The following is a 56621-nucleotide window of genomic DNA, read 5'->3' as shown; positions in this document are numbered from 1 at the left end:
ACCTTTTTAACGTCGGGCAGGACCTTCTGCATCATCTCGAGCTGCTCGGCGACCGGGGTGAGGTCGGAAGCGCCCGTGACGTTGGTGCCCGGCTTGTCGTTGTCCTGGACCAGGCCGGAGGCGGCGTAGTCGGTGATGGCACAGCCCACGATGGGGATATCGGCCGTGGCGCCGGCGGCAGCCTGCGCGGCGGGCGTGGCGATGGCATAAATCAGGTTGACGTTGTCGCCCACAAACTTGTCGGCAATGGACTTACACGTGGACTGGTCGTTCTGGGCGTTCTTCTGGTCGATCTTGACCTTAAGGCCGCTCTTCTTGATGGCCTTGACGAAGCCGTCGTTGGCGGCATCGAGCGCGGAGTGCTCGGTGAGCTGCAGAACGCCGATGGTGTAGTCGGAACCGGCGGCAGCAGAGCCGGAACCAGAGTTGCCGCCGCATCCGGCGAGCGGGGCGAGCGCGAGCAGGCCGGCGGAGACCAGAAGGCTCCTGCGGCTGATGGTGATGTCCTTCATATCATTACCCCCAGTATAAAAATGGCTGGAAACACTGCACTGGGACAAAGTGCAAGTGGGACTATAGTAGCGCTGATGTCCATTTTTACAACAGCCTGGCGGGTTTTTTAATACAGAATCGGATGGGCGGTACGGGTAGTCGAATGGGCGGCGGAGGGTCTTATGCGGCGGAGGAGGCGTCGTCCTCGTCCAGGGCGGCGAAGAGCTTCTTGCCGTCGAGCAGGCGCGTGCTGACGTTTCTCATACGGGCGATCTCGACGGTGCGCAGCGTATCGTCGGTGCCTCGGGCGTCGTAGACCGTTCCCAGCAGATACGAGATGCCATCGCGCTGCCTGATGGCAAAGGGACGGAGTGTCATCCGTGCTGCTTCGGTTTCGCCGCGTGTCGTGACGCTCGAAATATCAAAACTCACCGTGGTTCCGTGGTCGATGGCCTGCTCGACGAGCTCGCACGTGTCGATGCGCTTGATGGGCGTGCGTGTTGCCTTGGTAGCCTTGCTGCCTGCGCTTGGAGCGGGTTCGGGTGTATCGAGGTAGCCGCGAACGTCGGCGCTCGCCATGGCAACTAAGTGCTGCGCCATGCTCTTGCGGATAGCGATAGGCGTGGAGCGGTTGCGCATGACCATACCGTGGAGCCGGATGATCTCTTCATCGGTGAGCGGGCGGGTAAGAAGTTTGTAGCCCACGCCGCGTTTGTATTCAATTTCGTATCCGGCATGGCGAAGCGCGGAGATGGCGGTGTAGATGCTGCGCCGCGCCGCCGAGATGGGCATGCGGGCGGGGTCGTCGGGATGGGCGAGGCGCCGGATCAGCTCATCGGAAAGCATGGCCTTGTCTTCGCCGGTGTTTTCGCTCAAGAGCTGCAGGATACGAACGGCGCGATAGGCTGCCATCGAGGCGGCGCCCCTCGTCGTGGTGTCGTAGGTTTCAACAGCGGCTTCGGTCATGGTGCCCACGTCCTTTCCGTTTTGGGTGGCGACGGTATGGAGCCTAGGACGCGGGGCTTTCCCAGGGGCGCAGGGCGCTCTGGGCGGTCGGTAGTCGTCGGCAAACGGCGGGTCGAGTTTTCAACAGCCCTGCTCAACTGACCAAAAACTTGCCAAAAGCTTGACGGACGCTGTTGAAAAAAGCGTCTCTCGACCGATGTCGAGAGACGCTTGTGCGATGAGCGTTGGCGTGTGGCGACGCGAGCTAGCGTTCGACGATTAGAAGTCGGCGTTGCCCACGGTGCGCGGGTGCGGCAGGACGTCGCGGATGTTGCCCACGCCGGTCAGATACATGACCAAGCGCTCGAAGCCCAGACCGTAGCCGGCGTGCTTGCAGGAACCGTAGCGGCGCAGGTCAAGGTAGTACTTGTACTGCTCGGGATTCATGCCCAGGTCCTTGATGCGGGCCTCGAGCAGATCCAGGCGCTCCTCGCGCTGGGAGCCGCCGATAATCTCGCCGATACCGGGAACCAGGCAGTCGGCGGCGGCGACGGTCTTGCCGTCCTCGTTCATGCGCATGTAGAACGCCTTGATCTCGGCCGGGTAGTCGGTCACGAAGGTCGGGCGCTTAAAGTGCTCCTCGGTCAGGAAGCGCTCGTGCTCGGTCTGCAAGTCGATGCCCCAGCTGACGGGGTAATCAAACTGGTGGCCAGCAGCGACTGCCTGCTCCAGGATCTCGACGGCCTCGGTGTAGGTAACGCGGGCAAAGTCGGAGTTGGCGACATGGTCCAGGCGCTCGAGCAGACCCTTGTCCACAAACTTGTTGAGCATATTGAGCTCGTCGGGGCAGGTTGCCATGACGTCCTTAAGGACGTACTTGAGCATGGCCTCGGCGTTATCCATGTAGTCGTTAAGGTCGGCAAAGGCCATCTCGGGCTCGATCATCCAAAACTCGGCGGCGTGGCGCGTGGTGTTGGAGTTCTCGGCACGGAAGGTGGGGCCAAAGGTGTACACGTCGCCAAAGGCCATGGCAAAGTTCTCGGCATTGAGCTGGCCGGACACGGTGAGGCTTGCATGCTTGCCAAAGAAGTCCTGGCTCCAGTCGACCTCGCCGGACTCGGTGAGGGGCGGATTTTTGGGGTCGAGCGTGGTCACGCGGAACATCTCGCCGGCGCCCTCGCAGTCACTCGTGGTGATGATGGGGGTGTTGACGTAGACAAAGCCCTGCTCCTGGAAGAAGCGGTGGATGGCGGCAGCCGCGACAGAGCGGATGCGGAACACGGCGCGGAACAGGTTGGTGCGCGGACGCAGGTGCTGCTGGGTGCGCAGGAACTCGACGGTTGCGCGCTTCTTCTGCAGCGGGTAATCCGGGGCGCTGACGCCCTCGACCTCGATGGAGGTGGCAGAAAGCTCGAAAGGCTGGGGCGCATCGGGGGTCGGCTTGACGGTGCCGGTGCAAATGAGTGCGGCCGAGACGTTTTGATGGGCGATCTCGTCGTAGTTGTCGAGTGCCTCGCGGTTCATGACGACCTGCAGGTCGCGGAAGCAGCTGCCGTCGTTGAGCGTAACAAAGCCAAAGTTCTTCATGTCGCGGACGGACTTGACCCAGCCGGCGACGGTGACGGTCTGGCCGCCGAGCGACTCGGCATCGGCATAGAGCTGCGCGATTTTGGTGCGGTTCACGTATCCTCCCATAACGGTTGAATGATAGTTATCCATACAGTTCGATATTCTAGCAGCTCGGCTCATTTGGGCTATACAGATAAGGCATTGGCGGGATGGTTTTTCAAACGAAAAGCGCCCGCGGCCTAATGGTCGTGGGCGCTTGACGAGGTGCCTTTTGGCTGTGTGGCGCGGGGCCTGGCTACTTGGTCTTGGCAACCAGCAGCGGGTCGCCAAGCTTGACGAGCGGGTTGCCGCCGATAAGCGTTCCAGACTCGCCGACATGGTCGATGCTCTTAAGACGATCGAGCTCGGAGACGATGACGGTCACGATGTCCTCGTGACCAGCGGCCTTAATGGCCTCGCGGTCGAAGCTGATGAGCGGCTGGCCTGCCTTGACCACATCGCCCATCTCGACAAAGCGGGCAAAACCCTTGCCGTTCATTTCCACGGTGCCCAGGCCAACATGGATGAACACGCGCAGGCCGTCCTCGGTAATCATGCCGATGGAGTGGTTGGTGACAGTGGTGGCACCGATGCGGCCGTTGGCGGGCGCATAGATGGTGCCGGTAATGGGCTCGATGCCATAGCCCTGGCCAAGCATGCCCGAGGCGATCGTCTCGTCGGGAACCTCGTTCAGGTTGACGAGCACGCCGTTGACGGGGGCATAGATGACGCCTTCGCGGGTAGCGAAGCTTGCTGCGGGCGGAACGGACGCCTCGCCGGTCGAGGTGAAGGTGGACTTAAGCGAATCGAGCAGACCCATAGTTGCCTCCAACTTAAATAGGCGCATATCGCGCGTTTGGTTTGCCGGAAACGTTTCACATGTGTTTCGCGGCTTGGTCAACGCCCCTATTCTACGCTGCTCAACGATACCTCTGAACTGGGATTATGTGATATATCAGTTGAAGGGAAACTTATTGCCGGAGTGTTTCTGCGCCACGGGTTCAAGTGGGGTACGCTTGAAGGCGAAAAACAAGGGCGCATAATTTGCGCGAAGGGAGCACATATGATTGTCGAGAATCATGCGCTGTGGGGCGAGGAGCCGACCGAGGATTATCCGGCGACGTTTACGTATTTGGGTGCCGAGCCGCTGCCCGATAAACCGAATGGCCGCCGCCCCGCGGTGATCATCTGCGGCGGAGGCGGGTTTACGCATATCGCTCCGCACGAGCAGGACCCGGTGGCGTTTGCATTTTTGGATCGCGGCTACCAGGCCTTTGTGCTCAACTATGTCACGAGTTCTACGGGTGACGTGAGCTTTCCGCACCCCCAGGCAGATCTTGCCAAGATGGTCGCCACGGTGCGCGCCAACGCCGACGAGTGGCATGTCGATCCTAAGCGCGTGTGCGTCGTGGGCTTTTCTGCTGGCGGCATGATTTGCGCCTCGCTGGCAACACAGTGGAAGACCGGCCCCTTCGCGGCACTTGCCGGGGCGCGTCCGGACGACATTCGTCCCGATGCCGTGGTGCTGGGCTATCCATTGCTCGACTTTGCCTATGTGCGCGACATGCAGACGCGCGATCCGCGCATTGACTTGCGTGTGCCCAAGACGGGCGGCAAGACGGGGCGCGATTTGCTCAACGATTACCTGTCGATGGTGACGGGCGGCGAGGCAACTGACGAGCATCTGGCCGACATCTGCCCCACCACGCATGTTTCGCGTCAGATGCCACCGACCTTTGTGTGGGGCGTGTCCGACGACAAGACGGCGCCGATCGCGCAGGTCTACCCGTTTGCGCAGCGCATGGCCGAGGAGGGCGTCCCTTGCGAGATACACGTCTTCGACCAGGGTGGTCACGGCCTTTCGCTCGGCAACGCCAACACCGCGGTCGACAACGAGGACAAGCAGGTGGCAGTCCGTCCCTGGATTCGCCTAGCCTTCCGCTTCCTGGGGCGCCATCTGTAAGAGTCTCGGCATCCCAGCCCTTCAATAACTTGCGGTGAAATAGTTCCTATCTGGGGCATCAACCAGTCCATCCAGGAACTATTCCACCGCAACTTCGTTTTTGATGCCCCGCCCGGAAACTGCGTCCCAGTTTTGCCTTTCAAGGTGGGACGCAGTTTCCCATAGGGCCTCGACTGGGAAAGTGCGTCCCGTTTCGAGTGGGGATTCCGGGATGCATTTTCCGTAAGAGGCCTGTTTGGGAAACCATATCCCGTTTCGAGCCAGAATTCTGGGATGTAGTTTCCCCGAGAGGCCTCATCGGGAAACTATGGCCCTGAACTCTCCTGCCTGTCCCCATTGCGCCAATCTGCTGATTGAACGTCGTTGTGTGTTCACGCTATCATGTAAGTTTAAAATTGGTTAGCCATGGCAAACGGTTAGCCATGGTGAACATAAATACAACGCCCTGCGGGCGCCGGGGGAGGAACACGGACGTGAAGCTCGATACACTCGAGATTGGAAAGGACGCCGTTGTCGCATCGGTGGCATCGGACGATCAGGCACTCCGACAGCATATTTTGGACATGGGTCTAACGCCGGGCACCGAAGTCACCATGATGAAGTACGCCCCCATGGGTGACCCGCTCGAGATCCGCCTGCGTGGCTACGAGTTGACACTGCGTAAGGACGATGCCGCTCGCATCGAGCTCGTGGGTATTCACGACACCGATACGGGTCCGCGCGCTAACGCCGCAATCGGCACGACGGAGCATCCGGCCCTGGGCGAGGGGACGTATTCGCCCCGTGCGGCAAAGACGGCCGTGCCAGAGGGCGCGCCGCTGCACTTTGCCCTCGCCGGCAACCAAAACTGCGGCAAGACCACGTTATTCAACCAGCTGACGGGCTCCAACCAGCACGTCGGTAACTTTCCCGGCGTGACGGTCGACCGCAAAGATGGCACCATCCGTAACCATCCCGAGGCGAGCGTTACCGACCTGCCCGGCATTTACTCCCTGTCGCCGTACACAGGCGAGGAGGTCGTGAGCCGTCAGTTCATCCTCGACGAGCGTCCGGACGCCATCATCGACATCATTGACGCCACCAACATCGAGCGCAACCTGTACCTGACACTGCAGCTCATGGAGCTTGACCGTCCTATGGTCATCGCGCTCAACATGATGGACGAGGTGACCGCCAACGGCGGCGCCGTAGACGTCAACTTGCTCGAGAGCCTGTTGGGCGTGCCCGTTGTCCCCATTAGCGCTGCCCGCAACGAGGGCATCGGCGAGCTGGTGGACCACGCCCTGCACGTGGCGCGGTTCCGCGAGCGCCCTGGTCGCCTGGACTTTTGCGCGCCCGACGGTCCGGACGGCGGTGCGCTGCATCGCTGCATCCACGGTATTGCTAACCTGATCGAGGACCATGCCGTGACGGCGCACATCCCGGTGCGCTTTGCGGCGACCAAGCTGGTCGAGGGCGATGAGCTGGTAACCGAGGCGCTTCACCTGGATCGCAATGAGCTCGACGCTATCGAGCACATCATCACCCAGATGGAGGGCGAGGCCGGCACCGACCGCCTATCTGCGCTGGCCGATATGCGTTTTAGCTTTATCGGCGACGTGTGCGGGCGTTGCGTCGTCAAGCCGCACGAGAGCCGCGAGCACGTGCGCTCCGTCAAGATTGACCGCATCCTGACAGGTCGTTACACAGCCATTCCGGCGTTTCTGGTGATCATGGGCCTCGTCTTTTGGCTGACGTTTGGCGTGATCGGCGCGGCGTTGCAGGGACTCATGGAGGACGGTATCGCTGCCATCATCGCCTCGGCCGATGCGGGCCTCAAGGCGTTCGGTACCAACGACGTGGTGCGCTCGCTGGCTGTCGACGGCGTGCTTACGGGCGTGGGCAGTGTGCTGACCTTCCTGCCGATTATCGTCGTGCTCTTTTTGTTCCTCTCCATTCTGGAAGACTCCGGATACATGGCGCGCGTGGCCTTTGTCATGGATAAGGTGTTGCGTCGCTTTGGCCTGTCGGGCCGCAGTTTCGTGCCCATGCTCGTCGGTTTCGGCTGCACCGTGCCGGCTATCATGTCGACCCGTACGCTCCCATCCGAGCACGACCGCAAGATGACGGTCATGCTCACGCCGTTTATGAGCTGCTCAGCCAAGCTGCCGGTTTACGGCTTGCTGTGCGGGGCGTTTTTCCCGCAGGCGACGGTTCCCGCCATGGTCTCGCTCTATCTGATCGGTATCGTGGTCGGCTGCGTCGCGGCTTTGGTGCTCAACCGCACGGCATTTAAGGGCGACCCGGTGCCGTTTATCATGGAGCTCCCTAATTACCGCCTGCCGAGCGTCAAGACGACGGTGATGCTGGCATGGGATAAGGCCAAGGACTTCATCACCAAGGCCTTTACCATTATCTTTGCCGCGACCGTGGTCATCTGGTTCCTTCAGACGTTCGACATCCGCTTTAACGTGGTCGCCGACCAGTCGCAAAGCCTGCTTGCCGGTCTGGGTAGCATCATCGCGCCGGTGTTGGCCCCGCTCGGCTTTGGCGACTGGCGCGCCTCGACGGCGCTCGTCACGGGGCTCATTGCCAAGGAGAGCGTCATCTCGACGCTCACGGTGCTTTTGGGCGCAACGTCGCCCGCGGCGCTGTCGACCATGTTTTCGCCGTTTACCGCCTACGTGTTCTTGGTCTTTACGTTGCTGTACCCGCCTTGTGTGGCGGCAATCGGCGCCGTCAAGAGCGAGTTGGGCGCGCGCTATGCCGTGGCCGTATTCGCGTTTCAGGTCGCCGTTGCCTGGATCGTGGCGTTTGTCGTGCATTCGGCGGGCATATTGCTGGGGTTGGCTTAGGGGCGCGTTGATGCTCCGCGCTTTTGGGCGAGCAACAATTCAACAAATATGAGCCAAAATACCGGTAATTGTCGGCCTGCGGGGACTGTCCTACGCTGCAGGTTGCCGTTCGCTGCCTATTTGCTGCCGTTTGCGGATTCGTAAATACTTGCAATCGTCGGTCGATTTAACCGCATTACGCGATGCCGATGCACATTTTTTGTGCCCCTTTCTACAATCACTTTGTGTCTATTGCCGAGCATGTCTTCCGTTTCGCCTGTGTGGGGACGTGGGGTGCAATAGTCGTTTGTAGAGGCTCATTGAGGAGGGAATTGATGAAAGAAAAATTCCAATCGTTCGGAAAGGCAATGCTCGTTCCGATTACGCTCATTGCCATTTCCGGTCTCTTTTTGGGTATCGGTAGCGTTTTTACGACCGAACTGACCCTTGTGTCCCTTGGCGTTAATTGGGACTGGTATGCCGCTTCGCCGCTCTTTACGTTCTTCTCGGTATTTAAGGGTCTCGGCGAGGTAATCATTGGAAACCTCGGTGTTTTGTTTGCTGTCGGCTGCGCCTTCTCCTTGCCTCGCAAAGAGAAGGGCTGGGCTGCCTTTTCTGCCCTTGTCTGCTATCTCACCATGCTCAAGACGGTTGAGATTCTGCTTGGAGCAGCTGGCTTGGCTGCCGACAATACAACGGTGGAAGCTCTTCAGAAGGTCGGCCTTACGTCCATTCAGGCGAGTGAGCAGTCCGCACTCTACACTACCTCGCTCGGCTTTTTTGGCTACAGCTCTGGTGTCTTTGGCGGCATTATCGTGGGCTGCCTGGTCGCCTGGATCACCGGCCGCTTTTACAAGACCAAGCTTCCAACGGCGCTGGCGTTTTTTGCGGGCAGTCGAACGGTCCCCATTGTATCGCTGGTCGCCGGTGGCATCCTGGGCGGCATCATGTACTTCGTCTGGCCCGTCATCGGTGGATGCTTCTCGGGTATTGCGACGTTCGTGAAAGGCTCCGGTCTGGTCGGTACGTTTGTCTATCGCTGGGTGCTCGAGAGCCTTGTGCCGTTTGGCTTGCATCCGTTGCTCGAGACGCCCATGTATTGGACTGAGCTTGGCGGCTCCATGGTCGTCGATGGAACGCGCGTGGTGGGCAATAGCGCCATTCAGCTTGCACAGCTCGCTTCTCCCAGCAGTGACAAGCTCTTGGTTAGGGCCTTCATGGCTGGCTATGGCATTAACGATTACGCGTTGTTCCCGGGCATCGCCCTTGCTATGTGGTCTTGTGCCAAGCCCCAGAACCGCAAGAAGGTTGCTGGTCTTTTAATCCCCACAGTGATTTCGACTGTTTTCTTTGGCGTTACGGAGCCTATTCTCTTTACGTTCCTGTTTGCCGCCCCCTGGCTCTACTTTGGCGTTTACGCTCCGCTTTCCGGACTGGGTGAAGTTCTCTCGGAGGCAATGGGCGTTTCGGTGTACCAGGGAAATATCAAGGACCTGATCCCATTCTTATTCCGCCCCGAGAAGCTTAATCTGCTTCCATACCTTATCCTGCTCCCCGCCTTTTTCCTGGCAGCTTTCTTCCTCTTCCGGTTCTTTATTACTAAGTTCGATATCAAGACGCCCGGTCGAGACGATGGTGACGATATTGAGTTGATCAACAGCAGAGCCGAGTTCGAGGCAAAGGCCGCTGAGGCAAAGGGCGAGTCTGATAGCACTCCCGAGAAGGCAGTCCAGGGCCGTGCGGCCAAGGACAGCGCGCTTGCTGTTGGCATTGTCGAAGCGCTTGGTGGAGCCGACAACATTGATGATCTTGACAACTGCATCTCACGTCTTCGCGTGATTGTCAAGGATGGTTCTAAGGTTGCAGACGACGAGGTGTTCACCAAGAATCTTGAAGCTATGGGCGTTATCCGCCTGAGCGACAAGGCAATCCAGGTCATTTACGGTCCTCGTGTCGGCGAAGTCGCTTCTGAGGTGCACGAAGTTCTCGGTGACGAGTAAAACGCGCAAGTGGCTTTCAATTGCATAGCGCAATTCCAGGGCTTGGCTTCCTATCGCATGATTTAGGGGGCCAGGCCTTCTTGTTTTAGATTGTCAAGGCAGATACTCAATAGTTCTTCGAATGCGAGAATACAACTTCCGGTAAAGCAGTTAGGCTTAACGTTCTTAAGATCCATTGGGTGATCGTCATGTATCGTAAAGATCGCGTCTGCCGTCTTGGCGAGCTCGCTGTCTTCGTTGCCGGTAAACGCGAGGGTCGTAATGCCCGCGTCGTGGCATGCCCTTGCGGTTTCCAGGATGGCTTCTGTCTGGCCCGATTTGGATATGAGCATCATGCAGCTGAGCGTATTTCGGTTGGATTCGACAAACTGATCGGTTTCTAGGAAGTCCTGTATGACGGCCAAAAAGCCAAGTCCAACGAGCTTAGTCGCCATGTACTGCGCAACGATGCGTGAGAAGCCCTCTCCGTTTACTCCGATCATTCTGTTGCGATGCAGTGCGGCGATGAATACGTCTACATCTCCGGTGTGACATACGAAGTGGACGCTACTGTCTTTGAGTGATTGATTCATTTCGCGGGAGACATGCTGAAGGTGCTTGAGATCGTACATCATTTCGCGGTAGCCACGGTAGCCGAGCTTTTTCGAAAGCCTGATGACTGTCGTCATGCTGGTAAAGCATGCCATGGCGACGGGTTTTATGCCAATATCATCGAGGGTGTCGATATTGTTGAGTAGGTATTCGAGTACGCTTTGCTCGGTTTCGGATAGCTTTGCGGCTGAGTAGAGCTTGGAAATCTGCTTTTTATCAACCATCGGTGCTTCCTTCCCGCCGGACGTGTGTGGCCGCTTCCGTTGCGTAAATAATAACTCCTTGGGGAATTCCTTTCCCGCCTTGCAACCGGGGCGGGAAGCGGCCCTCCATGCTGGATACAATATTCAAACACAGGCGAACCATGCAATATTGAATGTGCTAATTGGGGGTTTCGATATGAAACTTACGGTCATAGGTGGCGGTGGCGTCCGCTCCATGTTTTTGGCAAAGAGCATAGCCCAGCAGGCGTCATCGCTTGGAATCGACGAACTTGTGTTTATGGACAATGATCCCGAGAAGCTGCGCATCTACGGTGGCCTTGCCGCCCATGTCTCGGGCATGCTTTGCCCCACGCTTAATTTTTCACTGACGGGCGATGCAGTCGAGGCCGTTAAGGACGCCGATTACGTGATCACGACGATTCGCGTCGGTGGGGACCATATGCGCGTTCGCGATGAGCGCATTGCTCTTTCGCATGGGGTTCTTGGCCAAGAGACGACTGGCGCAGCCGGCGTGTCTTTTGCCATGCGCTCCGTCCCTGCGCTTGCTTCGTATTGCGAGTTAATCAAGAAGTACGCAAAGCCGGACGTCAAGGTGTTTAACTTTACTAATCCCGCTGGCGTCGTATCTCAGGCCCTACGCGATATGGGCTATGATTTTACTTATGGCATTTGCGATGCTCCCTCGGGCATGTTGCATCAGTTTGCCGAGTATAAAGGCGTTGATCCCGCATCGGTTCAGGGCGAGTGCTATGGACTCAACCACCTCTCGTTCTTCCGCAATGTGACGGTTGACGGCGAGGACATCATGTCCGACTTGATCCACGACGACGGGGCATATGCTCATACAGATCTTAGGTTCTTCGAGAAGGACCTCGTCCTAAATCGCGGATGCGTGCCAAATGAGTACCTATACTATTTCTACTATCGCGAGCGCGCCGTTGCCAACGTTCTCTCTTCGCCCCAGACGCGCGGCGAACTAATCGAAGAAATTAATCGAGAAATGACGAGCGAGCTTGCATCTATCGATATTGAGAACGACTTCGAAAAAGGCCTCGCGTGCTTTGAGAAGTGGTACGGAATGCGCGAAAACAACTACATGGCGGCCGAGACGGGTATTCATCGCGACAAGCCGTGGACGTTTGACGTGTACGGCAAAGATGCTGGCGGATACGCAGGTGTCGCGCTCCGCTTCATGGATATTGCTCGCTCTGGCAAGACGCAGCAGATGATCCTGTGCACCCCCAACAATGGCGCCATCCCCGGCCTTCTCGATACAGATGTCATTGAGTCAACGTGCGATATCTCCACCGATGGCTGCGTGCCGCATCGCGTCGAAGCCGATTCTGTGCCAGCGGGAAACCTCGAATTGATTCGTCGCGTCAAGTACTACGAGCGCACCGTGGCGCGTGGCATCGTTAACCGATCGAAGCGCGACATTGTCGAGAGCCTCGCGATGCACCCGCTCGTTAATTCGTACTCCTTGGCGAAAGATATCGCCGCGCAGTACTTTGAGCTTAACCGCGACTACATCGACGGCTGGACAGACTAGTCTGGACGTTAAAACTAGAAATTATGGATGGGCGGACCGGCGTTTATATTGGCGCCCGTTCGCCCTGCTTAGTAAGAAAACAGGTATAGAGTGAACTTGCGAGAGAACTTCAATGTCTTTCTGGAATCGGGCGATCGGGCGAAGGAATGCCGGAGTGGCTGCACGATGGCGTTATATATCCCCTTGTTTGTTATGAGCGCGCTTCAAATTGGTGTATCAAACGTTGCAACTGAGCTCGCCTATATCTATCCGTCCATTACGCTTATTTGCACTGTGGTCGCGGCCTTTTTAAACCTGCTTCTATCGAATGTGGCTTTTTCATTATTTGCCGTCGACCGGTCCAAAGAGACGGTGCAACCTGCTCGAACCCCTCCGGTTTATCTCTTGGCCTCGACGGTTCCCCTCCAGATTTCTGGGGCGCTGCTAATTTATTTGGTTCACTTGATTTTATCGGCAATTGTAGTCTTTGCCTCGCTTGCGAGCAGTCAGCTCGGGGTGTTGTGCTCGCTTGTGGTGGCAGTAATCGTGACGCTTCTTTCCGCGTCGTTCGTATTCGTGTTAATTGAAGATGCGGACGTGGAGCAGAGGGGACTACGAGGCATTCGGTTTGCACCACGCTACATCATGCGTTCGGTCACGGTGCTTCGTTCCTCCTGGAGAGAAATCGCGCGTCCCGCAACGCTGCTGGTGGCATGGAACCTGGTTGCAAGTTGCGCTATCCAGGTTCTTGTTGGATGGGTAGTTTCGAGTGCGGCGCTGCCGTCGGCACTTTCAGTGACGGCGCTTGTGCATGAGGGACTTTATTATGGGGCGTTTGCTTATATGCTGCTTTTGCTAGTTCATTGTGCGGTTGCGAGTTGGCTCGAAATTGACGTGCTCATGGGGGTGTCCTTGTGCGTATCCGAGCAGGCGCGATAGCCCGAAGATGAAGCCGCGTTTTCGACATTGAGTTCCTGCGTACCTTGCTTTCTAAGCAGAATTGGCGCGCCGTCTGTTAACAATCGTTTTCCAAGAATTCTTTTGTCGCTCATTTTATAGACTTCTCATTGCTATAATCGCCCACCGCTCAAGATAATCGGAGAGGTTTTCCTATATGGCTCAAACAAAGCAAGACGGCATCACGCTCAGGCAGTGGCTCCCGCTCATCGGGCTCACCTGCTGCGCGTTCGTATTCAACACGTCGGAGTTCATGCCCATCGGCCTGCTGACCGACATCGCTGCATCGTTTTCGCTCACCGAGGCCCAAGCTGGCATCATGATCTCGGTCTATGCCTGGGGCGTCATGCTGCTGTCGTTGCCGCTCATGGTGTTTGCCTCGCGCTTCGAGTTCAAGCGGATGCTGCTGGGCGTGCTGGCCGTGTTCTCGCTCGGTCAGTTCCTGTCCGCTGTGGCGCCGACCTATCCCATCCTGGTCTGCGCGCGCCTGGTGGTCGCTTGCGCACATGCCGTGTTCTGGTCAGTCGCCTCGATTATGGCCTCGCGCCTGGTCGACACTCGCCACGGCGCGCTCGCCATCAGCATGATCGCTACGGGCTCGTCCATCGCGCAGATCTTTGGCCTGCCGCTCGGTCGCGCCATTGGCTTGGCCGTGGGCTGGCGCATGACGTTTGCCGTGGTCGGGGGCCTCTCAGCCATCGCGGTCGTCTACCAGGCAGCGGTGTTCCCGGCCATGCCGGCGGGTGAGCGCTTTACTGTCAAACAGCTGCCCGAGCTGCTCAAGAACCCGCTCCTCATCGCGCTCTACGCAGTCACGGTCTTCATGGCGACCGGCTATTACGCAAGCTACAGCTATATCGAGCCCTTCCTGGCGCAGGTCGCGCATGTCGACGCAAGCGCCATTACCATGACGCTGACGGCGTTTGGCTGCTCTGGTTTGCTCGGAAGCTGGCTGTTTGGCCGCTTGTTCGATGGGCATCGCTTCCCGTTCTTGGCTATCACGCTCTCCGGCGTGCCGGTGGCCCTGCTGCTCATGGGGCCGGCCGCATCGTCGCTCGTGACAGTGCTTGCCGTCTGCGCACTGTGGGGTTGCTGCGCCACGGCCTTTAACGTGGCGTTTCAGGCCGAGCTCATCAAGCACACGCCGGCAGATTCGTCGGCCGTTGCCATGTCGATCTTCTCGGGCCTGTTTAACCTCGGTATTGGCACGGGCACCGCAATCGGCGGCGCCGTGGTTTCGGGTCCCGGTATCGCTTGGATCGGCTTCGCGGGCGGGTCGATTGCCGTCGTGGGCGTTATCCTCGCCATCACGGTGATGTTCCCAGCCATACGCCGTGCAAAGCCCGTCGCCTAGCCACATCCTCCTCATCAGTTGCGGTGGAATACGGAGTGTTTAGCCCAGTAAACCTGGTAAACAGTCCGTATTTCACCGCAACTTATTTTGGGGGAGGGGATGCGCGGCGGGCATACAATGGATGGCGTTGCGTGAAAGTTATCCGGGAGGCTGTTATGTGGGCATACGAGACGACGTTCTATCAGATCTATCCGCTGGGCTTTTGCGGGGCTCCGCGCGAAAACGCCGCGCCCGTTGCCGAGGATGAGCTCGCCCAGGCTGCCAACGCCGCGCCCAACCCCGATGCTCCTATCATGAAGGTCGCCCAATGGGCCGACTACATGCAGGAACTCGGCGTTGGCGCTGTGCTCATCAACCCACCGCTCGAATCTGATAGCCACGGCTACGATACACGCAGCCTGCGCCATATCGACCGTCGCCTGGGTGGGGACGCCGACTTTGCCGCCGTATGCGACACGCTGCATGCCCATGGCATCCGCGTGGTGCTCGATGCCGTCTTCAACCACGTCGGCCGCGGCTTTTGGGCCTTCCGCGATGTGCAGGAGCGCAAGTGGGACTCGCCGTACAAGGACTGGTTCCACATTAGCTTTGATGGCGACTCCTGCTACGGCGACGGCTTTTGGTACGAGGGTTGGGAAGGCCATTTTGAGCTCGTGAAGCTCAACTTGCAAAACCCTGCCGTGGTCGATTACCTGCTAGAGTCCGTACACCGCTGGGCCGAGGTCTTTAGCGTCGACGGCCTGCGCCTGGACGTTGCCTATATGCTCGACCGCGACTTCATGCGTCGTCTGCATAGCTTCGCCCGTGAGCTCAAGCCCGACTTCGTGCTGATCGGCGAGACGCTCCACGGCGACTACAACCAGATCGTCAACGACGAGATGCTCGACTCCTGCACCAACTACGAGTGTTACAAGGGCCTGTACTCCAGCTTTAACTCGGTCAACATGTTCGAGATTGCGCACTCGCTGCACCGTCAGTTTGGCGGCGACCCCTGGTGCATCTACCGCGGCAAGCACCTGCTGTCGTTTGTCGACAACCACGACGTGCCGCGACTGGCAAGCATCCTCACTGACAAGTCGTGCCTGCGTCCCGCCTATGGCATGCTCTTTGGCATGCCGGGCATCCCGTGCGTCTACTATGGCAGCGAGTGGGGAATTGCTGGCGAAAAGGGCGGCCCCGATGGCGACTGGGCGCTGCGCCCTGCGCTCGATGAACCTGCGCCCAACGAACTGACGGCGTTCATTACGCAGCTCGCACACCTTCGTTCGGCCGACGACGCGGCGGCCCGTGCTCTCAACTACGGTGCCTATCGCAATGTGGTGATCCAGAACAAGCAGCTGCTGTTCGAGCGCGCCTGCGACGACGCGACGGTGCTCGTGGCGGTGAACGCCGTGGACGAGCCTTACACCTTTGGCGCCGGCGAGCTCAACGGCTCCTTTGTAGATTTGCTTGCCGACGGCGTGCCCACGGTCGAGCTGGCGGGCTCTCTTGAGCTTGCGCCCTACGAGGTACGCTATCTGTTGAGGGCCTAGGCCATGGCTGCGTCCGACGAGGGCTATCAACATATTGAGCATGGGTTTGAGCCCGTGTTTGACGAGCACTCGCGCGTTTTGGTGCTGGGGTCGTTTCCCTCGGTGCTCTCGCGTGCTAATGCCTTTTATTACGGCAACCCGCAGAATCGCTTTTGGCGGGTGATGGCCGCGTGCCTCGGTGTGCCTGTGCCGCCCAACGAGGGCGACCTCTTGGCGGGCAGCGAGCCTGCGGCGCTCGATGCCTCGATAGCCGCCAAGCGGGCCATGCTGCTGAACGGCGGCGTGGCCCTGTGGGATGCAACCGAGAGCTGCGACATTAAGGGCTCGAGTGACGCGAGCATTCGCAACGTTGTGCCGGCACATATCGAGCGCATTACCGATGCCGCGCCGATCGAGGTCGTTGTCTGTAACGGCGGTACGGCAGGGCGACTCTACAAACGCTACTTGCAAGATCGGACGGGGTTGCCCGCCGTCGTCCTGCCCTCGACAAGTCCTGCTAATGCCGCCTGGCGTCTGGAGCGTCTTGTCGAGCGTTGGCACGAAGCCGTTGACTGGGCTGTTATTTAATTTAGATTTTTGTTTGAGCGTGGGCGCCCAGACGTTTCAGAACGCCTCGCCAGATTGGCGCGGGCACGGCTGGCTCGGCGCAAACCATGCCGTCGACGTTGACGTTGACGGCATTGCCGCCGCCAAGTCGCTGCGCATGCTCGACGGAGCAGCCCATGCGCACAGCGCCCACAAGCTTATCCATCGCTTCGGAAAATGGCCGGCGCAAGAGGCCCATACGCGGGGAGTGTCGAAGCGCCGCAATACCGCTGCCGGCACAGACGACAACGCCGCCACACCACAATTGGTCATGGCGCTCACATGCCTTGTGCAGACGAACGGCGGTCCCGCGCGCCTGCTTAGCGCCCTCTTGTGCGGCTCGAATCGCGGCATAGACGCGCGTTCCCGTACCGCCAAAGCGTTCAAGCGCCTGCTCGATAGCTGTCAACGTCTCATCGTCAGCCATATCTTCAATGGCCAGCACGATGCCATCGACTGCACCGGCATCATCCGCCTCCAAATCGACCGGGCGGGGGAGCGCGGTGCCGGAAAGCCGGGCATAGGCCGCGATGGCATCCTGCAGGTCCCAGAGCAAAAACTCAAGATCGGCGCTATTGGGAATGCTGATATACGCAATGGTCTGCAACGTTTTTGGTACATCGCCGCGCGCGATCGTCTCCATGCCGCCTCCTTTCCGGTTGGTTTCCGTTTAGGTTACACCGTCTGACGGCGCCCCGCCGCGCTATCCTAGTGCAACCCTTACGAAAGGAATGCCATGCGTCTGCCCATGAATACCTCGCTTGCCACGCTTAAGCCCTCCGGCATCCGTCGGATTAACGCGCTCGCCGCCCAGCATCCGGGGTGCATCGCGCTTGCGCTTGGCGAGCCCGATTTTCCCACGCCCGATGTGATTAGCGCCGAGGTGACCGCCGCGCTGGGCCGCGGCGACACGCACTATCCGCCCAACAACGGTCGCCCCGCCCTGCGCGAGGCGCTGTTTGCCTACATGGGGAACGCGGGCCTGGCGTTTTCGGCCGACGAGGTCATCCTGACCGACGGCGCGACCGAGGCCCTGTCGGCAGCATTCATGGCTATGCTCAACCCCGGCGACGAGGTCATCATCCCCACGCCGGCCTTTGGCCTATACGAGAACATCGTCGTGGCCAACCACGCCAAAGCGGTCTTTTTGGATACGGAGCCTGCGCAATTCCAGATTGACGAGGGCGCACTTCGTGCCTGCGTAACGCCGGCGACCAAGGCCATCGTCATCTGCACGCCCAACAATCCTACGGGCTGCATCCTCAACGCGGCATCGCTCGACGCCGTGGCGCGCGTAGCGGAGCAGGCGGGCATCTACGTGGTCTGCGACGACGTATATAACCGCCTGGTCTACGTGGACGGCTACGAGCGATTTGCCCAGCGCCACCCGGAGCTGCGCGAGCAGACGGTCGTTATCGAGAGCTTCTCCAAGCCCTGGGCCATGACCGGCTGGCGCTTGGGCTGGCTCGCAGCCGCAGCCCCCGTCATCGCCGAGATCGCAAAGGCCCACCAATACTTAGTATCGAGTGCCGTCTCCTTTGAGATGGACGCCGCAGCGCGAGCCCTGACCGTCGACCCAACCCCCATGCTCAAAGTCTACCGAGCCCGTCGCGAACGCGTGCTCGCAGCCTTAGACGCCATGGGCCTCGACGTAGTGGAACCGGCAGGAGCCTTCTACGCTTTCCCGAGCATCAAACAATTCGGCCTAACAAGCGAAGACTTCTGCATCAAAGCCATCAAAGAAGCCAACGTAGCCCTAGTTCCGGGTGACTGCTTCGGCACCGAAGGCCACATCCGCCTCAGCTACTGCGTTTCCGACAAAGACCTGGACGAAGGTCTCCGCCGCCTGTCCACCTTCATTTCAACCTTGTAGCCATCAGGGACGCAACATATCAGCCCACCGACTTAAGGCTTATGAGTGGGGGCGTCGGCCAACGGGAAACCGGGCTGCCCCAAAGTCACCGCAGGCCGCGCCGCCGAAGGCCAGGCGCAAGGTTTTCGTAGATTCCGCACGAGCCGAAGAGCACTTAATGTGCTCTTCGTGCGAGCCCAGGACCTGACCGAGCGAAAACCTTGCGCCTGGCCTTCGGCGGCGCGGCCGGATGGTGGAATTGTGTGCAGCCCGGTTTCCCGTTGACCGACGCCGGGGTCCCCGCCATAATACTTTCGGTTCACGCACGAATCCGCTGCCAGAGACAGCCGGTGCAAACGGGCATCGCCCGCGAGCTTAATGGGATATCCCGCCAGCCGAGGTGGTCGAGTAGATATGTCTTCTCGCCCCCGTCGCTCATGCAGCGCGGGGGCTTTCTTTTTGGACATGCCCCCGTCACGTCCTTGTGGCGGACCGTGCCCGGAAAGAATTCGAGGAGGTGTAATTCATGCCCCAGCAGTACAAAATCGACAAGGTTGCAGAGATCGAGTCCCGTATCGCCGAGAACGCCGGTCTGTTCGTCGTCAACTACAACGGTCTGACGGTTAAGCAGGCTCAGGAGCTGCGTCATCAGCTTCGCGAGTGCGGCGCCGAGATGAAGGTCTACAAGAACAACCTGGTCAAGATCGCCCTCAAGAACCAGGAGCAGCCCGAGATCGACGAGATCCTCGCCGGCCCCGTCGCTTATGTGTTCTACGAGTCCGAGCCGGTCGAGGCCGCTAAGGCCCTTAAGGACTTCTCCGCTCAGTCCAAGGGCGTCCTTGAGATCAAGGGCGGTATCTCCGACGGCAAGGCCGTTTCCGCTGATGATGTTAAGGCTATCGCCGAGCTGCCCACCAAGGATCAGCTTCTCGGCCAGATCGCCGGTCTCATCTCCGGTTTCGCTCGCGACATCGCTGTCTGCGTCAACGGCGTTTCCTCTGGTCTCGCTCGTTCGATCCAGCAGGTCTCCGAGCAGAAGGCAGCCTAGTTGCTGTTTTCACCCGCGGCGGCAACGCCGCATCCCTGGCGCATTCGCGCCGTGTTTTAACTGATCTCCGTGCACAGACACGGAAACCGAAAGGACTTAGAAATGGCTAAGCTTACCACCGATGAGATCATCGATGCTCTTAAGGAAATGACCCTTCTCGAGGCTTCCGAGCTCGTCAAGGCTATCGAGGACACCTTCGGCGTTTCCGCCGCTGCTCCTGCCGCTGTTGTCGCCGCTCCCGCTGCTGGCGCTGCTGAGGCCGAGGAGAAGACCGAGTTTGACGTCGTGCTCGAGGGCTTCGGCGACAACAAGATCCAGGTCATCAAGGCCGTCCGTGAGCTCACCAACCTTGGCCTGAAGGAGGCCAAGGAGGTCGTCGAGGGCGCTCCCAAGGCTGTTCTCGAGGGTGCCAAGAAGGAGGACGCCGAGGCTGCCAAGGAGAAGCTCGAGGCTGCTGGCGCTGCTGTCACCCTCAAGTAATCAGGCTTTCTCGCCAGATTTCTTTGCAGACGGGGTTCGCATTGCGAGCCCCGTCTTTTTTGTTTTGGCTCCTCATTCCCATTGCTCGGCACGCAGAGCACCGTTGTCTTCGCCGTGCCAATCCCGTTACCGCTGGGGCGTAAAATTGCACCATTCGAGCAATAATTTGCGTTGACCTGCTGAAGAATTGCGTTTGCCTTACGGCGACGTATGTCTCCGGCGGTAAGATACTTCGGTATCGCAATTTGGTCTGCGGCCGCTGTGCCGCACGCATAGGGCGCATTCTGCGCCTGCGAAAGGATCCTTGAATAACATGAAGGCAATCATCCCCGCCGCCGGTCTTGGCACGCGTTTTCTGCCTGGCACTAAGTGCACACCCAAAGAGATGCTGCCGGTGCTCGACAAGCCGGTCATTCAGTATGTCGTCGAGGAGGCACTCGACCCCGAGGAGGTCGACGACGCCATCATCGTTACCTCTCCCGGTAAGCCCGAGCTGCTGAGCTACTTCCAGCCCGATCGTTCGCTCGAGAACCTGCTGCGCGAGCGCGGTAAGGATGCTTATGCGGACGCCGTCGCCCATGCGGGCGGTATGCCGGTCGACTTCCGTTATCAGTACGAGCCCAAGGGTCTCGGTCATGCCATTCGCTCTGCCGCCGACGCTGTGGCAGGGGAGAACTTCCTGGTTCTTCTGGGCGACTACGTTGTGCCCAACCGTGACATCTGCGACAAGATGCTCGCCGTTTCCAAGGAGCACGGTGGCGCTTCGGTTATCGCCGTTGCCGCGTGCGCTCCCGAGGAGGTCAGCCGCTATGGCGTCATCGCCGGTGATCGCGTGGGTTCCCTCGAGAGCTTCGAGAATGCTGCCGACGACGAGCCCGGTGCCGTTTGGCGCATCGGCGGTCTGGTCGAGAAGCCCGCTCCCGAGGCGGCTCCATCCAACCTGTACATCGTCGGTCGCTACCTGCTGAGCCCGCTGGTCATGGACCTGCTGGCCGATCAGCAGGCCGGCAAGGGCGGCGAGATCCAGCTCACCGACGCTATGGCCCGTTCGCTCGACCGCGAGGCCATGTACGCTGTCGTCATCGACCCGCTGTCGGGCTACGACACCGGCACCCCGTCTGGCTGGATGGCCACCAACGCCCTCATGGCCGCAAGCGATCCTCGCTTTGCCAGCGCCTTCTGGGACGCCATTGACGAGCGCGGCGGCTTGATGCGCAAATAAGCCTTTGGGCATCGACATTTACGGGCGCGGACTTCGGTCTGCGCCCGTTTTTTATGCGCGCCGCGGCTTGGCTCCGGAAAGTGCGACCCACAATTTGGTCGAATTCTGGGATGTGCTTTCCGGCTGGGGCCCCTAGCGGAAAGCGCATCCCAGAATATTGGCTTAGGACGGGACGCAGTTTCCCAAACAGGGCTCAATCGGAAACTGCGTCCCAGTTTGAGGCCTCAAAACGGGACGCAGTTTCCGCCCGGCCAACCCTCGCCGCCATTCTGCGGCGCGCATCAGCAGCTCTGTTCACAGAAAATATATGAACAGATGTTCGGTATACCACTATCTACCTGCACATTTTCTGTCGAAAAACTTTGCTACTCCAAAAACTCAATCGCGTCAAGGCTTTTCTTGCCCAACGGTCGGTACCTGATAAACTATTAGGTTGCGATAACTGGCGAAGCTATGCCTCGCCAACCCACCGAGCATTTCCGTGAAGGAGGAAAAACCTGGTGACCTACGCATACACTGCCACTGAGCGCAAGCGCGTCAGCTTCGGGAAAATCCCGGAGGCCATGGAGCTCCCCAACCTTATCTCTGTTCAAAGGGAATCCTTTGAGCGTTTTAAGGACGAGGGCCTTCGTGAGGCGTTCAAGGAATCCAGCCCCATCCAGAGCCAGAACCATGTTCTCGAGGTTACCTTCGGCGAGCATCAGTTCGGCGACCCCGCGCACACCGTCGAGGAGTGCCGCGAGAAGGATATGACCTATCAGGCTCCGCTTCTGACCGACGTCCGCCTCACCAACAAGGAGACCGGCGAGATCAAGGAGCAGCTCGTCTTCATGGGCGACTTCCCCATGATGACTGATCAGGGCACCTTCATCATCAACGGTACCGAGCGTATCGTCGTCTCGCAGCTCGTCCGCTCCCCGGGCGTGTACTACAGCTCCGAGATGGATTCGGGCAAGCAGATCTACAAGGCCCAGATTATCCCGTCCCGCGGTGCCTGGCTTGAGTTTGAGGTCGACAAGCGCGACCAGCTCATGGTCTCCATCGACCGTAAGCGCAAGCAGAGCGCCACGATGTTCCTGCGCGCCCTTGGCATCGCCGTCACCAACGACGACATCATCGAGCTGCTCGGCAACTCCGATGTGATCAAGCGCACCCTGGAGCGCGACACCGCCCTCACTCGCGAGGACGCCCTCATCGAGATCTACCGTCGTCTGCGCCCGGGCGAGCCTCCCACCGTGGACGCTTCCCGCAGCCTGCTCGAGGGTCTGCTCTTTAACCCGCAGCGCTACGACCTGGCCCGCGTCGGTCGTTACAAGGTCAACAAGAAGCTCAACCTCACCACCGAGGAAGAGGTCACGGTGCTTACCGACGAGGATATCGTCGCGACGCTGCGCTACCTCCTGTCCCTCGCTGCCGGCGAGCAGGGCTTCAAGGTCGACGACATCGACCACTTTGGCAACCGCCGCATCCGTACCGTCGGCGAGCTCGTCGCCAACCAGTTCCGTATCGGCATGAGCCGTATGGAGCGCGTCGTCCGTGAGCGCATGAGCTCCCAGGACATCGACGAGATCACCCCGCAGTCGCTCATCAACATCCGCCCGATCGTGGCCTCCATCAAGGAGTTCTTCGGTTCCTCGCAGCTCTCGCAGTTCATGGACCAGGCGAACCCCCTGACCGGTCTGACCCACAAGCGCCGTCTGTCCGCACTCGGCCCTGGCGGTCTTGCCGGCCACAAGTCCGGCTCCAGTCGCCGCACCAACGTGCCGACGGCCGTCCGCGACGTTCACAATTCGCACTACAGCCGCATGTGCCCGATCGAGACCCCCGAAGGCCCCAACATCGGCCTGATCGGCTCGCTCGCCCTCTACGCCCGCGTCAACGAGTATGGCTTCATCGAGGCCCCGTTCCGTCGTGTCGAGAACGGTGTTGCCACCGACCAGATCGACTGGATGACCGCCGACGAGGAAGAGAAGCACGTCATCGCGCCGGCCAACACGCCGCTCGATCCCAAGACCAACGAGTTCATCACGACCGATGCCGAGGGCAAGATCGTCCGCCCGCACACCGTGATCGCCCGTACCCGCGACTTCGACGGCTCCTTCGGCGCTCCCGCTGACGTGCCCGTCGAGGACGTCGACTACATGGACGTCTCGCCGCGTCAGATGCTCTCCGTCGCAGCCACGCTGATCCCGTTCCTTGAGCACGACGACGCCAAGCGTACGCTGATGGGCGCTAACATGCAGCGTCAGGCCGTGCCGCTGGTTCACCCCGCCGCTCCCTATGTCGGTACCGGCATGGAGCGTCGCGCCGCTCTGGACTCCGGCGAGGTCACCCTGGCCAAGAACGCCGGCGAGGTCATCTTTGCCGACGCCGCCAAGATCATCGTCAAGCATGCCGGCGGCATGGATGAGTATCACCTGGCCAAGTACCAGCGCTCCAACCAGTCCACCTGCATCAACCACCGTCCGCTCGTGCGCGTCGGTGACACCGTTGAGCAGGGCGAGCCTCTGGCCGACGGTCCTTCGACCGATCACGGCGAGCTCGCGCTGGGCCAGAACCTCACCGTGGCCTACATGCCGTGGGAAGGCTTTAACTACGAGGACGGTATCGTCGTGTCCGAGCGCCTGGTGGCCGAGGACCTGCTGACGACCATCAACATCACCCGTCACGAGATCGACGCCCGCGACACCAAGCTCGGCCCCGAGGAGATCACCCGCGAGATCCCGAACCTCTCCGAGGACATGCTTGCCAACCTCGACGAGGACGGCATCATCCGCATCGGCGCCGAGGTCGGCCCTGGCGACATCCTGGTCGGCAAGGTCACGCCTAAGGGCGAGAGCGCTCTGACCGCCGAGGAGCGCCTGCTGCGCGCCATCTTCGGTGCCAAGGCTCACGACGTTCGCGACACCTCCCTTAAGATGCCTCACGGCGCTTACGGCCGCGTCATCGACGTTGTCCGCTTTAGCCGCGAGAACGGCGACGACCTGGCCCCCGGCGTCAACGAGCAGGTGCGCGTCTACGTCGCCCAGCGTCGTAAGATCCAGCAGGGCGATAAGATCGCCGGCCGCCACGGCAACAAGGGTGTTATTTGTAACGTTCTGCCGGTCGAGGACATGCCCTACATGGCTGACGGTACCCCGATCGACGTTATCCTCAACCCGCTGGGCGTTCCTTCGCGTATGAACGTCGGCCAGCTGCTCGAGTGCCACCTTGGCTGGGCTGCTGCGTGCGGTTGGGATACCGAGCAGGCCGACTCCGACAAGTACGTCCCCGGTCCGTTCTTTACCGCGACGCCCGTCTTCGACGGCGCCAAGGAGGACGAGATCGCCGAGGTCATCCGTCGCGCCAACAAGAACATGCTCAACAAGGCCACCGCTGCCTTTGGCGATCACATGCGCCCCGAGTTCGTCACCCAGCTTGACGAGCGCGGCAAGACCCGTCTGTTTGACGGCCGCACCGGCGAGGAGTTCCGCGAGCCCATTACCGTGGGTACGTCCTACATCCTCAAGCTCGGCCACATGGTCGACGACAAGATCCACGCTCGTTCGACCGGCCCTTACAGCCTGGTTACCCAGCAGCCTCTGGGCGGCAAGGCCCAGTTCGGCGGCCAGCGCTTCGGCGAGATGGAAGTTTGGGCACTGTACGCTTACGGTGCTTCCAACGTCCTGCAGGAGATCCTGACCGTCAAGTCCGACGATACCGTGGGCCGCGTCAAGACCTACGAGTCCATCGTCAAGGGCGAGAACGTTCCTGTCCCGGGTATCCCCGAGTCCTTCAAGGTTCTCGTCAAGGAGATTCGCTCCCTCGCACTGGACATCGAGCCCATGCACGATGCCGACGAGGACGCCTCCGCCCCTGTGACCGCCGAGGAGACCTCCGTTCTCGACGACCTGGCTGCGCTCGCCGGCGTTGACGCCGACGTCGAGGCCCAGGATGCCGAGACCGCCGAGGCACCCGAGGCTGTCGCCGCCACGACCACTGATAAGGAGTAGTTGACTGTGGCAGATTTCGAAGCTACTGATTTTGACTCGGTAAAGATCTCCCTTGCCTCCGCCGACCAGATCCGTTCCTGGTCGCACGGTGAGGTCAAGAAGCCGGAGACCATCAATTACCGTACCCTCAAGCCCGAGAAGGACGGCCTGTTCTGCGAGAAGATCTTCGGTCCCGCCAAGGACTGGGAGTGCTCCTGCGGCAAGTACAAGGGCATCCGCTTTAAGGGTATCGTCTGCGAGCGCTGCGGCGTCGAGGTCACCTCGGCCAAGGTGCGTCGCGACCGCATGGGCCACATCGAGCTCGCCGCTCCCGTGTCCCACATCTGGTACTTCAAGAGCCCCACGAGCTTCCCGATGAGCCGTATGCTCGACATCAAGTCCAAGGACCTCGAGAAGGTTCTGTACTTTGCCAGCTACATCATCACCGAGGTCGACTACGAGGCTCGCGAGGCCGACGCCGACGACCTGCGCGAGGAGCTCGCCGCCGATCTGGAAGAGATCGATGCCGAGTGCGCCCGCCAGATCGAGTCCCTCAAGGAGCAGGGCAACCCCGAGAACTTTGACGAGTTCTCCGACGAGGAGCCGCTGACTCCCGAGGAGATCGCCTCTGGCATCGTCGACATCGAGGAAGAGTGCAAGGACGAGAAGCAGCTCCGCACGGACGCCTTCAACGCCTTCATGAAGCTCAGCGAGCGCGACCTCATTTCCGATGAGCCGCTGTTCCGCGAGATGACTCGCTACTACTCCATGTACTTCAAGGGTGGCATGGGTGCCGAGGCCGTCCGCGACCTGCTCGCTGCCATCGACCTCCCCTCCGAGGCCGAGAAGCTCAAGGCCATCATCGCCGACGAGGACTCCCAGAAGCAGAAGCGCGAGAAGGCCGTTAAGCGCCTCGAGGTCGTTGACGCCTTCCTGAAGGGCGGCAACAGCCCCGCGAACATGATCCTGGATGTCATCCCGGTCATTCCGCCTGATCTGCGCCCGATGGTCCAGCTCGACGGCGGCCGCTTCGCCGCGTCCGACCTCAACGACCTGTATCGTCGCGTGATCAACCGTAACAACCGACTCAAGCGCCTGCTCGACCTGGACGCCCCTGCGATCATCGTGAACAACGAGAAGCGCATGCTCCAGGAGTCCGTGGACGCCCTGTTCGACAACGGCCGTCGTGGTCGCCCGGTCTCTGGCCGTGGCGGTCGCCCGCTCAAGTCGCTCGCCGAGGCCCTCAAGGGCAAGCAGGGTCGTTTCCGTCAGAACCTGCTGGGCAAGCGTGTCGACTACTCCGGCCGTTCGGTCATCGTTACCGACCCCAAGCTGCTGCTGCACCAGTGCGGTCTGCCCAAGACCATGGCGCTGGAGCTCTTCAAGCCCTTCGTTATGAAGCGCCTGGTCGAGCTTGGCAAGGTCGAGAACATCAAGGGCGCCAAGCGCGCTATCGACCGCGGTGCCACCTTTGTGTGGGACATCCTCGAAGAGGTCATCGACGGCCGCGTCGTGCTGCTCAACCGCGCACCGACCCTGCACCGTCTGTCCATCCAGGCCTTTGAGCCGGTGCTGGTCGAGGGCAAGGCTATCCACCTGCATCCGCTGGTCTGCTCGCCCTTCAACGCCGACTTCGACGGCGACCAGATGTCTGTCCACGTGCCACTGTCCAGCCAGGCTCAGGCCGAGGCCCGCGTGCTCATGCTCTCTGCGAACAACCTGCGCTCGCCGGCATCCGGCAAGCCGGTCAACATCCCTTCGCAGGACATGATCATCGGTGTGTACTACCTCACCCAGGTTCGCGAGGGTCTGCCGGGCGAGAACCACGTGTTCTCGAGCTTTGACGACGCGCTGCACGCCTATGACTGCCGCTCCGAGGTCGACATGCAGGCCAAGATCCAGGTCCGCGTGTCCGCTGCCGATGCCAACGTCATCAACGAGGACGGCACCCGTATCTTCCGCGTCAAGAACGGCAAGAACGAGTTTGTCGACTACGACGTCACCGGCAACAAGACCGCGCGCTTCGAGACCTCTATCGGCCGCATCATCTTCAACCGCCAGTGCCTGCCCGAAGACTATGAGTTCATGAACTACAAGATGGTCAAGGGCGATGTGGCCAAGCTGGTTGCGGACTGCTGCGATCGTTACCCCGAGGCCAAGGTCGGCCCGATCCTCGACGCCATCAAGTACTCCGGCTTCCACTACGCTACCCGCGCCGGCCTCACCATCTCGGTGTGGGACGCTCTCATCCCTGATGAGAAGCAGGAGCTGCTCGACCGCGCCCAGGCTAACGTCGACCAGATCAACGAGTACTTCGAGGAGGGCTTCATCAACGAGACGGAGCGCCACATCGAAGTCGTTAACGAGTGGACCGCTTGTACCGACAAGGTCGCAGCGCTCATGCTCGACTTGTTCGACGAGGAGAACCCGCTCTACATGATGGCCGACTCCGGCGCCCGTGGTTCTAAGACTCAGCTGCGTCAGCTCGGCGGCATGCGTGGCCTGATGGCAGACATGTCCGGCGAGACGATCGACCTTCCCATTAAGGCGAACTTCCGCGAGGGCCTGCTGCCGCTCGAGTACTTCATTTCGACCTACGGCGCCCGTAAGGGCCTGGTCGATACCGCATCCCACACCTCGGACTCTGGTTACCTGACCCGTCGTCTGGTCGACGTGGCCCAGGACGTCATCGTCCGCGAGGAGGACTGCGGTACGCACGAGGGCGTCACCTACAACCTCATCATCCCCGGCACCACCGACCTCAACACCGACCTCGTCGGCCGTTGCTTCATTGAGGACGTCGTGGCTCCCGATGGCACCGTGCTCTTTGAGCAGGACGGCTACATCGAGAAGGTCGCCGACATCCAGAAGATGGTCGATGCGGGCCTTAAGAAGGTCAAGCTTCGCGCGCTGCTCACCTGCCGCTCCAAGTACGGCGTGTGCCAGAAGTGCTACGGCTGGGATCTTTCCACCCGTCGTCCGGTCGCTATCGGTACCGCGGTCGGCATTATTGCCGCCCAGTCCATCGGCGAGCCCGGTACGCAGCTTACGATGCGTACCATTCACTCCGGCGGCGTTGCTGGCGTCGACGATATTACGCAGGGTCTGCCTACGGTCAGCCGTATGTTCGATATCGTCGGCAACGTCAACGAGAAGATCCTGGGTCGCGAGGCCGAGCTGGCTCCGTACTCCGGCCACCTCTCGATTAAGCCCGAGAAGTCCGAGTATGTGCTGACGCTCACCGACTCCGAAGACCACACCCGTGTCCTCGACGAGCGTCGCGTCCCCGCTTCGGTGCGCTTCATGCCCGAGATCGAGGACGGCTGCGAGGTTCGCGCCGGCGACCAGATCACCAAGGGCTTCGTCAACTTCCGCAACCTGCGCAAGCTGACCGACATCGAGTCGACGATGCACACCTTCGTCGAGAGCGTCAAGGACGTCTACACCAGCCAGGGCGTCGACCTGAACGACAAGCACATCGAGGTGCTCGCACGTCAGATGCTGCGTCGCGTTCAGATCACCAACCCCGGTGACTCCAAGTACCTGCTTGGTCAGTACGTCGACCGCTACGAGTTCGCCGACGAGGTCGAGCGCGTTGCCCGTCTGGGCGGTCAGGCTCCCGTGGCCGAGCCCGTCATCCTGGGTACGCTCAAGGTCGCGTCCAACATCGACTCCTGGCTGTCGAGCGCTTCGTTCATCCGTACCGCCGGCGTCCTTACCGAGGCTGCCATCGAGGGCAAGGTCGATCACCTGCTCGACCTTAAGTCCAACGTCATCGTCGGTAAGAAGATCCCGGCCGGTACCGGCCTCAAGCCGTACGCCAACGCCAAGCTGACGTATCGCACGGCCGACGGCTACGTGGACATCGACGGCCCGGCTTCGCCCAACGCCAAGTCGCTGCCCGAGTGGGCTCCGGTTGAGCTCAAGGACCTGGACGAGCAACTCCCGCAGCAGCTCGACTGGGCCGGCTACGACGAGTTCGGTGGTGCTGACGGTTCGTTCACCCGCAACGGCCACACCATCTCCGCCGAGAAGGCTCGCCTGTACCTGTTCGACGACCTGGGCGTGTCGCAGCGCTGGACCAACAAGTTCAGCGAGGTTGGCATCGAGACGGTCGGCGACCTGGTCGGCAAGTCCGAGGAGGATCTGCTGCGCATCGATGGTATCGGTGCCAAGGCGATCGAGGAGCTCCGTGATGGCCTGGAGGCCCATGACCTGCTCTACATCCTCGAGAACAACGACGACGTTGCCGACGAGGAAGACCTCTCGCAGCTGCTGCAGATGGTCTTTAGCCCCGACGGTCCGGACGACATCCTGCTGGGCACCTCCGCCGCGCCGACGCATCACGCCGACGCCGACGAGGAGCTTCTGGGCGCCCCGATCGACGACAAGAAGGCTCCCGCCAACGGCGCGATCAACGAGGACATGGCTTCCCTCGACGAGCTGCTCAACCAGCTCGTAGACACCGACGACGCCGAAGAGGCCAAGGACAACGACGAGGAATAATTTCCTAGTACGTTAACCGCCCTTCCAAAGACCCGCTTCCCAACAGGGAAGCGGGTCTTTTTTGTTGAAGAAAACCTGCCAAAAAGGGACAGGTTTATTTTGGTAGGTTTTTCCTGCTTGAATTTGAAACATTTCGTCCGGCCAGAGCGTATCTATGGTGAGGGCCTCAGCAAGAAACATCAGCATCACCGGGAGGTGATTATGGAAGAACAAGCATTTAGACAGGCGGTCGAGGATTACCGTGATGTCGTGTTTCGAATCGCATTGACGTACCTGCGCGATCGTGCCGACGCTGACGATGTTGCCCAGGATGTCTTTCTTAAGCTGTTTAAAAGCGATGGACATTTTGAAAGTTGGGAACATCTTCGTCGATGGCTTATCCGAGTCACGATCAATGAATGCAAATCGCTCTTTCGAAAGCCATGGAGGCGTGTGGAGGATATTGAGAACCTGGCCGATTCGCTTTCGGCGGCGCAGGATGAGACCAAGGCGGTCTTGTCAGACGTTATGCGACTTCCGGAGCGATTCCGTGTTCCCATCGTGCTCTATTACTATCTGGGCTTTTCGACCTCAGAGATTGCCGAGTTACTGCATGTGCCAGCCGCGACTGTTCGAACGCGTTTAACTCGCGGTCGATCGAAGCTCAAATTCATCCTAGAGGAGGGCGACCGTGAAATCCAATCAAATCAAGCAGGCCTTCGAGTCCGTCCAAGCCGATAGCGATCTTGCTGACCGTGTTCTTTATGCCGCTGCTGGTGAGCCGCTTCGCCGAAAGGGTCACGCGAAACCTCTGTATGTTGCCGTGATCGGATGTCTTGCCGGGGTGTTAGCGACTGGAGGGGTCGCCTACGCCGTTGTCAATTCCAGATATTTTGCCTCAGCCTGGGGAAACCACGGCAATGGGGATTCCATTACGTGGACCAACGGTGGCTCATCGGGGACTAAATATACCTACACCAGAGAGTTTGGTGATGGCACCGCGCCCCAAAGCCTGGAGGGTGCAGTCCAGGAGGTCAATCTGTCCGTCGAGGGTAACGGCTATACGCTTGATATCCATGAGATGGCTATTGACCAAAACGGCTGCGGAGCCGTGACGTTTACGTTGTCCAATCCAAATGGCGTTAACTACTACAAGCCGGCAGCAGAGACAGGCGAACTTGTTCTCTATGGTGAAGAAGAACAAGGCATCGGTACACCCAGCATGAACTTCGGCGAGGAATGGGCTGACACACGCTGCACCATTGATAAGGACACATCAAGCGATACTGTCATTAATGGCACGATGTACTTTGCTTCTATGGATCGCGAGCGAGGTTTTCAACATGCGGTCACCTGGAATATCTCGTGGACCGAGGGCGAAGGCGAGGATGCGAAGCCGTTCGAGGCATCGACGCCCGAGTTTAGCGTTGGAGCGTACGTCGATACAAAGGAACTCCGCTCCGGTGACTCACCTCTTGAGATTAGCCCGTTTTCCATCCAGACGCACATCGATGATTTGGGCTATGAAGCAGTTGATAATAAACTGACCGTCAGCTACAAGGATGGATCTGAGCAGATTATCGAAGATGACGACGCAGGGGTGTTCAACTTATATTTTTCTTATGCGCGCAATAGCGGAGAGAACATCTGGGTGCCAACGAAGTTGATTGATGTCGACCAAGTGGTCTCAGTAACGCTTGAGGGCACGAGGTGCACGTCAACAGGAGAGACCGAAACAGAAGTACCCTTTATCATCGTCTATTCGTAAGATTTGGGGCCGCTTCCTACTAGGGGAAGCGGCCTATTTTGTGTTACATGGGCGGTTAAAGCGAGCGATATTCGTCTGAAATTCGGAAGTGTGCGGCAAAATCTTGATGGGCCGACCACACCGCATATGCTCAAGCGCCCTACCTGCGGGTTTGTTATCGTAAAACCCTCGTGTGCTCAGCAAGATCAAAATTTGCCGCATACTTCCGAAATCGCCGCCGATTTCCATGCGACAGATGAGAGCAGATTACCGCTGGAGCGCGACGTTTCCCCAGATAAAACCGACCAAAATAAACCTGTCCCTTTTTGGCAGGTAGCGTTGCCTCGACGAGCATGTCGGATTCCCGGACCGGGCGGCCTGCGGTTTAAGTTTGTCGCGAGTTCCGCACGAGCCGGAGGCCACTTAATGTGGCCTCAGTGCGAGCCAGGACTGTAGAGCAGCAAACTTAAACCGCAGGCCGCCCGGCCGGGAATCCGTCCCCGCGCACAGGAGGGGATTCCTTTTGTGTAGGCTTTGCGGAAATGTGGCTATTTTAGGATACGCCCGGCGGCGTGGTCTGTTGACGGCACAGCTAACGCCACGTATCCTATCGAACTGCGTGTTTCGTAGGGGGATGCTGACCCCTCGATTCAAGCCGTTGCACTTTACAGAAAGCTGGAATCATTCGAGAAGGAGTACGCTTTGCCTACTATTAACCAGCTGGTTCGCCAGGGCCGTCGTTCCGTGCCCAAGAAGTCCAAGAACGCTGCTCTGCAGCACAACTCCCAGAAGCGCGGCGTGTGCACCCGCGTCTTCACCACGAGCCCCAAGAAGCCGAACTCGGCTCTTCGTAAGGTTGCCCGTGTTCGCCTTGTCAACGGCATCGAAGTTACTGCTTACATCCCGGGTGAGGGCCACAACCTGCAGGAGCACTCCATCGTGCTCGTCCGCGGCGGTCGTGTCCGTGACCTCCCTGGTGTCCGTTATCACGTCATCCGTGGCGCCTACGACGCTGCTCCGGTCCAGAACCGTATGCAGGCCCGTTCCAAGTACGGTGCTAAGCGCCCCAAGGCTAAATAAGCCAGATAACGTTTTGATACTTTCGCCGTGTGCCGCCTAAGCGCCGCACGGTAGACACTTAAGGAGATTTCACATGCCGCGTCGTGCAGCAGCTAATCGTCGTGAGGTTCAGCCTGACGCCGTTTACAACAACCGCCTGGTGACTCAGCTCATCAACAAGGTCCTTCTTGACGGCAAGAAGGCCACCGCTGAGCGCATCGTTTACACCGCTTTCGAGATCGTTGCCGAGAAGTCCGAGGGTGGCGACGCTCTCGCTACCTTCAAGAAGGCTATGGACAACGTCAAGCCCACGCTCGAGGTCAAGCCCAAGCGTGTCGGTGGCGCTACCTATCAGGTCCCGATGGAGGTCAACTCCCGTCGTTCCACCGCTCTGGGTATCCGCTGGATCGTCAACTTCTCCCGCGCTCGCAAGGAGAAGACCATGGCCGAGCGTCTCGCCAACGAGATCCTCGACGCTTCCAACGGCCTGGGCGCTTCCGTCAAGAAGCGTGAGGACGTCTTCAAGATGGCCGAGGCCAACCGCGCGTTCTCTCACTATCGTTGGTAAGTTAAGGTAAGGAACTAACATGGCTAAGCCTAAGTACAAGCTTTCCGATACCCGTAACATCGGCATCATGGCTCACATCGATGCCGGTAAGACCACCACGACCGAGCGTATTCTTTACTACACCGGTAAGACCCACAAGATCGGTGAGGTCCATGAGGGCGCTGCCACCATGGACTGGATGGTTCAGGAGCAGGAGCGCGGCGTAACCATTACCTCCGCTGCTACTACGTGCTTCTGGAAGAAGGACGGTACCGACTACCGCATCCAGATCATCGACACCCCGGGCCACGTTGACTTCACCGCCGAGGTCGAGCGCTGCCTGCGCGTCCTCGATGGCGCTGTCGCCGTCTTCGACGCCGTTGCCGGCGTTCAGCCCCAGTCTGAGACCGTTTGGCGTCAGGCTTCTACCTTCAACGTCCCCCGCATCGCCTTCATCAACAAGTATGACCGCGTGGGCGCTGACTTCTTCAACGCTATCGAGACCATGAAGGATCGTCTCGACGCCAACGCCGTGGCCGCTCAGGTCCCGATGGGCGCCGAGGACAACTTCTGGGGCGTCATCGACCTCGTCACCATGACCGCATGGGACTTCAAGGCCGACGACAAGGGCATGACCTACCCCGAGCCGATGGACGAGATCCCGGCTGAGTTCGCTGACATCGCTGCCACCAAGCGCGAGGAGCTCCTCGACGCTGCTGCCAGCTTTGACGACGAGCTCATGGAGAAGATCCTCATGGAGGAGGACTTCACCGTCGAGGAGCTCAAGGCTGCTCTGCGCAAGGGCGTTCTGGCCAACGAGCTCAACCTCGTCTTCGTGGGCTCCGCCTACAAGAACAAGGGCGTCCAGGAGCTGCTCGACGCTGTCGTCGACTACCTGCCCAGCCCGCTCGACGTCGAGGCCGTCACCGGTACCGATCCGGACACCGGCGAGGAGATCGAGCGTCATCCTTCCTTCGACGAGCCCTTCTCCGGCCTGGTCTTCAAGATCATGACCGACCCGTTCGTCGGTAAGCTCACCTATGTCCGCGTTTACTCCGGTCGCGCCGAGTCTGGGTCCTACGTGATCAACGCTTCCAACGGTCAGCGCGAGCGCCTCGGCCGCATCCTCGAGATGAACGCCGCCGAGCGTATCGACCGTGACGACGCTGCCGCCGGCGACATCGTCGCTTGCGTCGGCTTCAAGAACTCCACCACCGGTGACACCCTGTGCGAAGAGGGCAAGGAGATCGTCCTCGAGAAGATCGAGTTCGCTAAGCCCGTTATCGACGTTGCCATCGAGCCCAAGACCAAGGCCGAGCAGGACAAGATGTCCCTGGCTCTGACCAAGCTCGCCGAGGAGGACCCGACCTTCCAGGTGTCCACCAACCACGAGACCGGCCAGACCATCATCGCCGGCATGGGCGAGCTGCACCTCGAGATCATCGTCGACCGTCTGCTCCGCGAGTTCAAGGTTGACGCTAACGTTGGTAAGCCCCAGGTTGCCTACCGCGAGACCGCTGGTCACGACGTCGAGAAGGCTGAGGGCAAGTTCGTCCGTCAGTCCGGTGGTCGCGGTCAGTACGGCCACGCCGTCATCAAGCTCGAGAAGATGGAGGAGGGCTTCGGCTACGAGTTCGTCAACGCTATCGTCGGCGGCGTCGTGCCCAAGGAGTACATCCCGTCCATTGACAAGGGCATCCAGGAGGCCCTGAATACCGGTGTTATCGCCGGCTTCCCGGTCCTCGACGTCAAAGTCACCCTGTTCGACGGTTCTTACCACGAGGTCGACTCCTCCGAGGCCGCCTTCAAGATCGCCGGTTCCATGGCTATCAAGGACGCTCTCAAGAAGTCCGACCCGCAGCTGCTCGAGCCGATCATGGCTGTCGAGGTCGAGACCCCCGAGCAGTACATGGGCGACGTTATGGGCAACCTCTCCGGTCGCCGCGGCAAGATCGAGGGCATGGAGGATCGCAAGAACAGCAAGCTCATCCGTGCCAAGGTGCCGCTGGGCGAGATGTTCGGTTACGCTACCGACCTTCGCTCCCAGACCCAGGGCCGTGCATCCTACACGATGCAGTTCGACTCTTATGAGCCCGCGCCCAAGTCCATCGTGGACGAGGTCATGAGCAAGAACGCCTAAGTTCGAGCTCCCTGTTACGTAATCCGCGAGAACATCTCTCGCACTCTTTGGAGGTTTAAGTTGGCTACCCAGAAGATCCGCATTCGCCTCAAGGGCTATGATCACGAGGTCGTCGATCAGTCCGCGAAGCTCATCGTCGAGACCGCTCAGAAGACCGGCGCTCGCGTTTCCGGTCCTGTCCCCCTGCCCACCGAGCGCAACCTGTACACGGTTATCCGCTCGCCGCACGTGAACAAGGACTCCCGTGAGCAGTTCGAGATGCGCACCCACAAGCGCCTCATCGACATCCTCGACCCCACCTCGGGCACCGTTGATTCGCTCATGCGTCTCGACCTCCCCGCTGGCGTCGACATCGACATCAAGCTCTAAGCGATATCGCTCATAGCTTACAGAGCCCCGCTGCCATGTTGGTAGCGGGGCTCTTTTGTTTTGAATAATGGTTTGGACTGCCGGGCATTGCTGCCGAGTAGGTGGCTGCAGCGCCCTATTCGCTCAAGGGACGCAGCGATGCCTCCTCAAAATGGAAGGATCGCAAGCCGCCTTCCGTTTCGATACATGCGCGACCAAAGGCATCGACGGTTTTAAAGATGCCGCGTGCCAGCTCGTCACCGGCAGGGGAACGGGCGATAACGTGCTCTCCGATCCAATTGAGGTGAGTGACATATTCGCCGTGGACGGGCGCGAGCGGTCCAGTGTTTTCTTTCATGGCGTCGAGCAGATCTGCCCACGCGTCCACAGCGTTTACGACGGTGTAATAGACCTCCTTGAGCAGCACATCGACGGCGGGAACATTCTCGTTGAGGTCTGAGAGGCCAATTGCCGCCAGGCCGCCATCGGGAACCTCCGAAGGCACATAGTTCACATTGACGCCAATGCCGCAGACGGCGAAAGGTTTGCCTTCGTTATCGCGTGCGGCTTCGACCAGAATGCCGCCGAGTTTGCGCCCTCGCGCGACGAGGTCGTTGGGCCATTTGAGGCCGATCTCGTTAGCAAGACCCTGCTTTTCGAGCGCCTCGAGCACCGCTAGGCCGCTGACGGCGGCAAGACCAGAGTACTTTGCAGGATTAACGCATGGACGCAGGACAATCGAAAGCAATAGGTTGCCGGCGGTTGAATCCCACTTGTGGCCGCGCCGGCCGCGTCCTGCCGTCTGAGCCCGGGCGGCAAGTCCTGTGCCGTGCGGCGCTCCTTGTTTTCCTGCTTCGAGCAGGTCATCGTTGGTCGATCCGGTTACGTCGACTATCGTTAATTTGGCATCCATAGCGGCTGCTACCTCCTTAATGAATAAGTGAATAACGCAATAGTGTCGTGAGGCAGACACAATGTGAAGCCTTTGTCGCATTTGGACAATTTAATGTTAACACGTTAACAATGACTAAAATGCGCTATCCTCTCTTGGTCGATGTAAACACGTCAACAACTCAAAGGAGGTTAGTGATGGGTTTCACGATACTGGGAACAGGCTCGGCGCTTCCTAAGCGCAGTGTTTCCAATGACGAGCTGTCCGAGTTCCTCGATACTTCGGATGAGTGGATTTTTACCCGCACGGGGATCAAGAGCCGCCATGTGTGCACCACCGAGTCACTCGACGACCTTGCCGTGGCAGCGAGCGAGCAAGCGCTCCGGACGTCCGGAATTGATGCGAATCAGCTGGATCTTATCGTCTGTTCGACGACGACGGGCGATCATCTCGTTCCCGCCGAAGCGTGCGCCGTTGCTGAGCGCCTGGGTGCCACATGTCCCGCCTTCGACGTTTCGGCGGCTTGTGCCGGCTTCGTATTTGCGCTCGATGTCGCCGAGGGCTATATCGCCCGCGGTCGCGCCAGGCACGTGCTGGTTGTTGCCGCCGAGCAGATGACGCGCGCGCTCGATTGGACCGACCGTGCCACGTGCGTGCTCTTTGGCGATGGCGCGGGTGCTGCGGTCATAAGGGCTGGGGGAGACAACCCCCTTGCCGTTGAGCTTTCGACGTCGCCTGACGTCGAAACACTGCGCGTCCCCGGATTGGCGGGCTCCTCGCCGTATAAGACGGCGCAGGACTGCGAAAGCGTGCTTTCCATGAACGGCCGTCGCGTCTTCAAGTTTGGCGTCAATGCCATCTGCGACACGGTCAACAAGCTCGCCTGCGACGCGAGCATCGCGGTCGAGGACATCGACCACTTTGTATTCCATCAGGCTAACGAACGAATCTTAAGTCAGGCGGTCAAGCGCTTGGGTGTGCCTGACGACCGTGTGGTCCGAACGTTACGTGAAACCGGCAACATCTCGAGCGCCTGCATTCCGCTTGCTCTCGATCGACTGGCAAATACCGGCGCGCTGCACGCGGGCGACACCATCGCCTTGGTCGGATTTGGCGCCGGCTTGGATGTAGGTGGCTATCTACTTCGCTGGAAGTAGTTGCACATAGGAAATGAAAACGCCCCTGGGGCACAAACAAAGGAGAACTACCATGGCAGATCAGAAGACCTTCGAGCGCGTTTGCGACGTTATCCGCGAGACCGCCGGCCTTGACGATGTCGAGATGAAGCCCGAGTCCACGCTCGAGGAGATTGGCCTCGACAGCCTGGGTACCGTCGAGATCCTCGTTGCCGTCGAGGACGAGTTTGGCATTGAGCTCGATACCGAGGAGAACCCCAAGACGGTCGGCGAGTTCGTCGATACGGTCGAGGCGGCATTGGAGAAGTAGTGATGCTCAAGTCTCCTCTCTGCGATTTGCTCGGCATCGAAAAGCCCGTGTTCCAGGGTGGCATGGCCTGGATTGCCGACGCCTCGTTGGCATCTGCCGTGTCCGAGGCAGGCGGCTTAGGCATTATCGCGGCCATGAATGCCGACGCAAACTGGCTGCGCGATCAGATTCACGAGCTGCGCGCCAAGACGGATAAGCCCTTTGGCGTCAACGTTATGCTCATGAGCCCGTTTGTCGACGAGGTCGCACAAGTGGTGATTGATGAGCGGGTGCCCGTTGTGGTGACCGGCGCCGGCAATCCCACCAAGTACATGAAGGCGTGGAACGAGGCGGGCATCAAGGTTATTCCCGTCGTGGCTTCGGTGGCGCTGGCGCGTCTCGTGGCGCGTCGCGGAGCCACTGCCGTGGTTGCCGAGGGCACCGAATCAGGCGGCCATATTGGCGAGACCTCGACGATGGCACTTGTCCCGCAGGTTGTCGATGCGGTCGATATTCCCGTGGTTGCGGCTGGCGGCATCGCCGATGGCCGCGGCGTGGCGGCCGCTTTTATGCTCGGCGCTGCCGGCGTCCAGGTGGGAACACGCTTTCTGGTCGCAAACGAGTGCACCGTATCCGAACAGTACAAAGAGCTGGTGCTCAAGGCGGGCGACACGTCGACGCGTGCGACCGGCCGCTCGACGGGACACCCGGTGCGTGCCCTCAAGAGCCCCTTCACCAACGCCTACGCCAAGAGCGAGGCGGCGGGCGCAAGCGTCGAGGAGCTCGGGGCCATGGGCACGGGCGCCCTTCGCAAGGCCGCCAAGGACGGTAATTACGAAGAGGGCTCGTATTTGTGCGGACAGATTGCTGGCATGGTCAACGAACGCCAGAGCGCACGCGAAATCGTCGACGATCTGGTCGATGGCGCCGAGCATGTCCTGAAGGGTGCGTCCGCATGGGTAGCGTAGCGTTTCTGTTTGCAGGCCAGGGTGCCCAGCATCCCGCGATGGGCGTCGACCTTATCGAAGCATCGCCGGCGGCTGCCGAGGTGTTCGCCATTGCCGATGAGGTGCGCCCGGGGACCAGCGAGCAGTGCCAGAGCGCCTCGAAAGAGGAGCTCTCGCAGACCGAGAACACGCAGCCTTGCGTGTTCGTGCACGACTTGGCTGTCGCCGTCGCCCTGCGCGAGCGCGGCGTGGTGCCTGCCGCCTGTGCGGGATTCTCGCTGGGCGAGGTCGCCGCGCTCACCTTTGCGGGGGCATTCGATACGCGAGCGGGCTTTGAGCTCGTGTGCGAGCGCGCGGCGCTGATGGCCACGGCTGCCGAGCGCCATCCGGGCTGCATGCGTGCCGTCATCAAGCTCGATGCGGCGCAAGTCGAGGGCCTGGCTGCGCAGGCCGGCGAGGACTGCTGGCCGGTCAACTACAACAGTCCCCAGCAGACGGTTGTGGCCGGAGCGCCCGATGCGCTGCAGACCCTCGACGTCCTAGTAAAAGAGGCTGGCGGCCGCGCCATGAAGGTCGCGGTGTCGGGTGCATTTCATAGCCCCTATATGGCCGAGGCGACCTGTGGCCTTGCCGCATATATTGAGGCCGGTCGCGCGCCGTCCCCGTTGCTCATTCCTGTTTTGGCAAATATGACAGCGGCGCCCTATCCGGCGGACCCCCAGACGGCATCGGATGTCTTGGCCAATCAGGTGAGCCATGCCGTGCGCTGGGTCGATACGCTGCATGCTCTGCAGGATCAAGGCATCGACACATTTATTGAGGTCGGCCCCGGCAAAACGCTGTCGGGCCTGGTCAAGCGTACGTTGAGCGACGTTCGTGTGTATTCGTGCGAGACGGCCGAGCAGGTCGCAGCTATTGCCGACGAGCTCGCATAGTCCACAGGGCTGTAACCCGAAAGGAATGACATGGGCAACTTGAACAATGGCGCGCTCGAGCGCAACGACTCACGTCGCGTGGCACTGGTCACGGGCGGCTCGCGGGGTATCGGCCGCGCCTGCGCTATCGGTCTGGCGGAGGATGGCTACGATATCGCCGTCGTCTATGCCGGCAGCGTCGATGCGGCGCGCGAGACGTGCGACGCCTGCGAGGCGGCTGGCGCCACGGCGCGCTCATATCAATGTGACGTGGCCGACCCCGCTGCCGTCAACGCGTGCGTGGAAGCGGTCCTCAACGACTTTGGCTCCATTTGGGCGCTCGTCAACAACGCTGGCATCACCCGCGATGGCCTGCTCATGCGCATGGGCGATGACGCCTTCGATCGCGTGCTCGATGTCAATCTCAAGGGAACGTTTAACACGACGCGCGCGCTCACCAAGACCTTTATGCGCCAGCGCGGCGGCTGCGTCGTCAACATGAGCTCGGTCGTGGGCCTGATAGGCAATGCCGGGCAAGCTAACTACGCTGCCTCCAAGGCGGGCGTGATCGGCCTGACTAAGGCGGTGGCGCGCGAGCTTGCACCCCGCGGCGTACGAGTGAACGCGGTTGCCCCCGGGTTTGTCGAGACGGATATGACGGCAAAGCTCTCGGAGAAGGTGCGTACGGTAACCGAGGAGCAGATTCCCCTGAGGCGCATGGCGCGTCCCGAGGAAGTGGCCGGCGTGGTGCGCTTTTTGGCGAGCGACGCGGCTGCCTACATTACGGGCGAAGTCGTACGCGTCGACGGCGGAATGGCGATGTAGAAACCAGGGCCGAAGAACGGCTTGGATGAGGAGACCATGATGGAACAGAGAGTTGCAATCACCGGTATCGGTGCCGTGTCGCCGCTCGGCAACACCGCGCTTGCCACCTGGGCGGCCATGTGCGCCGGCACGTGCGGCATCGGCCCGATCACGCACTTCGATACCGATGCGTTTGCCGTCAAGGTGGCAGCCGAGGTCAAGGGCTTTGACGGCAACGAGTACTTTGGCAAGCGTGACGCCAAGCATCTCGACCCCTGCGTTCAGTTTGCGATGGCGGCTTCGGACGAAGCCATGCACGATGCGGGCTTTGATGTCGAAGGCGCCATCGATCGCGAGCGCCTGGGCGTCTACGTGGGCTCGGGCGTGGGCGGCATGACGACGCTCGTCGACAACGTCCATACGATTGCCGAACGTGGGCCCCGCCGCGCATCGCCCTATATGATCGCGATGATGATCCCCAACATGGCATCGGGCAATATCGCAATCCGCCACAAGGCAAAGGGCCCGACCCTGCCCGTGGTGACCGCGTGCGCAACCTCGGCCCATGCGGTGGGCGAGGCGTTCCGCGCCATCAAGCACGGCTATGCCGACGCGATCCTCGCGGGCGGCGCCGAGGCGGCCATTATCCCCGATGCCGTTGCGGGCTTTACGTCCTGCCGCGCTCTCACCACTAATCCTGACCCGTCGACGGCTTGCCGCCCGTTCGATGCAGACCGCGACGGCTTTGTGATGGGCGAGGGCGCCTGCGTGCTGGCACTCGAGAGCATGGAGCATGCGCAGGCGCGCGGTGCGCACATTTATGCCGAGGTCGTGGGTTACGGCAACACCGATGATGCCTATCACATCACGAGCCCCGATCCCGAGGCTGCCGGCATTGCCCGCGCGATATCGCTGGCGGTGACCGAGGGCGACGTCAAGCCTTCCGAGGGTCTCTACATCAATGCCCACGGCACATCTACCAAGCTCAACGATTCGTCCGAGACGGCGGGCATTAAGCGTGCGCTCGGCGAGGACGCGGCGCGCGCCGCGCACGTCTCGTCGACTAAGTCGATGACCGGCCATATGATCGGTGCCACGGGCGCCATCGAGGTCATGGCATGTGCCATGGCGCTCGAGCAGGGCGTGGTGCCCCCGACCATTAACTACCACACACCCGATCCCGCCTGCGATCTTGATTACACGCCCAATCGCGCGGTTCGCGCCGATCTTACCTGGGCGCTTTCGACCAACCTGGGCTTTGGCGGGCACAACGCCGCCATCGCGCTGCGTAGATATACGAGGAGCTAGAGCATGGATTCCAAAAGACTTGCCGAGATAGCCGATGTTATGGAGGACCGCGGCCTCACGCGCGTACGCGTTGAGGAGCCCGATGGCACCGCGGTCGAACTCGAGCGCGCGAGCGCCACGCAGCCGGTCGCCGTGCCCATGCCTATGCCGGGTGCCGTGACTGCTCCGGCGGTGGCTCCTGTCGCCATGCCTGCCACCGCACCGGAACCCGCCGCGCAGACACCTACCGCCGTGTCGGAGCCTAAGGGCACCGAGGTGACCGCTCCCATGGTCGGCGTTTTCTATGCTGCCCCGGCGCCGGGCGACGAACCGTTTGTGCACGTGGGCTCCAAGGTCAAGGCCGGCGAGACCCTCTGCATCATCGAGGCCATGAAGGTTCTCAACGAGGTGACGGCAGAGGTGGATGGCGAGGTGCTCGAGATCTGCGTGGCCGACGGCGACCTCGTGGAGTTTGGCAGCTGCCTCATGAGGATCGGATAGGTGATGTCCATGAACAAAGAAGAGCTCAAGAAGCTGTTGCCGCATCGTGAGCCGATGCTTTTGCTTGACGAAGCCGAGCTGGTGGGCGACGAGGCCCACGGCAAGATCACGATTACGGGCGACGAGTACTTTTTGCAGGGGCATTTTCCGGGAAACCCGGTGGTCCCCGGCGTGATTCAGTGCGAGATGCTCGCCCAGAACTGCTGCGTGCTGCTGATGGGCGATGAGGAGGCGCGCGGCGCGACGCCGTTCTACACGAGTCTGGACAAGGTGCGCTTTAAGCGTCCGGTGCGCCCGGGCGACACGGTGGATCTGGTGTGCTCCATCACGCGTGCGCGCGGGCCGTTCCGCTTTGCGACAGGTACTGCGAGCGTTAACGGTGAGGTTTGCTGCCGCGCCGATATGTCTTTTGCACTCATGCACGAAAAGTAGGGAAGTTTTCATGTTCGACAAAGTGCTCATCGCCAACCGCGGCGAAGTCGCGGTCCGTGTTATCCGCGCGTGCCGCGATATGGGCATCAAGACCGTCGCCGTTTATTCCACGGCCGATGCGGACGCGTTGCACGTGCAGCTTGCCGACGAGGCGTATTGCATCGGCGGCCCGCGTCTTGCCGAGAGCTACCTCAACGACGATGCCGTGCTCACCTGTGCCGTAAAGTCGGGAGCTAAGGCAATTCATCCCGGCTATGGCTTTTTCTCCGAGAAGGCGAGCTTCGTACGCGACTGCGACAAGTATGGCCTAGCGTTTGTCGGTCCTTCGGCCGAGGTGATCGACAGCATGGGCGACAAGGACGCCGCACGTCGAACGGCTGCCGCGGCGGGCGTGCCCATCGTGCCGGGCTGCGATTTGCTCAAAAGCCCCGAGGAGGCAACGGCCGAGGCCGAGCGCATTGGCTGCCCCGTGCTTATTAAGGCGCGTGCCGGCGGTGGCGGCCGCGGCATTCGCAAGGTCGAGCGCGTGGAAGATGCGGCAAAGGCGTTTATCGAGGCGCGTGCCGAGGGCGAGGCCGTTTTTGGCGACGGCGAGTGCTACATGGAGAAGTTCGTCGCGCCGGCGCACCATGTTGAGGTGCAGATTATGGCCGATAAGCAGGGCCATGTGTTTTCGCTCGGCGAGCGCGAGTGCTCGGTGCAGCGCCGCAACCAAAAGCTGATCGAGGAGAGCCCCGCGCCGTGCCTCGACGGACACGACGACATTCGTGCTCGCATGCACAAGGCGGCGCGTGACCTGGCTCGTGCCGTCGGCTACGAAGGAGCCGGTACCATCGAGTTCCTGTATTCGGACGACGGCAATTTCTACTTTATGGAAATGAACACGCGCTTGCAGGTGGAGCATCCGGTTACGGAGTTTGTGACCGATACCGACTTGGTCAAGTGGCAGCTGCGCGTGGCAGCCGGCCAGCCTCTGCCCTTTGAGCAGGAGGACATGCCGGTCCGCAACCACGCCATGGAGTGCCGCATCAATGCCGAAACGCCGGACTTTCTGCCGTCATGCGGAACGGTCACCGCGTTGCGTGTGCCGGGTGGTCCGCGCGTGCGCTGGGATTCCGCCATGTTTACCGGTGCGACAGTTCCGCCGTACTACGACTCCATGCTCGGCAAGCTCATCGTGTGTGCGCCCACGCGTGACGGCGCCATTCGCAAGATGCGCTCGGCCCTGGGCGAGCTCGTGATTGAGGGCGTGAGCGAAAACAGCGAGCTTCAGCTCGACGTGCTGGCAAACGACGAGTTCTTGTCGGGCATGTATCACACCGATCTGATGGGGCATCTCTATGCTGATGAATAGAAAAGCGAAGACGGTTAACGTCCTCGAGGGGCCGATAACCGAGTCGTGCGCCGAGTTTCCCGCGCGCCACGTGTTTATCAAGTGCCCGGAGTGCCGCCGCGTGATCGATGAGGCACGCCTGCACGACAATCTCGAGGTCTGCCCTCGTTGCGGCAAACACTTTCGCGTGAGCGGTCGCGCGCGCATGCGCATGACGGTCGACGAGGGCACGTTTGAGGAATGGGATGCCAATCTGGCGTCGGAGGACTTCCTCTCGTTTCCCGGCTATGCCGACAAGCTCAAGAGCGTAAGCGAGCGTTCGGGCGAGCGCGATGCCGTTGTGTGCGGCAGGGGCAAAATCTGCGGTTGCGATACCGCACTCTTCTTTATGGACGCCAACTTTATGATGGGCTCGATGGGTTCTGTGGTGGGCGAGAAGATCTGTCGCACATTTGAGCACGCGACCGAGCTGGGATTGCCGGTTGTCGGCTTTACCGTTTCGGGCGGTGCGCGCATGCAAGAGGGCGTGACATCGCTTATGCAGATGGCCAAGATTTCTGCGGCGGTTAGGCGCCACAGCGAGGCGGGCGGCCTGTATATCACGGTGCTCACCGACCCCACGACCGGAGGCGTAACCGCGAGCTTTGCCATGGAGGGCGACATTATCCTGGCCGAGCCCGATGCCCTGACGGCATTTGCCGGCCCGCGCGTGATCGAGCAGAACATGCACAAGCGCCTGCCCAAGGGATTCCAGCGCTCCGAGTTTTTGCTGGAGCACGGCTTTTGCGATGCCGTTGTTCCGCGCGGCGAGATTGCGCTCACGGTAGGCGAGCTGTTGGCGCTGCACGAAGGGCATGCGCCCAGCCTGGGGGCACCGCATGAGATCGTGCATACGGGTCGTTGCGGCAAAAAGCTGGGACACTTGTTCAAGCGCTCGGCGGCACCAAAAACCGCGCTCGAGATTGTCAAGCAGACCCGCTCGGCAGATCGCGCCACGGCGGGCGAGATGATCTCGCTGGGCTTGGATGGATTTGTGGAGCTGCACGGCGACCGTTACTTTGGCGACGACGCCGCTGTGGTGGCTGGCATTGGCTGGAAAGACGGACGCCCCGTAACGGTCATCGCCATCGAGCGTGGCACCACGACCAAAGAGCGTATGCGCCGTAACTTTGGCATGGCGCATCCCGAGGGCTACCGCAAAGCGCGTCGCCTTATGCGTCAGGCCGAAAAGTTTGGTCGACCGGTCCTATGCCTGGTCGATACCTCGGGCGCGTTTTGCGGCATCGGTGCCGAGGAGCGCGGCCAGGGCGAGGCGATTGCCCAGAATCTCATGGAGATGAGCGGCCTTAAGACGCCGATTGTCTCGGTGGTGACAGGCGAGGGCGGCTCTGGTGGCGCGCTGGCGCTGTCCGTGGCCGACCGCATCCTGATGCTCTCGAGCTCGGCCTATTCGGTCGTGAGCCCCGAGGCCTGTGCGTCGATCCTGTGGAAGGATACCGAGCGCGCGAATGAGGCCGCCGAGGCGCTGAAGCTCACGGCCCCCGATCTGTTGGGGCTCGGCATCATCGACGGCATTGTTGACGATAGGGGCCTGTCGCATGAGGAGATCGCCGGTGCCGTCATGTCCTCGGCATTTGATGCCTTCGATACACTTGGGCGGCTCGACGACGCGACCCTTACAAACCTCCGCTACGAAAAGTACCGCGCAATCGGTCAGTACCGCACGATGTGACAAAGGGACAGCCCGCATGTCGCATTGGGAAAGGCGTTTCATGCCTCAAGTTTCTAACACCTCGTTTACAACGACGGTTTCATCAAACGCCATGGCTGTGGTGGACTATCTGTCCAAAAGCATGATGTCGGCGCTGCCGTTTATTGTCTGCGCGGCGTTGTTCCGCACCGTCGCCGTCATTATGGGCGAAGGCATGCTGGGCCTGTGGTCTGCCGATTCCGAAATCTATCGCCTGTTCTACAGTTGGCTCTATAACGCCGGCTACTACTTTTTGCCCGTTTATCTTGGTTGGGCGGCCGCCCGCCAGCTCGGTTGCTCGGAGCAGCTGGGCATGATGCTGGGCGGCGTATTGATTGCGCCCGATCTGCTTAAGCTCGTCAATGCCGTATCGACGACGGGGGCATCGATGACTTCCGTGTATGGCCTGCTTCCCGCGCCGGTCAACGATTACACGACGACTGTTATTCCGGTTCTCATTTCGGTGCCCGTGCTATGGCGAGTGGAGTGTTTCTTTCAGCGCGTTATCCCTAAGGCCGTGGCGTTTTCGTTCGTTCCGTTTGCGACCATGCTTGTCATGGTTCCGGTTTCGCTGTGTATTACGGCACCGGCGGGCAGCTATCTGGGCATGCTGTTGGGCCAGCTTATGTTTATGCTTGGCAATTCCGGTGGCATCGTGTCGCTGCTCACGCTCATGGGGCTTGCCGCGGGCTGGGAGTTCCTTAAGATCGCGGGCGTCAGCAGCGTTGTCCTATCGCTCGCCTATGCACAGTTTATGAGTGTGGGAACGGATTCGTGCATTCTGATCGCCGCGACGATGGCAACGTTCGCCGTTTGGGGTATGCCCTTTGGCGCGTCGCTCCGCGTTGCGGATAAGGACGAGAAGGGACTCATGCTGGGCTATTCGATCTCGGGTGTTCTTGGCGGCGTAAGCGAGCCGGCGCTGTACGGTTGCGGCTTTAAATATGGCAGGTGCCTGACGTGCATGGCCATTGGCGGCGCCGTCGGAGGCCTTGTTGCGGCCGTGGGCCACGTTACGGCCTATACCATCGGCATGACGAATGTCCTCATGGTCATTGGCTTTGCCACGGGCGGCATTTCGAACCTACTGTGGTGCTGCGTTGCCGGTGGCACGGCATTTGCGGTGTCTGCGGCGTTGAGCTACTGCTTTGGTGTGGTGCCGACGAAGGGACAGGCGACGGGGGACGGAGCCGATTCGCCCGATACAGTGGCGAGCGCTGCTGAAGTAAGCGCGTGAACCTGTGCGACACATGGACGATTCCTTTGCCACATTCCAAGGCCGTGACCCGTGTGGGCGCGGCCTTTTTGTATCTGGGGGACAAAGTGGCTACACTACAATCCGTTTGAGCAATAGATATATAGGTAGTACCGTGGGGGCGGATGCAGATGGTCGAGTGGATAGTTAAGCGCGCGCAGGGCGATCGTGCGCGTGTGGGCACGTTAGCGGGCATGGTGTGTATTGTCGCCAATGTTGCGCTTTGTGCTGCGAAGGGCGCAATTGGCGTGCTGTCGGGATCGGTTTCGATTGTGGCGGATGCCATGAACAACCTGTCCGATGCCAGCTCGAATATCGTGAGTGTGCTGGGCTTTAAGCTGGCGAGCAAGCCGGCCGACCCCGAGCATCCTTACGGCCACGGTCGCTACGAGTATCTCTCGGGATTGGTCGTGGCGGCGCTCGTGCTGCTGATTGGCGTTGAGCTGGTGAAGTCCTCGGTTGAGCGCGTCATTCACCCCGAACCTGTCGAGTTCTCGCTTGCCCTGGTGGCAGTTCTCGTGCTTTCGATGGTTGTTAAGCTGTGGATGGCGGCCCTCAACCAAAAGCTCGGCGATCGCATTGAGTCCGAGACGCTGCATGCGACCGCGCAAGATTCCAAGAACGATGTCCTTGCCACGGGCGCCGTGCTGGCGTGCGCAATTGTTTCGCAGGTGACGCACATCAATCTTGACGCGTGGGTCGGCCTTGCCGTTGGCGCCTATATTGGCTGGAGCGGCTTTGAGCTTATCCAAGATACGGTGAGCCCGCTTTTGGGCCAGACGCCCGATACTAAGCTCGTCGAGCATATTCGCAGCAAGATCATGAGCTATCCCGGCGTCTTGGGCGTCCATGACCTAATGGTTCACGACTACGGCCCAGGCAGGAAGTTCGCAAGCGCTCACGCCGAGATGGCAGCCGAGGCCAGCCCGATGGACAGTCACGACACGCTCGATAACATCGAGCAGGCGTTTAGGAACGAAGACGGCATGATTGTCACGCTTCACTACGATCCCATCGTGACCGACGATCCAAAGGTGGCGAGCATGCGCCTGCGCATCAACGCAATGGCTCAACAGATCGATAGCCGCCTTTCGATTCACGACCTTCGCTGCGTGCCGGGTCCTACGCACACCAACGTGATCTTTGACTGCGTGCGACCCTCGGATTTGGCGATGAACGCCGAAGACTTAAAGCACGCGTTGGCGAAACGGGTCGAGTCGGAATACCCCAAGTCGATTGCCAAGATTACGATCGATGAAGACTACGTAGGCCATACCCACGAGTAGGGCTGCGCCGGTAAAGCAAGTTATACAGAAGGGGAGAATATGAAGAGGCTGTATCTGCTCCGCCACGGCCAGACGGAATTCAACGTCAAAAAGCTCGTCCAAGGTCGTTGCGATTCACCGCTCACCGATTTGGGCCGTCAGCAAGCCGGGATGGCAGCCGCATGGCTCAAAGCCCACAATGTCGTTCCCGACAAAGTGGCCTCATCACCCTTAGGCCGAGCCGTGGACACAGCTCAGCTCGTCGCATGCGAGCTCCTCGGTCCGGACGCTGCTGTCGAGTCCTGCGAAGGCATCATCGAGCGCTGCTATGGAACCTTCGAGGAAGGCCCGCACGACGCGCTGCCCACCGACGTCTGGGATCCAGGCGAAGATCTGGTCCCCTTTGGAGGAGAGGGAAGCAAAGCGTTGCAAGAACGCATGGTAGCCACCCTCACCAATCTCATGAGCGCCGATGGTATCGAAACCCTCCTAGCAGTAAGCCACGGCAGCGCCAGCCGCCAATTCATCAAGGCTGCAGCCCCAGAGGGCTTCAAGCTCCCAACAAAACTCCCCAACTGCGCCATCATGATCTTCGATTTCGATGAGGCAAAGCCACAAGCAGAAGGCGAGCCAATGCAATGCAAGTTCACCCTCCAGCAAATAGTGGACCCCCAACAAAGAAATTAGCTGAGCGAGAAGAGTTAAGCAGACATCAACGTGTCGTCTCCCGAGCTTGGCAGAGGGGCGGCGAAATATATTAAGTTTGTCGCGAGTTCCGCACGCAAAGGAAAGCACTTAATGTGCTTTCCGTCTTGCGCAGGACTGTAGAGCAGCAAACTTAATATATTTCGCCGCCCCTCTGCCAAGCCCAGGCGACTCCACGCACTTTACCTGCGTAAACAATGTGAGTGAAATATGAATCTCGATGGATACGCCCGCAGCCGTGTATACTAAACAGCTGTGTGTAACCAGGGGAGTATTCTGGCTGGACAAAATGCCTGCTTAATAGGGTTGTCAGGTAGTCCGGACGCAATACAAGGCTGGGGAGCACGTCGTGTAAGTAGTGGTCCTCTAGGGGCGTACGCTCGGTGGTGTACGCATTGTCCCAAGACCACGCGAGAGTTGGGATCATATCTTGATCAGCATGATTCTCGGCCGCAAGATTGGCATGACCCAGGTTTGGGACGAGGACGACAACGTCGTTCCCGTCACGGTCATCCAGGCTGGCCCCTGCGCCGTCTCGCAGGTTAAAACTCAGGCAACCGACGGCTATGACGCCGTCCAGATCGGTTTCGGCGACATCAAGGCCAAGAACGTGAACAAGCCCATGGCTGGTCACTTCGCCAAGGCTGGCGTCGAGCCTGTCCGTTTCCTTCGTGAGGTCCGCGTCGAGAACGGCGAGGAGCACAAGGTCGGCGAGGTCGTCACCGTCGCTGATTTCGCTGATGTCGAGAAGGTCGACGTCATCGGTACCTCCAAGGGTAAGGGCTTCCAGGGTCGCATCAAGCGCTGGGGTCAGCGCCGCGGTCCTATGACGCATGGTTCTCACTTCCAGCGTCACCCCGGTTCTATCGGTCAGTGCGCCTATCCTGCGCGCGTCCTCAAGGGCGTCAAGATGGCCGGTCACATGGGTAACGAGCGCGTTACCGTCAAGAACCTTTCCGTTGTCCGCATCGATGCCGAGCAGAACCTCATCTTGGTCAAGGGCGCTGTCCCGGGTGCCAAGAATGGTCTCGTCGCCATCCGTATGGCCTAAGGGCCCAGCCCATTTAGCCCAGCGTCATACCAAGGAGAACACTTAAATGGCAAAGTTTGAAGTAAAGAACAGCGAGGGCAAGAAGGTCGCCGAGGCCGAGCTCGCCGCTGAGGTGTACGGCATCGAGCCGAACATCCACGTTATGCACCACATCGTCAAGTGCCAGATGGCCTCTTGGCGTCAGGGCACCCAGTCCGCTAAGGGCCGCTCTGAGGTTTCCGGTGGCGGCAAGAAGCCTTGGCGTCAGAAGGGCACCGGCCGTGCCCGCCAGGGTTCCATCCGTGCTGCCCAGTGGCGTCACGGTGGCGTTGTCTTCGCCCCCAAGCCCCGTTCCTACGCTAAGCGTATGAACAACAAGGAGGTCAAGCTGGCTATGCGCTCCGCGCTGTCCGCCAAGCTGGCCGATGGCGAGCTCGTGCTCGTCGACGACTACGGCTTCGAGAAGCCTTCCACCAAGGCTGCCGTTGCCATGCTCAAGGCTCTCGGCCTTGAGGGCAAGCGTCTGACCATCATCGTTCGCGATGAGGACGTCAACGCCTACCTGTCGTTCCGCAACATTCCCAAGACGTTCATCATCACTGCCGACGAGGCCAACACCTACGATCTCGTCAACAACAACGCCGTGCTGATGCCCGCCGACATTGCCGCTCACTTCGGGGAGGTGCTTGCATAAATGACCGCCCACGAGATCATCATCCGTCCGATCGTGTCCGAGCGTTCCTTCTCCGGCATGGAGCTGAACAAGTACACGTTCGAGGTCGCCAAGGATGCTAACAAGTATCAGATCAAGGACGCTGTCGAGGAGATCTTCGGCGTCAAGGTCGTTCGCGTGAACACCCTGACGGTCAAGCCCAAGACCAAGCGCGTGCGCTATGTCGCCGGCAAGACCCGTTCTTGGAAGAAGGCCATCGTCACGCTGGCCGAGGGCGACACCATCGAGGTCTTTGGCAACCAGGCCTAAGACTCGCTGCTGTTGAGTGAGCTCATGCCTCCCAAATAGGGGAGGCGAGAGCTCAAGGTTTTGGGCGTATAAAATGGACACGCCCGGAACCGTGTATACGTCCGGTGTCATCGCACCCGAGGCAGAACCTCGAATCCCTGTCTGCGATGGCTAACGGATTCCTATTGAAAGGGATTGTAATGGCTGTAAAGCACCTTAAGCCGACCTCCGCTGGTAGGCGTTGGCAGTCGATCTCCGACTTCTCCGAGATCACCTGCACCAAGCCCGAGAAGTCTCTTCTCGAGCCCCTGCCCAAGAAGGCCGGTCGTAACAACAACGGCCGCATCACCACCCGCCACCAGGGCGGCGGCGTGAAGCGTCGTTACCGCGTGATCGACTTCAAGCGCAACAAGGACGGCGTGCCCGCCAAGGTTGCCACGATTGAGTACGATCCGAACCGTTCCGCTCGCATCGCTCTGCTGCACTACGCTGACGGTGAGAAGCGCTACATCCTGGCCCCCAAGGGCCTTGAGGTCGGTCAGACCATCATGTCCGGTTCTGACGCCGACATCAAGCCGGGCAACGCTCTGCCCCTCGCCGACATCCCCGTCGGTACGCTCATCCACGCCGTCGAGTTCCAGCCGGGCAAGGGCGCTGCTATCGCCCGTTCCGCCGGTAACTCCTGCCAGCTGATGGGTAAGGAGGGCAAGTACGCTATCGTCCGTATGCCTTCCTCCGAGATGCGCCGCATCCTCGTTACCTGCCGCGCCACCGTCGGTGAGGTCGGCAACGCCGATCACGCCAACATCGTCATCGGCAAGGCCGGCCGTAAGCGTCACATGAACGTGCGCCCGACCGTCCGCGGTACCGTCATGAACCCTGTCGACCACCCGCACGGCGGTGGCGAGGGCAAGAACCACACTTCTGGTCGTCCCTCCGTTACCCCCTGGGGTAAGCCGACGAAGGGCCTTCGTACGCGCAAGAAGAAGAAGGTCTCGAACCAGCACATCATTCGTCGCCGTAAGAAGTAATTTCGGATACCGAGTTTTAGGAGAAAGCACTTATGAGCAGAAGTCTCAAAAAGGGCCCGTTCGTGGAGACTCGCCTTCTCTCGCGTATCACCGCGATGAACGAGGCTGGCAAGAAGGACGTCGTGAAGACCTGGTCCCGCGCGTCCACCATCTTCCCCGAGATGGTTGGTCACACCATCGCCGTCCACGACGGCCGCAAGCATGTGCCCGTGTATGTTACCGAGTCCATGGTTGGTCACAAGCTCGGCGAGTTCGCGCCGACTCGTACGTTCCGTGGCCACAAGGCCAAATAGGGGGTTAACCGTAAATGGCAACTAAGTCTATTGAAACTGAGGCCACCGAGGTTCGCGCCGTCGCTAAGTACGTGCGTGTTTCCCCCAGCAAGGCCCGCCTGGTGGTCGATCTGATCCGCCGCAAGCCTGTCGCTCAGGCCTTCGACATCCTCCACTTCTGCGACCGCGCCGTCGCCGTGGATGTCGAGAAGGTTCTCCGTTCCGCCGTTGCGAACGCCGAGAACAACAACGGTCTGCGTGCCGACAACCTGGTTGTCGCCGCTGCCTATGTTGACGAGGGTCCGACGCTTAAGCGCATCCGTCCCCGCGCCAAGGGTTCCGCTTCTCGCATTCTGAAGCGTACTTCCCACATCACCGTCGTCGTTGCTCCTCGAAAGGAGGCGTAAAGCTGTATGGGTCAGAAAGTCTACCCCACCGGCTTCCGTCTTGGCATCACCGAGAACTGGCGCTCCCGCTGGTTCGCAGAGAAGGATTACGCTAAGACCCTCGGTAACGATCTCGAGATCCGCAAGTACCTCGAGAAGCGTCTTTCCCGCGCAGCTGTCTCCCGCGTCGAGATCGAGCGCGCTGGCGACAAGGTGAAGGTCATCATCCTCACCGCTCGCCCCGGCGTTGTCATCGGTAAGAAGGGTGCCGAGATCGATACCCTCCGCACCGAGCTCGAGAAGGTCGCTGGCGTCTCCAAGGGCCAGCTCTCCGTCGACGTTGTCGAGATCAAGCGCCCCGAGCTCGACGCCAACCTCGTTGCTCAGTCCATTGCTGAGCAGCTCGAGGGCCGCGTTGCCTTCCGTCGCGCTATGCGCAAGGCTGTCCAGTCCGCCCGCAAGGCCGGCGCTAAGGGCATCCGTATCCAGTGCTCCGGTCGTCTCGGCGGTGCCGAGATGGGCCGTCGTGAGTGGTACCGCGAGGGTCGCGTGCCTCTGCACACCCTCCGTGCCAAGATCGACTACGGCACGGCTGTCGCCAGCACCACCATGGGCGCTTGCGGCGTGAAGGTCTGGATCTACCTGGGCGAGAAGCTCCCGGGCCAGCCTGTTCCCAACCCTGCACTCGAGGGCTCTTCCCGTCCTCGTCGTCGTAACTCCGAGAGGAGGGGTCAGTAGTGCTTGCCCCTAAGCGTATTCTTCACCGCAAGGTGCAGCGTGGCTCCATGAAGGGCCAGGCCAAGGGTAATACCGAGCTGCATTTCGGCGAGTTTGGTATCCAGGCTCTCGAGGCCCATTGGATCACCAACCGTCAGATTGAGGCCGCTCGTATTGCCATGACCCGCTACATGAAGCGTGGCGGTCGTGTCTACATCACGATCTTCCCCGATAAGCCCATCACCAAGAAGCCTGCCGAGACTCGCATGGGTTCTGGTAAGGGTAACCCCGAGGAGTGGGTGGCCGTCGTCAAGCCCGGCCGCATCATGTTCGAGGTCAAGGGCGTGCCCGAGGAGGTCGCTCGCGAGGCTCTGCGTCTTGCACAGCACAAGCTTCCCATCAAGACCAAGATTGTTGCTGCTAAGAACGCTGAGCAGCGCATCGAGAAGGAGATGGCTGAGGAGGCCGCTCTCGAGGCCAAGTGGGCTGCTGAGGACGCCGCCGCCGCCAAGGAGGAGAACTAATGAAGCCCGCAGAGATTCGTGAGCTCTCGGACGCTCAGCTCGTTGAGAAGCTGAAGGAAATGCGCGCCGAGCTCTTTAACCTTCGTTTCCAGATGGCCACCAGCCAGTTGGACAACACCGCTCGCGTCAACACCGTGAAGAAGGACATCGCTCGCGTCCTCACGGAGCAGCGCGCCCGTGAGATCGCAGCGGAGAAGTCCGCTGTCGCCGAGTAGGACCTAAGGAGAGAACATGACTGATTCGCGTAACTCGCGTAAGGTCCGTACGGGTGTCGTTACCTCCGTCTCCGGTGCCAAGACCATTGTTGTCACCATCACCGAGCGCAAGCGTCACCCCAAGTACGGCAAGATGATGACCAGCTCCAAGAAGCTGCACGCTCACGACGAGGAGTGCACGGCTGGCGTGGGCGATACCGTCCGCGTTATGGAGACCCGTCCTATGTCCAAGATGAAGCGTTGGCGCCTCATCGAGGTCGTCGAGCGCGCTAAATAAGCAGTCGCTCTTACGACTTGTACGTTTCCGAAGATGTGCGTATGCCTGGCTTGCATACCACGGGCCGTATAAAGGCTGCGCACCTCTCTTCGGTTCTTAGTTCGGAGGAACATCTACCATGATTCAGATGCAAACCATGCTGAACGTCGCCGACAACTCCGGCGCTCGCAAGATTCGCTGCATCAAGGTGCTTGGCGGTTCCAAGCGTCGTTATGCAGGCATCGGCGATGTGTTCATCGGTGCTGTCCAGGAGGCTACCCCTGGCGCCAACGTCAAGAAGAAGGACGTTGTCCGTTGCGTCGTCGTTCGCACCGTTAAGGAGATCCGCCGCAAGGATGGCTCCTACATTCGCTTTGATGAGAACGCCTGCGTTGTCATCAACAACGATGGTTCGCCCGTCGGCACCCGTATCTTCGGGCCCGTCGCTCGCGAGCTTCGTGACAAGAAGTACATGAAGATCGTCTCGCTCGCTCCCGAGACCCTGTAGTTAGGGGAGATATATGTATATCAAGAAGGGCGATAAGGTCCAGGTTCTCTCTGGTAAGGATCGCGGCAAGCAGGGCGTTGTCCTGCGTGCTCTCCCCGCCGAGAACAAGGTCGTTGTCGAGGGCGTTTCGGTCGTCAAGAAGGCCGTCAAGCCCAACGCTGCCAACCAGCAGGGCGGCATCGTTTCGCAGGAGGCTCCTATCGACGCCTCCAACGTCAATCTCGTTTGCCCCGAGTGCGGTAAGGTTACCCGCGTCGGTCACGAGAAGGACGGCAAGAACAAGCTGCGCGTCTGCAAGAAGTGCGGCCACAAGTTCTAAGCTGCCCGCAACATCAAGTTGCTAGCAAAGGCCCGGATGCTCCACGGCATCCGGGCTTTTTTCTATCGCTACTCGATGGCTTCGGTTTTGCCGTCCCGTCATTCCGGTTGCATCCAGTTTTCGGTGCCGTCTCGAATCGAGTGCCGCCAGGTGACACCCTGTCGCGTTTCGTCGGCTTCGGTGACAAAAGCCGGGACAACTCCAAAAACTATTTTCGAACTCAGGGCTTTGAGTTTTTGTTTTAGTCCCAAAGGGCGCGGCGGGATGCCTTTGAAGGCTCGATAGCGCCGAAACGCCCGTTTTGAAACTCAAATGCCTTTTCGCGTGCAAGACGCCAGCTGCAATAGGAAGTGAATCAACGCAGGTGGCTTTCAAACAGTTTGCAAAACTGCAGGTCGCAGGTCTTCATTGCCAGTAGGAGAAATGAGTAGTCTCAGGTGGCTTGCTCATGAGTTGACTAACGGGATTTGAGATTACGCTGACGTCCGGAAACGCTTCGAGCACGGCGTTAAGTTTTTGGGGTTTGGGCGCAGCCCCTGCACCCGCGAGCGCGGGCCTTAAGCCCGCCGAGAGAGTGACGCGTCGAAAACGAAAGGGAAAGAGAGAAGGGGCCGTTCCTATCATTCAGGTTGCGACCGAAGAAGACAAGGAGACCCCCTGAGCCTGAATGATGCCCCACAGACCGCGTCCGACCGAGCTCAAGCCGAGCTTTTCCTGACGTCCGCCTTCGCGGAGATGATGGCTGGATTAGCTATGGATTGGCAACACCAATTTGGACGATTCCGGGAGGGACGGTCCCGCCTCCCTGAACTCGACCGGCGACATGTAGCCCAGTGTCGAGTGGATCCTGAAGTTGTTGTACCAGTGCACGTAATCCGAGAGCTTGGCTCGGAGCTCGCGCGCCCCTCCTCGGTCCTGCGGAGTGGCCGACGATCTCCCCGTTGCAGAGGTCGACGAGCAGGCAGACGTAGTTCCACGATGCCCCGACGCGCACGCAGGCCAGGTCGCTGCATATATGGGTGCGCGGCGCCCTGCCGCCGAAGCCGCGCGCGACGACGTTCGGCACGTCGGCCTCGTTGACCGCCCCGGGGTGCACCTTGAACCTCTTCCTGCCGTATGCGCTGACCAGGCCGTTCTCCCTCATGATGCGGCAGACGCGGCGTCGGCTGACGGTAACGCCCGACCTCCTGGGCGACGCCTTGATCTTGCGCGATCCGTTCCGGCCCTTGCTGGCGGCATGCGCCGCCGCGGCCGCCGTCGCCCCCGACATTAAGGTCCTCGAGGGCCGCGTCGTCTCCGGCGACCAGTTCGTCTCGCCCGCGGAACAGAAGGAGCGCATCCTCGCGACCTTCGGCGACCTGTGCTGCGAGATGGAGGGCTGCACCATCGCGCAGGCCGCCT

54 protein-coding genes and 1 pseudogene (2 of these 55 running past the window's edge) are annotated in these 56621 nt (G+C 60.2%); 46 read left to right on the top strand and 9 right to left on the bottom strand.

Features of this window, described 5'->3' with window-relative positions:
• The 4 genes from JMJ97_RS00555 to JMJ97_RS00540 all read right to left on the bottom strand — a co-directional run.
• On the bottom strand, positions 1–512 hold the 5' portion of the coding sequence (locus tag JMJ97_RS00555) for an ABC transporter substrate-binding protein (protein WP_195361885.1). The gene continues 469 nt to the left of window position 1, outside the view; 512 of the gene's 981 nt are visible here — the first part of the coding sequence; its start codon is at positions 510–512; its stop codon lies off the left edge, out of view.
• A gap of 160 nt (positions 513–672) precedes the next feature.
• On the bottom strand, positions 673–1458 hold the full coding sequence (locus JMJ97_RS00550) for a hypothetical protein (RefSeq protein WP_117745796.1): 786 nt from the start codon (positions 1456–1458) through the stop codon (positions 673–675).
• 258 nt (positions 1459–1716) lie between these two features.
• The gene (gene asnS / locus JMJ97_RS00545; protein ID WP_260698794.1) at positions 1717–3120 is read right to left on the bottom strand and encodes an asparagine--tRNA ligase; all 1404 of its coding nucleotides are present in this window, start codon (positions 3118–3120) and stop codon (positions 1717–1719) included.
• Positions 3121–3301: 181 nt separating this feature from the next.
• On the bottom strand, positions 3302–3865 hold the full coding sequence (locus JMJ97_RS00540; RefSeq protein WP_040359007.1) for a PTS sugar transporter subunit IIA: 564 nt from the start codon (positions 3863–3865) through the stop codon (positions 3302–3304).
• Positions 3866–4108: 243 nt separating this feature from the next.
• On the opposite strand from JMJ97_RS00540, the gene JMJ97_RS00535 reads away from it, so the two are divergent.
• The 3 genes from JMJ97_RS00535 (at position 4109) to JMJ97_RS00525 (ending at position 9821) form a co-directional block, all read left to right on the top strand.
• Complete coding sequence (locus tag JMJ97_RS00535) at positions 4109–5008, top strand: alpha/beta hydrolase (protein ID WP_260698793.1); 900 nt, start codon at positions 4109–4111, stop codon at positions 5006–5008.
• A 422-nt stretch (positions 5009–5430) separates the two neighbouring features.
• Entirely contained in the window at positions 5431–7842 is a 2412-nt protein-coding gene (gene feoB / locus JMJ97_RS00530; protein ID WP_196025767.1) for a ferrous iron transport protein B, read from the top strand.
• A gap of 314 nt (positions 7843–8156) precedes the next feature.
• Complete coding sequence (locus JMJ97_RS00525; protein ID WP_260698792.1) at positions 8157–9821, top strand: PTS transporter subunit EIIC; 1665 nt, start codon at positions 8157–8159, stop codon at positions 9819–9821.
• Positions 9822–9883: 62 nt separating this feature from the next.
• On the opposite strand, the gene JMJ97_RS00520 is transcribed toward JMJ97_RS00525, so the two are convergent.
• Complete coding sequence (locus JMJ97_RS00520; protein ID WP_158550125.1) at positions 9884–10636, bottom strand: MurR/RpiR family transcriptional regulator; 753 nt, start codon at positions 10634–10636, stop codon at positions 9884–9886.
• A gap of 175 nt (positions 10637–10811) precedes the next feature.
• Between JMJ97_RS00520 and JMJ97_RS00515 the strand changes: the two genes are divergently transcribed.
• From JMJ97_RS00515 to JMJ97_RS00495, 5 genes are all read left to right on the top strand, one after another.
• Entirely contained in the window at positions 10812–12185 is a 1374-nt protein-coding gene (locus tag JMJ97_RS00515; RefSeq protein WP_117646072.1) for a family 4 glycosyl hydrolase, read from the top strand.
• A gap of 96 nt (positions 12186–12281) precedes the next feature.
• Positions 12282–13103, top strand: a complete 822-nt coding sequence (locus JMJ97_RS00510) for a hypothetical protein (RefSeq protein ID WP_260698791.1) — start codon at positions 12282–12284, stop codon at positions 13101–13103.
• A 175-nt stretch (positions 13104–13278) separates the two neighbouring features.
• Positions 13279–14475 (top strand): MFS transporter, encoded by a 1197-nt coding sequence (locus JMJ97_RS00505; RefSeq protein ID WP_260698790.1) that lies wholly within the window; start codon positions 13279–13281, stop codon positions 14473–14475.
• 155 nt (positions 14476–14630) lie between these two features.
• Complete coding sequence (locus JMJ97_RS00500) at positions 14631–16007, top strand: alpha-amylase family glycosyl hydrolase (RefSeq protein ID WP_260698789.1); 1377 nt, start codon at positions 14631–14633, stop codon at positions 16005–16007.
• A 3-nt stretch (positions 16008–16010) separates the two neighbouring features.
• A complete protein-coding gene (locus JMJ97_RS00495) occupies positions 16011–16574 on the top strand; it encodes a DNA-deoxyinosine glycosylase (RefSeq protein WP_260698788.1) in 564 nt (187 codons plus the stop codon).
• A gap of 1 nt (position 16575) precedes the next feature.
• Here the strand turns inward: JMJ97_RS00495 and JMJ97_RS00490 are convergent, their stop codons facing one another.
• On the bottom strand, positions 16576–17235 hold the full coding sequence (locus JMJ97_RS00490; RefSeq protein ID WP_260698787.1) for a hypothetical protein: 660 nt from the start codon (positions 17233–17235) through the stop codon (positions 16576–16578).
• Between the two features lie 93 nt (positions 17236–17328).
• On the opposite strand from JMJ97_RS00490, the gene JMJ97_RS00485 reads away from it, so the two are divergent.
• The 6 genes from JMJ97_RS00485 to JMJ97_RS00460 all read left to right on the top strand — a co-directional run bounded on the left by JMJ97_RS00485 (position 17329) and on the right by JMJ97_RS00460 (position 29671).
• Positions 17329–18465 carry a pyridoxal phosphate-dependent aminotransferase gene (locus JMJ97_RS00485; protein ID WP_260698786.1) on the top strand — a complete coding sequence of 379 codons (1137 nt, stop codon included), beginning with the start codon at positions 17329–17331 and terminating at the stop codon, positions 18463–18465.
• Positions 18466–18970: 505 nt separating this feature from the next.
• Complete coding sequence (gene rplJ, locus JMJ97_RS00480; protein ID WP_260698785.1) at positions 18971–19492, top strand: 50S ribosomal protein L10; 522 nt, start codon at positions 18971–18973, stop codon at positions 19490–19492.
• 102 nt (positions 19493–19594) lie between these two features.
• Positions 19595–19972: a 50S ribosomal protein L7/L12 gene (gene rplL, locus JMJ97_RS00475; protein WP_006235005.1), complete on the top strand. Its 378-nt coding sequence runs from the start codon at positions 19595–19597 to the stop codon at positions 19970–19972.
• A gap of 313 nt (positions 19973–20285) precedes the next feature.
• Positions 20286–21194 (top strand): UTP--glucose-1-phosphate uridylyltransferase, encoded by a 909-nt coding sequence (locus JMJ97_RS00470; RefSeq protein ID WP_260698784.1) that lies wholly within the window; start codon positions 20286–20288, stop codon positions 21192–21194.
• A gap of 500 nt (positions 21195–21694) precedes the next feature.
• Positions 21695–25186 carry a DNA-directed RNA polymerase subunit beta gene (rpoB, locus tag JMJ97_RS00465; protein ID WP_260698783.1) on the top strand — a complete coding sequence of 1164 codons (3492 nt, stop codon included), beginning with the start codon at positions 21695–21697 and terminating at the stop codon, positions 25184–25186.
• A gap of 6 nt (positions 25187–25192) precedes the next feature.
• On the top strand, positions 25193–29671 hold the full coding sequence (locus JMJ97_RS00460) for a DNA-directed RNA polymerase subunit beta' (RefSeq protein WP_260698782.1): 4479 nt from the start codon (positions 25193–25195) through the stop codon (positions 29669–29671).
• 12 nt (positions 29672–29683) lie between these two features.
• On the opposite strand, the gene JMJ97_RS00455 is transcribed toward JMJ97_RS00460, so the two are convergent.
• Positions 29684–29851 (bottom strand): hypothetical protein, encoded by a 168-nt coding sequence (locus JMJ97_RS00455; RefSeq protein ID WP_260698781.1) that lies wholly within the window; start codon positions 29849–29851, stop codon positions 29684–29686.
• A 21-nt stretch (positions 29852–29872) separates the two neighbouring features.
• On the opposite strand from JMJ97_RS00455, the gene JMJ97_RS00450 reads away from it, so the two are divergent.
• The 6 genes from JMJ97_RS00450 to rpsJ all read left to right on the top strand — a co-directional run bounded on the left by JMJ97_RS00450 (position 29873) and on the right by rpsJ (position 35512).
• Positions 29873–30391: an RNA polymerase sigma factor gene (locus JMJ97_RS00450; RefSeq protein ID WP_260698780.1), complete on the top strand. Its 519-nt coding sequence runs from the start codon at positions 29873–29875 to the stop codon at positions 30389–30391.
• Complete coding sequence (locus JMJ97_RS00445; protein ID WP_260698779.1) at positions 30342–31418, top strand: DUF4179 domain-containing protein; 1077 nt, start codon at positions 30342–30344, stop codon at positions 31416–31418. Before JMJ97_RS00450 ends, JMJ97_RS00445 begins: the two co-directional genes overlap by 50 nt.
• Before the next feature lie 681 nt (positions 31419–32099).
• Entirely contained in the window at positions 32100–32477 is a 378-nt protein-coding gene (rpsL, locus tag JMJ97_RS00440) for a 30S ribosomal protein S12 (RefSeq protein ID WP_006235012.1), read from the top strand.
• A 73-nt stretch (positions 32478–32550) separates the two neighbouring features.
• Positions 32551–33024, top strand: coding sequence for a 30S ribosomal protein S7 (gene rpsG, locus JMJ97_RS00435; RefSeq protein WP_006235013.1), 474 nt, complete (start codon positions 32551–32553; stop codon positions 33022–33024).
• Between the two features lie 19 nt (positions 33025–33043).
• The gene (fusA, locus tag JMJ97_RS00430) at positions 33044–35143 is read left to right on the top strand and encodes an elongation factor G (RefSeq protein WP_156600535.1); all 2100 of its coding nucleotides are present in this window, start codon (positions 33044–33046) and stop codon (positions 35141–35143) included.
• A gap of 60 nt (positions 35144–35203) precedes the next feature.
• Positions 35204–35512, top strand: a complete 309-nt coding sequence (gene rpsJ / locus JMJ97_RS00425; RefSeq protein ID WP_022094184.1) for a 30S ribosomal protein S10 — start codon at positions 35204–35206, stop codon at positions 35510–35512.
• A 115-nt stretch (positions 35513–35627) separates the two neighbouring features.
• On the opposite strand, the gene JMJ97_RS00420 is transcribed toward rpsJ, so the two are convergent.
• The gene (locus JMJ97_RS00420; protein ID WP_260698778.1) at positions 35628–36404 is read right to left on the bottom strand and encodes a biotin--[acetyl-CoA-carboxylase] ligase; all 777 of its coding nucleotides are present in this window, start codon (positions 36402–36404) and stop codon (positions 35628–35630) included.
• A 176-nt stretch (positions 36405–36580) separates the two neighbouring features.
• Here JMJ97_RS00420 and JMJ97_RS00415 point away from each other — a divergent pair, with 176 nt between their 5' ends.
• The 25 genes and pseudogenes from JMJ97_RS00415 to rplX all read left to right on the top strand — a co-directional run bounded on the left by JMJ97_RS00415 (position 36581) and on the right by rplX (position 55220).
• Positions 36581–37540, top strand: coding sequence for a beta-ketoacyl-ACP synthase III (locus JMJ97_RS00415; RefSeq protein ID WP_260698777.1), 960 nt, complete (start codon positions 36581–36583; stop codon positions 37538–37540).
• 52 nt (positions 37541–37592) lie between these two features.
• Positions 37593–37829, top strand: coding sequence for an acyl carrier protein (locus JMJ97_RS00410; RefSeq protein ID WP_055285196.1), 237 nt, complete (start codon positions 37593–37595; stop codon positions 37827–37829).
• A 2-nt stretch (positions 37830–37831) separates the two neighbouring features.
• A complete protein-coding gene (gene fabK / locus JMJ97_RS00405) occupies positions 37832–38776 on the top strand; it encodes an enoyl-[acyl-carrier-protein] reductase FabK (RefSeq protein WP_260698776.1) in 945 nt (314 codons plus the stop codon).
• Positions 38764–39690, top strand: coding sequence for an ACP S-malonyltransferase (locus JMJ97_RS00400; protein WP_260698775.1), 927 nt, complete (start codon positions 38764–38766; stop codon positions 39688–39690). Before fabK ends, JMJ97_RS00400 begins: the two co-directional genes overlap by 13 nt.
• 30 nt (positions 39691–39720) lie before the next feature.
• Positions 39721–40494 carry a 3-oxoacyl-[acyl-carrier-protein] reductase gene (gene fabG, locus JMJ97_RS00395; RefSeq protein ID WP_260698774.1) on the top strand — a complete coding sequence of 258 codons (774 nt, stop codon included), beginning with the start codon at positions 39721–39723 and terminating at the stop codon, positions 40492–40494.
• A 39-nt stretch (positions 40495–40533) separates the two neighbouring features.
• The gene (gene fabF / locus JMJ97_RS00390; RefSeq protein WP_260698773.1) at positions 40534–41781 is read left to right on the top strand and encodes a beta-ketoacyl-ACP synthase II; all 1248 of its coding nucleotides are present in this window, start codon (positions 40534–40536) and stop codon (positions 41779–41781) included.
• A 3-nt stretch (positions 41782–41784) separates the two neighbouring features.
• On the top strand, positions 41785–42261 hold the full coding sequence (gene accB, locus JMJ97_RS00385; protein WP_260698772.1) for an acetyl-CoA carboxylase biotin carboxyl carrier protein: 477 nt from the start codon (positions 41785–41787) through the stop codon (positions 42259–42261).
• 9 nt (positions 42262–42270) lie between these two features.
• Positions 42271–42693, top strand: a complete 423-nt coding sequence (gene fabZ, locus JMJ97_RS00380; RefSeq protein ID WP_195503827.1) for a 3-hydroxyacyl-ACP dehydratase FabZ — start codon at positions 42271–42273, stop codon at positions 42691–42693.
• A 10-nt stretch (positions 42694–42703) separates the two neighbouring features.
• Positions 42704–44047 (top strand): acetyl-CoA carboxylase biotin carboxylase subunit, encoded by a 1344-nt coding sequence (locus JMJ97_RS00375; protein WP_117765058.1) that lies wholly within the window; start codon positions 42704–42706, stop codon positions 44045–44047.
• Positions 44040–45758 carry an acetyl-CoA carboxylase, carboxyltransferase subunit beta gene (gene accD / locus JMJ97_RS00370; protein WP_260698771.1) on the top strand — a complete coding sequence of 573 codons (1719 nt, stop codon included), beginning with the start codon at positions 44040–44042 and terminating at the stop codon, positions 45756–45758. Before JMJ97_RS00375 ends, accD begins: the two co-directional genes overlap by 8 nt.
• Before the next feature lie 40 nt (positions 45759–45798).
• Entirely contained in the window at positions 45799–47013 is a 1215-nt protein-coding gene (locus JMJ97_RS00365) for a PTS sugar transporter subunit IIC (protein WP_260698770.1), read from the top strand.
• A gap of 149 nt (positions 47014–47162) precedes the next feature.
• Positions 47163–48317: a cation diffusion facilitator family transporter gene (locus tag JMJ97_RS00360; RefSeq protein WP_260698769.1), complete on the top strand. Its 1155-nt coding sequence runs from the start codon at positions 47163–47165 to the stop codon at positions 48315–48317.
• 39 nt (positions 48318–48356) lie between these two features.
• Positions 48357–48983, top strand: coding sequence for a histidine phosphatase family protein (locus JMJ97_RS00355; RefSeq protein WP_260698768.1), 627 nt, complete (start codon positions 48357–48359; stop codon positions 48981–48983).
• 448 nt (positions 48984–49431) lie between these two features.
• A complete protein-coding gene (rplC, locus tag JMJ97_RS00350) occupies positions 49432–50052 on the top strand; it encodes a 50S ribosomal protein L3 (protein WP_035137484.1) in 621 nt (206 codons plus the stop codon).
• A 46-nt stretch (positions 50053–50098) separates the two neighbouring features.
• Positions 50099–50725, top strand: coding sequence for a 50S ribosomal protein L4 (gene rplD / locus JMJ97_RS00345; RefSeq protein WP_006235032.1), 627 nt, complete (start codon positions 50099–50101; stop codon positions 50723–50725).
• Positions 50726–51013, top strand: coding sequence for a 50S ribosomal protein L23 (rplW, locus tag JMJ97_RS00340; RefSeq protein WP_022094197.1), 288 nt, complete (start codon positions 50726–50728; stop codon positions 51011–51013).
• 179 nt (positions 51014–51192) lie between these two features.
• Complete coding sequence (gene rplB / locus JMJ97_RS00335; protein WP_260698767.1) at positions 51193–52023, top strand: 50S ribosomal protein L2; 831 nt, start codon at positions 51193–51195, stop codon at positions 52021–52023.
• Between the two features lie 32 nt (positions 52024–52055).
• Entirely contained in the window at positions 52056–52316 is a 261-nt protein-coding gene (gene rpsS / locus JMJ97_RS00330; protein WP_006235035.1) for a 30S ribosomal protein S19, read from the top strand.
• A 14-nt stretch (positions 52317–52330) separates the two neighbouring features.
• The gene (gene rplV / locus JMJ97_RS00325) at positions 52331–52702 is read left to right on the top strand and encodes a 50S ribosomal protein L22 (protein ID WP_006235036.1); all 372 of its coding nucleotides are present in this window, start codon (positions 52331–52333) and stop codon (positions 52700–52702) included.
• Between the two features lie 6 nt (positions 52703–52708).
• Complete coding sequence (gene rpsC / locus JMJ97_RS00320) at positions 52709–53419, top strand: 30S ribosomal protein S3 (RefSeq protein WP_006235037.1); 711 nt, start codon at positions 52709–52711, stop codon at positions 53417–53419.
• A pseudogene (gene rplP / locus JMJ97_RS00315) lies at positions 53419–53835 on the top strand (50S ribosomal protein L16); the annotation flags it as partial. The gene rpsC and the pseudogene rplP, both read left to right, overlap by 1 nt.
• A gap of 86 nt (positions 53836–53921) precedes the next feature.
• Positions 53922–54137, top strand: coding sequence for a 50S ribosomal protein L29 (gene rpmC / locus JMJ97_RS00310; RefSeq protein ID WP_006235039.1), 216 nt, complete (start codon positions 53922–53924; stop codon positions 54135–54137).
• A gap of 16 nt (positions 54138–54153) precedes the next feature.
• Positions 54154–54414 carry a 30S ribosomal protein S17 gene (gene rpsQ, locus JMJ97_RS00305; RefSeq protein WP_006235040.1) on the top strand — a complete coding sequence of 87 codons (261 nt, stop codon included), beginning with the start codon at positions 54154–54156 and terminating at the stop codon, positions 54412–54414.
• A gap of 118 nt (positions 54415–54532) precedes the next feature.
• Complete coding sequence (rplN, locus tag JMJ97_RS00300; RefSeq protein WP_006235041.1) at positions 54533–54901, top strand: 50S ribosomal protein L14; 369 nt, start codon at positions 54533–54535, stop codon at positions 54899–54901.
• Between the two features lie 13 nt (positions 54902–54914).
• Complete coding sequence (gene rplX, locus JMJ97_RS00295) at positions 54915–55220, top strand: 50S ribosomal protein L24 (RefSeq protein WP_006235043.1); 306 nt, start codon at positions 54915–54917, stop codon at positions 55218–55220.
• A gap of 747 nt (positions 55221–55967) precedes the next feature.
• Here the strand turns inward: rplX and JMJ97_RS00290 are convergent.
• Positions 55968–56090, bottom strand: coding sequence for an IS3 family transposase (locus JMJ97_RS00290; protein WP_260698766.1), 123 nt, complete (start codon positions 56088–56090; stop codon positions 55968–55970).
• Between the two features lie 329 nt (positions 56091–56419).
• On the opposite strand from JMJ97_RS00290, the gene JMJ97_RS00285 reads away from it, so the two are divergent.
• Positions 56420–56621, top strand: partial view of a 5'-methylthioadenosine/S-adenosylhomocysteine nucleosidase gene (locus JMJ97_RS00285; RefSeq protein ID WP_260698765.1) — the 5' portion only. 143 nt of this gene lie beyond the right edge of the window; only the first 202 of its 345 coding nucleotides appear in the window; the start codon lies at positions 56420–56422; its stop codon lies off the right edge, out of view.

This window comes from Collinsella aerofaciens, from assembly GCF_025289055.1.
Taxonomy (GTDB): Bacteria; Actinomycetota; Coriobacteriia; order Coriobacteriales; family Coriobacteriaceae; genus Collinsella.
The sequence above is the reverse complement of the archived record's forward strand: the minus strand, read 5'-3'. Positions and strand labels throughout refer to the sequence as shown.

What these genes read in the sequence shown, in the direction of transcription:
- JMJ97_RS00550 (WP_117745796.1), bottom strand. Translation starts at nt 1,458, where the DNA reads ATGACCGAAGCCGCTGTTGAAACCTACGACACCACGACGAGGGGCGCC.
- JMJ97_RS00540 (WP_040359007.1), bottom strand. Translation starts at nt 3,865, where the DNA reads ATGGGTCTGCTCGATTCGCTTAAGTCCACCTTCACCTCGACCGGCGAG.
- JMJ97_RS00535 (WP_260698793.1), top strand. Translation starts at nt 4,109, where the DNA reads ATGATTGTCGAGAATCATGCGCTGTGGGGCGAGGAGCCGACCGAGGAT.
- feoB (WP_196025767.1), top strand. Translation starts at nt 5,431, where the DNA reads ATGGTGAACATAAATACAACGCCCTGCGGGCGCCGGGGGAGGAACACG.
- JMJ97_RS00525 (WP_260698792.1), top strand. Translation starts at nt 8,157, where the DNA reads ATGAAAGAAAAATTCCAATCGTTCGGAAAGGCAATGCTCGTTCCGATT.
- JMJ97_RS00520 (WP_158550125.1), bottom strand. Translation starts at nt 10,636, where the DNA reads ATGGTTGATAAAAAGCAGATTTCCAAGCTCTACTCAGCCGCAAAGCTA.
- JMJ97_RS00515 (WP_117646072.1), top strand. Translation starts at nt 10,812, where the DNA reads ATGAAACTTACGGTCATAGGTGGCGGTGGCGTCCGCTCCATGTTTTTG.
- JMJ97_RS00505 (WP_260698790.1), top strand. Translation starts at nt 13,279, where the DNA reads ATGGCTCAAACAAAGCAAGACGGCATCACGCTCAGGCAGTGGCTCCCG.
- JMJ97_RS00500 (WP_260698789.1), top strand. Translation starts at nt 14,631, where the DNA reads ATGTGGGCATACGAGACGACGTTCTATCAGATCTATCCGCTGGGCTTT.
- JMJ97_RS00495 (WP_260698788.1), top strand. Translation starts at nt 16,011, where the DNA reads ATGGCTGCGTCCGACGAGGGCTATCAACATATTGAGCATGGGTTTGAG.
- JMJ97_RS00490 (WP_260698787.1), bottom strand. Translation starts at nt 17,235, where the DNA reads ATGGAGACGATCGCGCGCGGCGATGTACCAAAAACGTTGCAGACCATT.
- JMJ97_RS00485 (WP_260698786.1), top strand. Translation starts at nt 17,329, where the DNA reads ATGCGTCTGCCCATGAATACCTCGCTTGCCACGCTTAAGCCCTCCGGC.
- rplJ (WP_260698785.1), top strand. Translation starts at nt 18,971, where the DNA reads ATGCCCCAGCAGTACAAAATCGACAAGGTTGCAGAGATCGAGTCCCGT.
- rplL (WP_006235005.1), top strand. Translation starts at nt 19,595, where the DNA reads ATGGCTAAGCTTACCACCGATGAGATCATCGATGCTCTTAAGGAAATG.
- JMJ97_RS00470 (WP_260698784.1), top strand. Translation starts at nt 20,286, where the DNA reads ATGAAGGCAATCATCCCCGCCGCCGGTCTTGGCACGCGTTTTCTGCCT.
- JMJ97_RS00455 (WP_260698781.1), bottom strand. Translation starts at nt 29,851, where the DNA reads ATGTTTCTTGCTGAGGCCCTCACCATAGATACGCTCTGGCCGGACGAA.
- JMJ97_RS00450 (WP_260698780.1), top strand. Translation starts at nt 29,873, where the DNA reads ATGGAAGAACAAGCATTTAGACAGGCGGTCGAGGATTACCGTGATGTC.
- rpsG (WP_006235013.1), top strand. Translation starts at nt 32,551, where the DNA reads ATGCCGCGTCGTGCAGCAGCTAATCGTCGTGAGGTTCAGCCTGACGCC.
- fusA (WP_156600535.1), top strand. Translation starts at nt 33,044, where the DNA reads ATGGCTAAGCCTAAGTACAAGCTTTCCGATACCCGTAACATCGGCATC.
- JMJ97_RS00420 (WP_260698778.1), bottom strand. Translation starts at nt 36,404, where the DNA reads ATGGATGCCAAATTAACGATAGTCGACGTAACCGGATCGACCAACGAT.
- JMJ97_RS00415 (WP_260698777.1), top strand. Translation starts at nt 36,581, where the DNA reads ATGGGTTTCACGATACTGGGAACAGGCTCGGCGCTTCCTAAGCGCAGT.
- JMJ97_RS00410 (WP_055285196.1), top strand. Translation starts at nt 37,593, where the DNA reads ATGGCAGATCAGAAGACCTTCGAGCGCGTTTGCGACGTTATCCGCGAG.
- fabK (WP_260698776.1), top strand. Translation starts at nt 37,832, where the DNA reads ATGCTCAAGTCTCCTCTCTGCGATTTGCTCGGCATCGAAAAGCCCGTG.
- JMJ97_RS00400 (WP_260698775.1), top strand. Translation starts at nt 38,764, where the DNA reads ATGGGTAGCGTAGCGTTTCTGTTTGCAGGCCAGGGTGCCCAGCATCCC.
- fabG (WP_260698774.1), top strand. Translation starts at nt 39,721, where the DNA reads ATGGGCAACTTGAACAATGGCGCGCTCGAGCGCAACGACTCACGTCGC.
- fabF (WP_260698773.1), top strand. Translation starts at nt 40,534, where the DNA reads ATGGAACAGAGAGTTGCAATCACCGGTATCGGTGCCGTGTCGCCGCTC.
- accB (WP_260698772.1), top strand. Translation starts at nt 41,785, where the DNA reads ATGGATTCCAAAAGACTTGCCGAGATAGCCGATGTTATGGAGGACCGC.
- fabZ (WP_195503827.1), top strand. Translation starts at nt 42,271, where the DNA reads ATGAACAAAGAAGAGCTCAAGAAGCTGTTGCCGCATCGTGAGCCGATG.
- JMJ97_RS00375 (WP_117765058.1), top strand. Translation starts at nt 42,704, where the DNA reads ATGTTCGACAAAGTGCTCATCGCCAACCGCGGCGAAGTCGCGGTCCGT.
- accD (WP_260698771.1), top strand. Translation starts at nt 44,040, where the DNA reads ATGAATAGAAAAGCGAAGACGGTTAACGTCCTCGAGGGGCCGATAACC.
- JMJ97_RS00365 (WP_260698770.1), top strand. Translation starts at nt 45,799, where the DNA reads ATGCCTCAAGTTTCTAACACCTCGTTTACAACGACGGTTTCATCAAAC.
- JMJ97_RS00360 (WP_260698769.1), top strand. Translation starts at nt 47,163, where the DNA reads ATGGTCGAGTGGATAGTTAAGCGCGCGCAGGGCGATCGTGCGCGTGTG.
- JMJ97_RS00355 (WP_260698768.1), top strand. Translation starts at nt 48,357, where the DNA reads ATGAAGAGGCTGTATCTGCTCCGCCACGGCCAGACGGAATTCAACGTC.
- rplD (WP_006235032.1), top strand. Translation starts at nt 50,099, where the DNA reads ATGGCAAAGTTTGAAGTAAAGAACAGCGAGGGCAAGAAGGTCGCCGAG.
- rplW (WP_022094197.1), top strand. Translation starts at nt 50,726, where the DNA reads ATGACCGCCCACGAGATCATCATCCGTCCGATCGTGTCCGAGCGTTCC.
- rplB (WP_260698767.1), top strand. Translation starts at nt 51,193, where the DNA reads ATGGCTGTAAAGCACCTTAAGCCGACCTCCGCTGGTAGGCGTTGGCAG.
- rpsS (WP_006235035.1), top strand. Translation starts at nt 52,056, where the DNA reads ATGAGCAGAAGTCTCAAAAAGGGCCCGTTCGTGGAGACTCGCCTTCTC.
- rplV (WP_006235036.1), top strand. Translation starts at nt 52,331, where the DNA reads ATGGCAACTAAGTCTATTGAAACTGAGGCCACCGAGGTTCGCGCCGTC.
- rpsC (WP_006235037.1), top strand. Translation starts at nt 52,709, where the DNA reads ATGGGTCAGAAAGTCTACCCCACCGGCTTCCGTCTTGGCATCACCGAG.
- rpmC (WP_006235039.1), top strand. Translation starts at nt 53,922, where the DNA reads ATGAAGCCCGCAGAGATTCGTGAGCTCTCGGACGCTCAGCTCGTTGAG.
- rpsQ (WP_006235040.1), top strand. Translation starts at nt 54,154, where the DNA reads ATGACTGATTCGCGTAACTCGCGTAAGGTCCGTACGGGTGTCGTTACC.
- rplN (WP_006235041.1), top strand. Translation starts at nt 54,533, where the DNA reads ATGATTCAGATGCAAACCATGCTGAACGTCGCCGACAACTCCGGCGCT.
- rplX (WP_006235043.1), top strand. Translation starts at nt 54,915, where the DNA reads ATGTATATCAAGAAGGGCGATAAGGTCCAGGTTCTCTCTGGTAAGGAT.